Origin of the sequence: Sapientia aquatica (assembly GCF_004358105.1) — a bacterium.
Taxonomy (GTDB): Bacteria; Pseudomonadota; Gammaproteobacteria; order Burkholderiales; family Burkholderiaceae_D; genus Solimicrobium; species Solimicrobium aquaticum.
This window is the reverse complement of the sequence record NZ_SMYL01000011.1, coordinates 56,237-108,960: the sequence shown is the minus strand read 5'-3', so window position 1 is coordinate 108,960 and position 52,724 is coordinate 56,237. Positions and strand designations below refer to the sequence as shown.

Below are 52,724 nucleotides of genomic sequence, written 5' to 3'. Positions count from 1 at the left end.
GTCACACACCATTCTTCAACAACTACCGTCCACAGTTCTACTTCCGTACAACGGACGTAACTGGTTCGATCGAGTTGCCAGCAGACAAAGAAATGGTCATGCCAGGCGATAACGTTTCGATCACTGTTAAGTTGATTAACCCGATCGCGATGGAGGAAGGCTTGCGCTTCGCGATTCGTGAAGGTGGTCGTACTGTAGGTGCTGGTGTTGTTGCTAAAATTATTGCTTAATTCATTGCAATAGTTTTAAAAGTAGTAAGAGTTTGCAGTAAAAATCATCGCGGCAGTCGAAACAAATTAGGCTGCCGCGTTTCGTTCTTTAAAGGAAAATCATGTCTACACCAAATCAAAAAATCCGCATTCGTCTGAAAGCATTTGACTACAAGTTGATCGATCAGTCTGCTTTAGAAATCGTTGATACAGCAAAACGCACTGGCGCAATCGTTAAAGGCCCAGTTCCACTGCCAACACGAATTCAACGTTTTGACGTATTGCGTTCCCCACACGTTAACAAAACTTCACGTGACCAATTCGAGATCCGTACTCATCAGCGTTTGATGGATATCGTTGATCCAACAGAAAAAACTGTTGACGCATTGATGAAGTTGGACTTGCCAGCTGGCGTTGATGTGGAAATTAAATTGCAATAATCTAGAAAATAGTGTTGTAAATTATTTTTACGTGCTATAATTTTAGGCTTCGGTGTGGATTTGTCTGCCTTTTGGTTTTGGGGCTGCAAATCCGCATGTTTTAAGTGATACACTAGGGTTGTCACATACACAGTCAGCCCCACCCAATCGTAGGTGGGAATGGAGAATACAATGAGCTTGGGCCTTGTTGGTCGCAAGGTTGGTATGATGCGCATTTATACGGATGACGGGGATTCAATTCCAGTCACTGTTTTAGATGTCTCAAACAACCGTGTGACACAAATCAAAACACCTGAAACTGACGGTTATACCGCAGTCCAGGTAACTTTCGGTCAGCGCCGTGCATCCCGCGTAACTAAAGCGGCTGCAGGTCACCTCGCAAAAGCAGGTGTTGAAGCTGGTACTGTCTTAAAAGAATTCCGCATTGATGCCGCTAAAGCAGCTGAACTCAAGGCAGGCGATGTTGTGCCTGTTGGTATGTTCGAAGCTGGCCAAGCTGTGGACGTTCAGGGTGTAACTATCGGTAAAGGTTACGCTGGTACTATTAAACGTCACCACTTCGCTTCAGGTCGCGCATCGCACGGTAACTCCCGTTCACATAATGTTCCGGGTTCTATCGGTATGGCGCAGGATCCAGGTCGTGTTTTCCCTGGTAAGCGCATGACGGGTCACTTGGGTGACGACACTCGTACAGTGCAAAATTTGGTGATCGCTCGTATCGACGCGGAACGCCAATTGTTGCTCGTTAAGGGTGCGGTTCCAGGTGCAAAAAATGGTCAGGTTATCGTTACTCCTGCCATCAAAGCTAAATTAAAGAAGGGAGCTTAATCCATGGAACTCAAGCTCCTAAACGCACAAGGACAAGCTGCTGCTGAAGTTGCTGCGCCAGATACAATTTTTGGCCGTGACTACAATGAAGCCTTGATCCATCAAGTTGTCGTTGCTTTCCAGGCAAATGCTCGTAGCGGTAATCGCAAGCAATTGGGTCGTGACGAAGTGCATCACACAACTAAAAAGCCATGGCGTCAAAAAGGTACTGGCCGCGCTCGTGCTGGTATGTCATCTTCGCCTTTGTGGCGTGGTGGTGGACGTGCTTTCCCTAATTCGCCGGATGAAAACTTCTCGCAAAAAGTTAACAAGAAGATGTATCGCGCAGGTATCTGCTCGATCTTATCTCAGTTAGCGCGCGAAGGTCGTTTGTCTGTGGTGGAAAACTTTGCTGTGGAAGCGCCAAAGACAAAATTATTGTCCGAAAAATTGAAGACAATGGGTTGTCTGGATTCAGTATTGATTATTGCTGATGAGTTTAATGAAAACTTGATGCTTGCATCACGTAATTTGCCTAACGTATTGGTTGTAGAGCCGCGTTACGCAGATCCAGTATCTTTGGTGTTCTTCAAGAAAGTGTTGATCACTAAGCTGGCATTGGCAAAGATTGAGGAGATTCTGGCATGAGCACACTAGTTAAATTTAGCGAAGAGCGCCTTTTAAAGGTGTTGTTAGCGCCAGTGATTTCTGAAAAAGCGACTATGGTTGCTGAGAAGCATGAGCAAGTGGTTTTCCGCGTAACTCAAGATGCTACTAAGCCAGAAATTAAAGCTGCCGTTGAGATGCTGTTTAAGGTTCAGGTTGAATCTGTGCAAGTTGCGAATCGTCAAGGTAAACAAAAACGCAGTGGACGTTTTGTTGGCCGTCGCAATCATACCAAGCGTGCGTTTGTATGCTTGAAGCCAGGTCAAGAAATTAACTTCACCGAGGAGGCTTAATAATGGCACTCGTTAAGGTAAAGCCAACCTCGCCTGGTCGTCGTGGTATGGTAAAAGTAGTGACAGAAGGCTTGCATAAAGGCCGTCCGTTCGCTGCTTTGTTAGAAAAGAAATCAAAAACTGCTGGCCGTAACAACAATGGTCACATTACTACTCGTCATATCGGCGGTGGTCATAAGCAGCATTATCGCGTTGTTGACTTCAAGCGCACTAAAGATGGTATTCCAGCGCGTGTTGAGCGTATTGAATACGATCCTAACCGCACAGCGCACATTGCATTGTTGTGCTACGCGGATGGTGAGCGTCAGTACATCATCGCTACAAAAGGTATGGCTGCTGGAGATCAGGTTATGAACGGCGCGCAAGCACCGATCAAATCGGGTAACTGCTTGCCAATCCGCAATATTCCAGTCGGTACAACTATGCATTGCGTAGAAATGTTGCCAGGCAAAGGTGCTCAAATTGCACGTACAGCCGGTGCTGGTGTTGTATTAATGGCTCGTGAAGGCATTTATGCTCAAGTTCGTTTGCGCTCTGGCGAAGTTCGCCGTGTGCATATCGAATGCCGCGCAACTGTAGGTGAGGTTGGTAACGGTGAGCACAATCTGCGTAAGATCGGTAAAGCTGGTGCGATGCGTTGGCGTGGTGTTCGTCCTACCGTTCGCGGTGTGGTAATGAATCCGGTTGACCATCCTCACGGTGGTGGTGAAGGTAAGACTGCAGCTGGTCGTCATCCAGTGTCACCATGGGGTCAGCAAACCAAGGGTAAGAAGACACGTCGCAATAAGCGTACGACTTCCATGATCGTTTCACGCCGTGGTAAGAGATAAGGGGTAGCACATGACACGTTCATTGAAAAAAGGGCCATTCTGTGATGCCCACTTGGTGAAAAAAGTCGAAGCCGCGCAAGCGATCAAAGACAAAAAGCCTATCAAGACATGGTCACGTCGTTCAACGATTATGCCTGACTTCATTGGTTTGACCATTGCAGTCCATAACGGTAAGCAACATGTGCCTGTGTATGTTTCTGAAAACATGGTTGGTCATAAACTCGGCGAATTCGCATTGACTCGTACGTTCAAGGGTCATGCTGCTGATAAAAAGGCTAAAAAATAAGGTGCGATGATGGAAACTAAAGCAATTCTACGCGGAGTACGTTTATCAGACCAAAAAGGTCGTCTGGTAGCTGATCTCATTCGCGGTAAAAAAGTAGATCAAGCATTGAATATTTTGGCCTTCAGCCCTAAAAAAGGTGCAGCAATCATCAAGCGTGTGTTGGAGTCTGCAATTGCAAACGCCGAACATAACGACGGTGCTGACATCGATGAGTTGAGAGTTAAAACTATCTATGTTGAAAAAGGTGCGGTTTTGAAGCGCTTCACAGCGCGTGCAAAAGGCCGTGGTGATCGTATCTCTAAACAATCCTGTCACATTTATGTGACTGTCGGTAACTAAGGAGTCACGATGGGACAGAAGATACATCCAACCGGTTTCCGCTTAGCGGTAACACGTAATTGGTCTTCACGCTGGTACGCAGGTAACGATAATTTCGCTACCATGCTCGGCGAAGATTTGAAAGTTCGTGCTTACCTCAAAAAGAAACTGAAGAACGCATCCGTAGGTCGTATTACTATCGAGCGTCCAGCGAAAAATGCCCGCATTACTATTTATAGCTCACGCCCAGGCGTAGTTATTGGTAAAAAAGGCGAAGACATTGAAGTGTTGAAAGCAGAATTGTCCAAATTGATGGGCGTTCCAGTTCACGTCAATATCGAAGAAATTCGCAAACCAGAAATCGATGCGCAACTGATCGCCGATTCTATTGCTCAGCAATTAGAAAAACGCATCATGTTCCGCCGTGCCATGAAGCGCGCAATGCAAAACGCTATGCGTTTAGGCGCTCAAGGTATCAAGATTATGTCTGGTGGTCGTTTGAACGGTATCGAAATCGCACGTAAAGAATGGTATCGCGAAGGCCGCGTGCCTCTGCATACATTGCGCGCTGATATCGACTACGGTACAAGTGAAGCACAAACAACGTACGGTATTATCGGCGTTAAAGTATGGGTTTATAAAGGTGATCGTTTAGCTAATGGCGACGCTCCAGTTATTGAGTCCACACCAGAAGACGATAAAAAACGCCGCGGTCCACGTCGTGAAGACGGTAAGCCAGCTGCCCGTCCACGTTCTAAGCAAAACACAACCGGCGCTCCAGCACCAGCTGCTAAGCGTGTGCGCTCTGCGGCTCCAGCTGCAGCAAAAGCACCGGCTGAGAAAGCAGGAGAATAATCATGCTGCAACCAGCACGCAGAAAATATAGAAAAGAGCAAAAAGGCCGTAACAAGGGGATTTCACATTCCCGCGGTACCGCCGTTTCGTTCGGTGAATTTGGCTTAAAAGCAATTGGTCGTGGCCGTATTACAGCCCGTCAAATTGAAGCTGCACGTCGTGCAATGACTCGTCACATTAAACGTGGTGGTCGTATCTGGATTCGTATTTTCCCAGATAAGCCAATTTCACAAAAACCTGCCGAAGTCCGTATGGGTAACGGTAAAGGTAATCCGGAGTACTACGTTGCCGAGATTCAACCAGGCAAAATGTTGTACGAGATGGATGGTGTTGATGAGGCGCTTGCGCGTGAAGCTTTCCGCTTGGCCGCAGCCAAACTGCCGTTATTGACTACGTTCGTCGTGCGTCAAGTCGGCCAATAATAGGGGTTGAAAATGAAAGTATCTGAACTCCGTGGCAAAGACGAAGTGACTTTGACTAAAGAGCTGAATGAATTGTTGAAGGCGCAATTTAGTTTGCGTATGCAATTGGCTACTCAGCAATTGAACAACACTTCTCAGCTTAAAAAGGTGCGTCGCGATATCGCACGTGTGAAAACGGTCATGAATCAGAAGGACGACAAATGAACGATCAAGTTAAACAAGCTTTAAAGCGTACTCTGATTGGTACAGTTGTTTCCGACAAAATGGACAAGACTGTTACCGTGTTGATTGAGCGCCATGTTAAGCATCCTTTGTACGGCAAAATTATTGTTCGTAGTAGTAAATACCATGCGCACAATGAAGGCAATGTAGCTAAAGAAGGCGACGTTGTTGAAATTCAAGAAGGTCGTCCGATTTCTAAGACGAAAGCATGGTCAGTAACACGCGTAGTACAAGTTGCACAAATCGTGTAATTAGCTATTGCATTTATCTGAAATTGCTGTGATAATAGCTGGCTGTCGTTTGTGATGCATCCAATGCGTAGCAAACGACAGATTAAAAAATGGCTTTTTTCGCTGTCAATGTGAAAAAAGTGGCGCAGTTAATAACCAATCGTCCACCTAATCAGTAAGTGGTTTTTCATTTACTGGCGGGACCAAGACTGACCATCAATTTGCATTGTGCAGACGCATTATGTAAATCGTGGATTAAGTTGGGAAAGAGAACATTATGATTCAAACAGAAAGCCGGCTCGAAGTAGCTGACAATACTGGCGCACGCGAAGTTTTGTGCATTAAGGTATTGGGCGGTTCTAAGCGTCGTTATGCAGGTATCGGTGACGTAATTAAAGTCACTGTTAAATCTGCTGCGCCAAGAGGGCGTGTAAAAAAAGGTGAAATTTACAACGCTGTTGTAGTTCGCACTGCTAAAGGTGTTCGTCGTCAAGATGGATCATTAGTTAAGTTCGATGGTAACGCAGCAGTGTTATTGAACGCAAAACTTGAGCCTATCGGCACTCGTATTTTTGGACCGGTCACACGCGAATTGCGTACTGAGCGCTTCATGAAAATCGTGTCTTTAGCTCCTGAAGTTCTGTAAGGGGTCGTTATGAATAAGATACGTAAAAACGACGAAGTCATCGTCTTGACTGGTAAAGACAAGGGCAAGCGCGGCGTTGTTCAGCAATGGGTAGACGCAGGGCATGTTGTTGTTGCTGGTGTTAACGTCGCTAAAAAAGCGGTTAAGCCAAACCCAATGACAGGCGCAACTGGTGGCATCGTAGATAAGTTGATGCCTATTCATGTGTCAAACGTTGCATTGTTCAATGCAGCTACTGGCAAGGCAGATCGTGTTGGATTTAAAGTTGTGGACGGCGTTAAAGTTCGCGTATTTAAGTCTAATGGCGAAGTTGTGAAGGTGTAACGAATCATGGCACGTCTACAAGACATTTATAAAGAAAAAATCGTTGCTGATTTGACCGCGAAGTTTTCGTACAAATCATCAATGGAAGTGCCGCGTATCACTAAGATTACCCTCAATATGGGTTTATCTGAAGCGATTGCGGACAAAAAGATTATTGAACATGCGGTTGGCGACTTAACTAAGATTGCTGGTCAAAAACCAGTGGTAACTAAGGCTCGCAAAGCGATTGCAGGTTTCAAGATTCGTGAAGGCTATCCAATTGGTTGTATGGTTACATTGCGCGGTGCGCACATGTACGAATTTTTGGATCGTCTGATCACTGTGGCTCTGCCACGTGTTCGCGATTTCCGCGGTGTTTCTGGTCGTGCGTTCGATGGTCGTGGTAACTACAACATCGGCGTAAAAGAACAGATCATTTTCCCAGAAATCGAATACGACAAGATTGATGCTTTGCGTGGTATGAATATTAGTATCACCACCACAGCTAAGACCGATGAAGAAGCGAAAGCTCTTCTCGCCGCATTTAAATTTCCGTTCAGAAACTGAGGTCGCCATGGCAAAATTGGCACTGATTAACCGTGAGCAAAAGCGCGCAGACTTGGTAAAGAAATTTGCCGGCAAGCGTGCAACTTTGAAGGTCATCATTGATGACCAATCAAAAACTGAAGAAGAGCGCTACGAAGCGCGTCTCCAGTTGCAAGCTTTACCACGGAATTCAAACCCGACACGTCAACGCAATCGTTGCGCTTTGACAGGTCGTCCACGTGGCACATTCCGTAAGTTTGGTTTGGGCCGTATTAAACTCCGTGAAGTCGCCATGCGTGGTGAAGTTCCCGGAATGACAAAAGCTAGCTGGTAATAGGAGAATATGCAATGAGTATGAGCGATCCTATCGCCGATATGTTGACCCGCATTCGTAATGCGCAAGTTGTTCATAAAACTGCGGTTGCTATGCCATCATCAAAAGTAAAAGTTGCTATCGCAAACGTACTGAAGGATGAAGGTTACATTGAAGACTTCGCCATTAGCGAAACTGCTGGTAAGGCAGAATTGAAAATTGGCTTGAAATATTATGCAGGTCGTCCTGTAATTGAGCGTTTGGAACGTGTTTCACGTCCTGGACTGCGCATTTACAAAGGTAAGGGCGATATTCCAAACGTGATGAATGGTTTGGGCGTGGCGATTGTTTCCACACCTAAAGGCGTCATGACAGACCGCAAAGCGCGCGCAACCGGTGTCGGTGGCGAAGTGATTTGCTACGTAGCCTAAGGAGCGGAACATGTCTCGAGTAGGTAAAATGCCGATTGCTGTTCCAGCAGGTGCGCAAGTGTCTATCACGGCGCAGCAAATCGTAGTCAAAGGTCCATTGGGTGAATTGGCCCAAGCCTTGAATGGTCTGGTTAAAGTTGTTAATGACAATGGTTCGTTGAAATTTGAGCCAGTTAGCGAAGCGCGTGAAGCCAATGCAATGACCGGTACATTACGTGCCTTGGTCAACAATATGGTGAATGGCGTAACCAAAGGCTTTGAGAAGAAATTAAACTTGGTTGGCGTTGGTTACAAAGCGCAAGCACAAGGCGATAAATTGAATTTGTCGTTGGGTTTTTCTCATCCAGTAATTCATGCAATGCCTCAAGGTGTTAAGTGTGAAACACCAACACCGACAGAAATCCTGATCAAAGGGATTGATCGTCAAAAAGTGGGGCAGGTAGCCGCCGAAGTTCGTGCATATCGTCAACCAGAGCCGTACAAAGGCAAGGGTGTTCGTTATGCTGATGAGGTGGTTGTGCTCAAAGAAACCAAGAAGAAGTAATAGGGGTTGACGATGGACAAGAAACAATCACGTCTGCGCCGCGCACGTCAAACCCGTGCCAAGATCGCAGAATTAAAAGTGAATCGCCTAGCAGTGCATCGCACCAACTTGCACATTTACGCCAATATTATTGGGCCAGATGCAAAGATTTTGGCATCGGCATCCACAGTAGAAGCGTCGGTTCGTGCAGAATTGGCAGCAGCATCTGGGAATGGCGGAAACGTTGCAGCAGCTACTTTAGTTGGCAAGCGTGTCGCTGAACAGGCATTAAAAGCAGGGGTTACCGAAGTTGCATTTGATCGCTCCGGTTTCCGTTACCATGGTCGCATCAAGGCGCTTGCAGAAGCTGCCCGTGAAGCTGGCTTGAAGTTCTAAGGAAAATTCGTCATGGCAAAAATGCAAGCGAAAACAGCATCTGACAAACCAGATGATGGTATGCGCGAAAAAATGATCGCGATCAACCGCGTAACCAAAGTGGTTAAGGGTGGTCGTATCATGGGCTTTGCAGCGTTGACCGTTGTTGGTGACGGTGATGGCCGTATCGGTATGGGCAAAGGGAAGTCGAAAGAAGTTCCTGTTGCTGTACAAAAGGCTATGGAAGAAGCGCGTCGTAAAATGATTAAAGTAACGTTGAAAAACGGTACTTTGCAGCACACAGTAACTGGCCAGCACGGCGCATCCAAAGTGATGATCATGCCAGCTAAAGAAGGTACTGGTGTTATCGCTGGTGGTCCAATGCGCGCAATCTTTGAAGTAATGGGGATTGTGAACGTGGTTGCTAAGTCTAACGGCTCAACAAATCCATATAACATGGTTCGTGCCACATTGGACGGTTTGTCCAAGATGAGTACTCCTTCGGAAATCGCTGCTAAACGTGGCAAATCCGTTGAAGAAATTCTCGGCTAAGGTGATCGAAATGACAAAGACATTAAAAGTAACTTTGGTCAAAGGTTTGATTGGTACTCGCGAATCACACCGTGCAACCGTACGTGGCTTAGGCTTGCGTCGTGTTAATTCAGTTTCTGAATTGCAAGACACACCATCCGTACGCGGCATGATCAACAAAGTCTCGTATCTTGTGAAGGTTGTATCTTAAGCCGTTGGGCTTGGGATCGGAGCAAATTATGGAATTGAATAACATTCAACCTGCTGATGGCGCAAAACACTACAAACGTCGTGTTGGTCGCGGTATCGGTTCAGGCTTAGGTAAAACATCTGGCCGTGGTCACAAAGGACAAAAGTCCCGTACTGGCGGTTTTCATAAAGTTGGTTTTGAAGGCGGTCAAATGCCTTTGCAACGTCGTTTGCCAAAACGTGGTTTTAAATCACTGGCAACGCCTTACAAAGCAGAAGTCCGTTTGTCACAATTGGATTCCTTGCCTATCGCAGAAATCGATATTTTGGCTTTGAAACAAGCTGGAATGGTTCCTGAATTAGCGCGCGTAGTTCGTGTGATTTTATCTGGCTCTATCACTAAGAAAGTGACATTGACAGGTTTGATCGTGACTAAAGGTGCAAAAGCAGCTATTGAAGCCGCTGGCGGCTCGATCGCTTAATGCACACACTGGAGCAATAATTGGCGACAACTCCTCAGCTATCTAAAGGTGCTGCCAGCGGTTTTCCTTGGGGAAGACTGTGGTTTCTATTGGCAGCATTAGTAGTTTATCGGATCGGTGCCCATATTCCTGTGCCAGGTATTGACCCAGCGCAATTAGAGCAACTGTTTAAACAAAACTCTGGTGGTATCTTGGGTATGTTTAATATGTTCTCCGGTGGTGCTTTATCGCGCTTCACGATTTTTGCGCTAGGGATCATGCCGTATATTTCAGCATCAATTATTATGCAATTGATGTCGATAGTTTCTCCTCAGCTAGAAGCTCTCAAAAAAGAGGGCGAATCGGGCCGTAGAAAAATTACGCAATATACACGTTACGGAACTTTGTTATTGGCGGCAGTGCAAGCTTTTGGTATCGCAGTAGCGTTGGAACACCAGGCTAATCTCGTGATCGAGCCAGGCTTAGCGTTCCGCCTCACCACAGCAGTTACCTTGGTAACTGGAACAATGTTTTTGATGTGGTTAGGTGAGCAAATTACCGAGCGCGGCTTAGGTAATGGTATTTCTATCATTATTTTCGCTGGTATCGCTTCCGGTTTGCCTAATGCGGTGGCAGGTTTGTTTGAGTTGGTGCGTACAGGTTCGATGAATCCGTTCTCAGCAATTCTGATCTGTTTGATTGCGGCTGGTGTGACTTACTTAGTTGTCTTTATCGAACGCGGTCAGCGTAAGATTTTAGTTAATTATGCTAAGCGACAAGTTGGTAACAAGATTTACGGTGGGCAGAGTAGTCATTTGCCGCTGAAGTTGAACATGGCTGGTGTTATTCCTCCAATTTTTGCTTCGTCGATCATCTTGTTCCCAGCAACAATTACTGGATGGTTTGTAACTACTGGCGATAATTCCTCGTTCATGCGATTCTTAAAAGATCTCGCGGTATCGATGGGTCCAGGCGAACCAATTCATGCTTTGTTGTACGCTGTGGCAATTGTATTTTTCTGCTTCTTCTATACTGCGTTGGTATTCAACAGTAAAGAAACTGCGGATAACCTGAAGAAAAGTGGTGCGTTTGTTCCGGGTATCAGACCTGGTGATCAAACAGCGCGTTATATCGACAAGATTTTGATGCGTTTGACTTTGGCTGGTGCAGTTTATATCACCCTAGTTTGTTTGTTGCCTGAGTTTCTGGTTGCGAAATGGAAAGTACCGTTCTCTTTTGGTGGAACGTCTCTGTTGATTATCGTAGTGGTAACGATGGATTTCATGGCGCAAGTGCAAAACTATGTCATGTCTCAGCAATATGATTCATTACTTCGTAAAGCAAACTTCAAGGGCGGAACTTCATCACGGTAACGTGGTTGAGTGCAGACAAGAATGGCAAAAGACGACGTAATTCAGATGCAGGGCGAGATTCTTGAGAATCTTCCAAATGCAACATTTAGAGTAAAGCTTGAGAATGGACATGTAGTGTTAGGCCATATTTCTGGAAAGATGCGTATGAACTATATCCGCATTCTGCCAGGTGACAAGGTGACAGTAGAATTGACGCCTTATGATTTAAGCCGAGCACGTATCGTGTTCCGTACCAAGTAACTTTATTAGTAAAACCAGCAGTATTAGGAAAGAGGGCAACAAAATGAAAGTTCTCGCATCAGTTAAGCGGATTTGCCGCAATTGCAAGATCATCAAGCGCAAAGGCGTAGTTCGTGTTATTTGCACAGAACCACGTCATAAACAGCGTCAAGGTTAATTTAACGTTATTGATCGAGGAATAACGAATGGCACGTATCGCAGGGGTAAATATCCCAAATCATCAGCATACCGTAATCGGCTTAACAGCTATCTATGGTATTGGACGTCCACGCTCAGAAAAAATCTGTGCAGCAACGGGTGTATTGACCAATAAAAAGGTTAAAGATCTGGACGATAACGAATTAGAAAAGCTACGTGATGAAGTTGCAAAATTCATCGTCGAAGGTGATCTACGTCGTGAAGTCTCCATGAGCATCAAGCGATTGATGGATCTGGGTTGTTATCGTGGATTGCGTCATCGCAAAGGCTTGCCTTGCCGTGGACAACGCACACGTACTAATGCGCGTACCCGTAAGGGCCCACGTAAAGCAGCTCAATCGTTGAAAAAATAATCCATTGTTTAGTTTATTTTTTTAAATTTACTAAGCAACGGGATTCAAGGAATCAATCATGGCAAAAGCACCAAATAACGCAGCCGCAGCGCGCGCTCGTAAAAAAGTTAAGAAAAATGTTGCTGAAGGCATCGCACACGTTCACGCGTCCTTTAACAACACCATCATCACTATTACAGATCGTCAAGGAAATGCACTTTCTTGGGCAACTGCTGGTGGCGCTGGTTTTAAAGGTTCACGTAAATCGACACCTTTTGCAGCTCAGGTAGCAGCAGAAGCTGCTGGTAAAGTGGCTGTTGAATGTGGCGTGAAAAACCTCGAAGTTCGTATCAAGGGCCCAGGCCCAGGTCGCGAATCTTCAGTGCGTGCATTGAATAACCTCGGTATCAAAATTTCTTTGATCCAAGACGTTACTCCAGTTCCGCACAACGGTTGCCGTCCGCCAAAGCGTCGTCGTATCTAATACGTTGTCGTAGTTGATTTCTGCTTGTAATAAAGGTCGAGCAACGAGTTCGGCCTTTGTTGTCAGTAGAGCTCTTCTGAAATCTGCACTATCTTTCTGGCCCTAAAAAAGCTAGAATACGACCCGCTTCGTTTTTAGCGGGTTTTGTTGTTAAGCCCACCGTTTGGAAGCAGGTAGTCCAAACTAGCGCTGCAGAATCGTCTGTCCAGCGTCATTTATTAAAGGAATTATTGTGGCACGTTATATTGGTCCAAAAGCAAAATTGTCACGCCGCGAAGGCACTGACCTCTTCTTGAAAAGCGCTCGTCGCTCTTTAGATTCAAAATGCAAATTAGATGTAAAACCAGGTCAGCACGGTGCTAAATCAGGTGCACGTACTTCAGACTTCGGTAATCAATTGCGTGAAAAGCAAAAAGTTAAACGTATGTACGGCGTATTAGAGCGTCAGTTCCGTCGTTACTTTGCAGAAGCTGATCGCCGCAAAGGTAACACAGGTGAAACGCTGTTGAAATTGTTGGAATGCCGTCTCGATAACGTAGCTTATCGTATGGGTTTTGGCTCAACACGCGCAGAAGCTCGTCAATTAGTTAGCCACAAAGCGTTCACCGTTAACTCGATCGTTGTGAATATCGCTTCTTACCAAGTTAAAGCTGGTGACGTTGTAGCGGTTCGCGAGAAATCCAAAAAACAAGTTCGTATCGTTGAAGCATTATCCTTAGCAGAACAAATCGGTATGCCTTCATGGGTTTCCGTTGATGCTAAGAAAATGGAAGGTGTTTTCAAGTCCGCTCCAGATCGTAGCGATATCGCTGCCGACGTCAATGAATCATTAATCGTTGAATTGTATTCACGTTAATTCTAGTTTTTCCGTAGCCCTTTGCATTATTAAATAATAAGCAAAGGGCTTTTTTCGACATGCCATCAGCCTTATCGGTGTAATGAGCCGAGGGTATTGAAAAGGACATTTCATGCAAAATAGCTTGTTAAAACCACGTATTATCGATGTAGAAATGCTTGCAGCGGGTCACGCTAAAGTTGTGATGGAACCGTTTGAGCGTGGCTATGGCCACACTTTAGGCAACGCATTGCGCCGCGTACTGTTGTCATCCATGACTGGTTATGCAGCTACCGAAGTTACTATCGCTGGTGTTGTTCACGAATACTCCACATTGGACGGCGTGCAAGAAGATATCGTTGATATCCTGTTGAACTTGAAGGGCATCGTATTCAAGTTGCACAACCGTGATGAAGTTACTCTGACATTGAAAAAAGATGGCGAAGGCCCAGTTTTGGCGTCTGACATCGATTTGCCGCACGATGTTGAACTGATTAATCCAGATCACGTGATTGCTAATTTGACCGCTGGCGGCAAGTTAGACATGCAGATCAAGGTAGAAAAAGGCCGTGGCTACGTTCCAGGTAACGTACGTCGCTTGTCCGAAGATGCTAACCGTACAATCGGCCGCATCATCTTGGACGCTTCATTCTCGCCAGTGCGCCGCGTTTCGTACTCAGTAGAGTCCGCTCGTGTGGAACAACGTACTGATTTGGATAAGCTGATCATTAACATCGAAACAAACGGTGTTATCACTCCTGAAGAAGCAATTCGTCAATCAGCTCGTGTGTTGGTGGATCAGTTGAATGTGTTCGCTGCATTGGAAGGCACTGAAGCCGCTGCTGAAGCACCATCACGTGCACCGATGGTTGATCCGATCTTGTTGCGTCCAGTCGATGATTTGGAATTAACAGTTCGTTCAGCAAACTGCCTCAAAGCAGAAAACATTTACTACATTGGTGATTTGATCCAACGTACAGAAAATGAATTGTTGAAAACGCCGAACTTGGGTCGTAAATCACTCAACGAGATCAAAGAAGTGTTGGCTTCGCGTGGTTTGTCACTCGGTATGAAATTAGAAAACTGGCCGCCGGCTGGTTTAGAGAAGTAATAATGAATAAGAGTCAGTGTCTGCACTGACTCTTATTTTTTAGGCAGTAAATTAAGTAGCAAATATAGTAGCAATTCGAGCAGTAACTAAAGCAGTTCACAGTCAGTAGTTCAATCAGTACCAGTACCGGCCCGCACCCTATGTTGAGGTGATAGAAGAGCTGGACTAATTTTAAAATTTTAAAAGGAAATATCATGCGTCATCGTCACGGCCTACGTAAATTAAACCGCACTTCTTCACATCGTTTAGCGATGTTGCGCAACATGACAGTTTCAATCCTGCGTCATGAAGCAATCAAAACTACAGTACCAAAGGCGAAAGAGTTGCGCCGCGTTGTAGAACCAATTTTGACATTGGGTAAAACAGATACATTGGCGAACCGTCGTTTAGCGTTTGCTCGCTTGCGCGACCGCGAAATGGTTACTAAGTTGTTCACCGAATTAGGCCCACGTTACGCAGCACGTAACGGCGGCTACCTGCGTATTTTGAAAATGGGTTTCCGTGTTGGCGACAATGCACCGATGGCTTTTGTTGAATTGGTTGATCGTCCAGAAGTCAGCGAAAGCGCTGAAGTAGCAACAGTAGAATAATTTCTGCAAACAGTAGAAACCTTTCTGCTAGAAGAAAAAAGCCAGGGCTGCCCTGGCTTTTTTTTGGTCTGACGGTTTGTGGTAGCATAGTGTGGTTTATTACCTGAAAGCAATTGAAACATGTTTCATCGACAGTCATTACAACTCAAATCTTTGTTCGGCCAATGGGTACTTGGATTGGCGTTGCTGTTCACGTTTGGCGCGAGTTTCGCCGAAACGGATTTTCTGGAACCAGAGCAGGCTTTTCAATTCAGCAGCCAACAAGTTGCGCCCGACACCATCACCGTAACTTATGTGATCGCAGACGGTTATTACATGTACCGCGAGCGCTTTAAGTTTGAAGCCCTTGGCGCGACGCTTGGTCAGCCGATCATCCCCGCCGGTCAAGTTCATTTTGATGAGACTTTTCAAAAGAACGTCGAAACATACCGCAGCACCGTTGTCGTCCAGATTCCCGTGAAGGCGCTAGATAAGACGCAAGCGACCTTCACGATCAAATCACGCGCGCAAGGATGCTCGGATAAAGGCTTATGCTATGCGCCGATGGACTCGCAGCAAAAGTTTGACAGCAAGAACTTTGTTATTGGGGATAAGCCTCCGAGTACTGCCGAGAACGACGAATCGAGTAAGCTAAAAAACTCACTCCAAAGCGGCAGATTAATCTTAATCATGCCGCTGTTTTTATTGCTGGGCTTAGGTTTGGCGTTTACCCCTTGCGTCTTACCGATGGTGCCTATCCTGTCGTCCATTATTGTGGGTGAAGGTGCGTCCGTCGGGCGGCATCGCGGATTGATTTTGTCGCTTAGTTATTCCTTTGGAATGGCGCTCGTGTACACCGCGCTGGGCGTGGCAGCAGGGTTGTTGGGTGAAGGTTTAGCAGCAGCGTTGCAAAATCCTTGGGTGCTGGGCGCGTTTGGTTTGCTGATGGTGGGATTGTCGCTGTCCATGTTTAACGTCTATCACTTGCAAGTGCCAGCCGCATTGCAGAGCAAGTTATCGCAGGTGTCCGATCAGCAAAAGGCCGGCAAGCTGTTGGGCGTTTTTGTGATGGGCGCGATCTCCGCCCTAATCGTTGGCCCATGTGTTGCTGCGCCCTTGGCCAGTGCGCTGTTATATATCAGCCAAACGCGCAATGTGCTCGTTGGTGGTGCGGCCTTATTCTCGATGGCCATGGGGATGAGTGTTCCATTGATTTTGGTTGGATTATCAGCGGGGAGTTTATTACCGCGCGCTGGGCGTTGGATGGAATCGGTCAAGCAGTTGTTTGGTGTGATGATGCTGGGAATGGCCTTGTGGCTGGTTAGTCCCGTTATGCCGACATGGTTGGTGATGTTAGGCTGGTCGATTTTGTTGGTTGGTTACGGCGTGTTTTTAATCCGCAGCGGCAGTTTGGTGGTAAAAGTAATTGCCTTAGCGCTGTGCGCCTTGGGTCTGGTTGAATTCATCGGACTCACGACTGGCGGTAGAGAGGTGTTTGCCCCGTTCGCGCATTTAACCGGTCATGGTGACAGTCAGCGGGTGGAATTTGTCCGAATTAAATCGACTGCCGAACTCGACGCTGCGTTGGCCAAAGCAAAGGCGCAAGGCAAGCCGGTGATGTTAGATTTCTATGCTGACTGGTGTGTGTCCTGCAAGGAGATGGAAAAATTCACCTTCACCGATGCGCGCATTAAAGCGAAGTTAGACACGCTGGTGTTATTGCAAGCCGATGTCACCGCTAATAGCGACGACGATAAAGTGTTGTTAAAACGGTTTAGTTTATTTGGTCCGCCAGGAATGATTTTCTTTGGTTTGGATTCGGTTGAATCGGGACGCGTAATTGGTTTTGAAAATGCCGATAAATTTGCCGCGTCGCTAGAGCGTTTTGTCGGCGCTAAGTAAGTTAGTCCCAATAATTAAAAAAGCGGAAAGTCATCACAGACCTTCCGCTTTTTTTATGCCTAACCGTGTGGTTCCGTTCAAAACCGGAATTCACTATTTAGCAAAGTGCACCACGCTGCGTATCGATTTACCTTCATGCATCAAATCAAAAGCGGTATTAATGTCCTCCAGCGGCATGGTATGCGTGATGAAGTCGGACAATTTAAATTCGCCCTTCATATAGCGTTCAACATAGCCCGGCAATTCGCTGCGGCCACGCACACCCCCAAAAGCGGAACCGCGCCACACTCGGCCTGTAACCAGTTGGAAAGGACGAGTAGCGATTTCTGCACCCGCATCGGCGACGCCAATAATCACTGACTCGCCCCAGCCTTTATGGCAGCATTCCAGCGCTTGGCGCATGACGTTCACATTGCCGATACATTCAAACGAAAAATCCACGCCGCCGTCGGTCATATCGATGATGGCTTGTTGAATCGGCACATCTAATTCCGCCGGATTGATCAAATCGGTCGCACCTAATTGTTGGGCTAAGGTGAATTTACTGGTGTTGATGTCGATGCCGATAATGCGTGAAGCGCCAGCCATCTTCGCGCCGATGACCGCCGATAAACCAATCCCGCCCAAGCCAAAAATGGCGACCGTATCGCCCGCTTTAACCTTGGCCGTATTCATCACTGCGCCCATGCCCGTGGTTACGCCGCAACCCAGCAAACAAACTTCTTCGAGCGGGGCTTCTTTGTTGATCTTGGCTAGCGAAATTTCGGGTAAAACGGTGTATTCCGAAAATGTCGATGTGCCCATGTAGTGATAAATCGGCTTGCCGTCTTTATAGAATCGCGTCGTGCCATCGGGCATCACGCCACGACCTTGGGTGGCGCGAATTTTTTGGCATAAATTGGTTTTGCCAGATTTGCAGAATTTGCATTCGCCGCACTCTGGCGTGTAGAGCGGAATGACATGGTCGCCCACCGCAACCGATGTCACGCCTTCGCCAATTTGCATCACAATCCCCGCGCCCTCGTGACCTAAGATTACCGGGAAAATACCTTCCAAATCTTTACCAGAGAGCGTGTACGCATCGGTGTGGCAAACGCCACTGGCCACAATCTTGACCAATACTTCGCCCGCTTGCGGTGGCATCAGATCGACTTCTTCGATGGACAAGGGTTGGTTGGCAGCCCAAGCAACAGCGGCGCGCGTTTTAATGAAGTTCATGGTGTGCTTTCAAAGATTGATCGGAGAAATGTGAACTGCGGTTTAAGTAAGCGTGAATTATAGGGGAAATAAAAAAAGGGCGCGGACGATGCCGAACCCTTTTCTGTACTCCGTGACACGCTAAGCGGGTCAATTATTTTTCGCCAATTCCCATCATTAACGTGGTGTTGCTACCGGCATTGGTGGTCGGTAATTTGCCGTCCCACTTCTGTATCCACAAGGTTTGATTTTTAACTCGCGCGGCTTCGGCGCCGTAGAGTTTAATCGATTCACCTAACACGGCTAAAGCGCGCGCATCGCCTTCGGCTTCGGCGATTTTTGCGTTGGCGTGACCTTTAGCAATCGCGACTTCATTGGCCGCATCCGCTAAATTTTTCCGCAGCATCGCTTCGGATTTTAGGGCTTCTTGGTTGGCCTGAATTTTGGCGTTGATCGCATTCTGAATATTCGCTGGCAAGCGCAATTCATTCACGAAACCAAATTGCTCCACCATAATACCGAAGGGGTTTAAGTCCTCGTTAATTTTCCTACGAACTTCCTCGGCTAACTTGATTTTGCCACCAGAGAGCAAGCCTTCTGGATCAAATTCGGTCCCATAAATATTGAGCGAATTACGGATTTCGTTGCGAATAATTTGAGTCGTAATTTCCTCGTAGCCGCGTTTGTATTTTTGATACAGCGTCGGTGCTTTGCTCGGATCAATGCTGTACGAAATGCTTAAATCCGCGTTAATGACCACGCCAGATGCGACTTGGAAATTCATCGATTCATCAATCGGCGCGCCTTCGTGTGGCGATTTAGTCCACGTATAGGTTTGAGTAAAAGTGGGGAACTCGACCACCGAAGTCCCGATTCCGATCAAATGCCAACCGCTGGTCAGAGGAATCGATTCGACCCGTCCGTCAATACGGTTAAACTGCACGCCGACGTGGTTGGCGGAAACCGATGCTACAAAGGTATTTTTAAGTGTAAGGAGTGCGATAAAGGCGAGCAGCACCAACATCGCTCCGGCAAATTTTTTAGGCATGATTCACTTCCCTGATTGTGTTTTTCTTGCGTTAAGTAAAAAATCAATTTCAATGTTTATGTTGCGTAAGGTTGCAACAGAGCATTAGTCTAGGCTTTCCGGCAAAAAAAGAAATGGTGATCGGAACGGGAAATTACCGAGAAATGGGCAGCGAATTATCGTCCGCCACGAGCGCGAATCCGAGCGCGCCATTCACCTAACGCCGTTAATGCGCCCTGAAATTCCCGTTCAATCAAATCGGCTTCCACGTCAGTAATGACGCCATCCAACAACGCCGACGAGACCGCTTCAGCCACGCCGCCAACTTGACTCATTACGCGACACACGGTTTGGGACAAATCATCGTCGGTGATGTGCTCAGGCTCAGGAATAATGAAGGCCGCCATGCCATGCCGACTTAATAATGCGTGCAACGGCATTAAGGCATCTTTCACGCCAGCTTCTGCGCACAGCTCAACGATGGTGGAGAGTTCTTCAAACGATGGGTAATGACTTTCGATATGCGGCGCCAATTTGTTGCGTAACACGTTGGTAGAAATGTCCATTTTCTCCGCTAAAGCATCCAAACCGCCCGGATAAGAGCGAGCAATTTTGTACAGCGCATCGTGTTGATTCATGTCTGAATAGCGGCGAGTCATGGTTGATTCCGAGAATTGTTCTGAGTAGAAATATTATATCTTGGCAACACCGGGGCGTGAGGTTGTTATCGCGCGACAATAAGCATTTAAACGAACTGAGCTGAGTTCGGGCATTGTGAGTTGTTGAAATTGGGAAGCTTGGCGGCTGAACGAATAACTAATCAACGTCCAATAATTCACCAACCCACGGCACTCAGTATAATAAGTGCCCAAAACGACCCTCCAAAACAAGCATCGCTTCCCCTTAATTCCATTAAAACAACAACATGGGCAAACTCCTAGCTATAGACGGATTAAACATCGTGCGGCGGATTTACGAAGCTAGCCCCGAGCCGGATTCGCTCGAAAAAGCTGAAACGGCGATGCGCTTTTCCCTAGCCGCCTTTCACAAATTGCGGCACGAACACGCGCCCACGCACATGGCGGCGGCGTTTGACTTTGGCGGTAGAACATGGCGACACGATTTATACGAACGTTATCGCGAACATCGCTCACCGATGCCGGATGCACTGCGGCAGTCCTTAAGCAAGCTCTATTCCGATTTAAATCAAGCTGGTATCCACGTGCTGTGTATTCCAGAAGTCGAAGCCGACGATGTGATTGCAACGGTGATTTTGCGTTGGTTGGCGCAAGGGCGTGGCGAAGCGATTGTGGTCTCGACCGATAAGGATTTGCATGTCTTGATAGCGCAAGGCGCGTTAGTTTGGGACCATTTTAAAAACGAATGGCACGACAGCGCTTGGGTGAAAAATAAATTCGGTGTACCGCCCGAGCAGCTTGCAGAACTTCTAGCCTTGATGGGCGACGCTGTCGATGGCATTCCCGGTGTGAGCAAAGTGGGCATGAAAACAGCCGCCAAATTATTGCAAAGTTATGGCTCGATTGAAGCCATCATGGCGGGTGCCGGAATTCTTAAAAATACCCTGGGCGAAAACTTACGCAAAGACGCCGCTGTTCTAGCGATGTCGCGTCAATTAGTGACGCTCAAAGCGGATGTGCCATTAGGCATTACGTGGAACACCTTAGCGTTACCGCAGGACGGGGAACATGAGCGCTTTTAAGCTAGTTTTGCCGGTTTCAATGTGGGAGCTTCTGTGAGCCAACCTGAAGCCAATCTAGTCATCCCCGGTCACGAAAAAATCGCCGAACCCGGTATGCTGCTCATGCTCGGTATTGCGCTCGCGGTATCGGTTGAATTGCTCGAAAACCAGCTCTTCGTCTTCTCCGCCAATCCGATTCAAGCCGGTATACATGCCAGTCAGTTTGAATACAGCATGATCGCTTTGGCCTATGCGGTAACCGCGATTTGCATGATTTTCACCCAAGGTCATTGGGTGCGCTTGTGGGGTTATCGCCGCTTTTTGATAGGTTCGTTAATTTTGTTTGTGGCCGCTGGCGTGGCCTGTACGTTGACCACCAATGTGTGGCAATTGGGCTTTACACGCTTGTTGCAAGGCGTCGGTGGCGGCGCGCTATTTACCACCACGCGCGTGTTATTGCAGACTCAAATCCCGGCCAAGCGGCGCGTGTTGGCGGTGCGGATATTTTTATTGGGCGTGTTCGGGCCCTCGGCCTTAGCGCCATTCTTAGCAGGTAAATCCATCGAAGCGTTTGGATGGCAGGCGATTTTTTGGCTGCCGATTCCACTGGCTTTGTTAGCGATTACCTTTATTGGCTTGGCGCTGCCACGCAAGCACGGTCGAGTGCACGATGTGGCGCCGAGTGATTTGCCGATGGCGTCAATTGGCTTGGTGATGCTGGGGATTTTCGGGATTGAATTGGCGCTCACCGAATTCCGCTTTAATTATTTTTCTGGCTTTGGTCACATTCCCTTATTGCTCATGATCGGTGTCGGGCTGGCTTGGTATTTTGTACTGCATCAATCCAAGCATAAGCAATCCTTATTGCGCGTGCATGAGTTGGGTAATGCGAGTTATTTGATGGGATTGTTTTTTTATTTTTGGTACTACTTTTTGAGTAATTCCAATGCCTTTGTCTTTCCACTTTTTTTGGAGAAAACCTTAGGCTATAGCTTTGTGACGGCAGGCTTGATTTTAACGATCGCATCGTTGTTTGGCCTCATGGTGTTGCTCGCTTATTTTCATTATTCGGCGCGGATTAAATCCAAGCGCCCGTTTATGATCATCGCCCTAATTGCAATGTCGATTTACGGATTCAGTATGTCGGTCTTGCCAGCGGATGCTAGCTTTATGCACATCAGTATTTTGACCATGATGCGCAGTGTGTTTACGATTTTATTGGCGATTCCTCTGGCCGCTTTGGTGTTCTCGGAATTGGACGAGGAAATTTTCGCCCACGGCTATCAGACTAAAAATATCTTGCGCCAATTGAGCGCGACCTTTGCCGTGTCGGTCAGCGCGGTGATGCTAGAGAACCAGCAGATTAAACACGTGGCGACGATGACGGAACACATCAGCGTATCCAATCCACATTGGGCTCAATATAAAGCCAAGATGGCGGCGGTATTGGCCAATATTGATGGACTAAAAGAGTTAACGCTGGAGCAAATTGACATCTATCGGCAAGCCTTGTTTATGGCGTGCGAAGATATTTTTCGTTGGCAGGGAATTTGTGCTGTGGTGATACTCGTCATCTTGCTAGTTCAGAAGCGATTGCGCTAAATGTTTTTTGACGCGCCACCTTCGCCTTTGCAACTTCTAGAGCACTCTGAATTAGTGGGGATGCCGATTTGGATTAAGCGCGACGATCTGCTGCATCCGATCGTGTCTGGAAATAAATTCCGCAAGCTCAAATATCCACTGCTGCGCATTGCTCAGCAGCTCGATTCGCCATCGCCTCCAACCTTGGTAACGATGGGCGGAATGTGGTCCAACCACTTGCATGCAACGGCCTTTGCGGCGCAGGCGTTTGGTTATCAAAGTATTGGTTTAATTCGTGGTGATAGCGGTGTTAATAGCGCCACGTTAGATGATTGCCGTCAACAAGGCATGCAACTGCAATTCGTCGATCGGACATCCTACCGACGATTGCGCACCGAGCCGCTTTTTTGGCAGCAATTGCTGCCCGATTTTTCGTGCAGACTGCAGCAATTCCATTGGCTGCCCGAAGGCGGTAGCGACCCCGATGCGTTGCGCGGTGTGGCCGAAATTGTGGGCGAACTAGAACTGCAGCAGCCCAAGCTGCCCGATGTCATTATGGTCGCGTGCGGCACCGCAGCGACCTTAGCAGGATTGTTGGCCGGGCTGAAAGGTCGCAGCACAGTCGTCGGCGTTGCGGTGTTAAAAAATGCCGAATATTTGCGCGGCGAAGTGACCCGCTTGTTGAAGCATGCTGGTTATCCAGATTACCAAAACTATCAATTGCTGACTGATTTTCACCACGGCGGTTACGCGAAATCGTCTTTTGCATTGCAGCAATTTTGCCTTCAGTTTTGCGAACAAAGCGCCATCATGATCGAGCCGGTCTACACTGGCAAAGTCTTCTACGCCCTGCGTGAACTGGTCAAATCCGGCTATTTCGCACCCCAGACTTCTATTGCCGTTATTCACACTGGCGGACTGCAAGGCGCGCGCGGTTCTCTGCGTGTTTAGAGTGCTTCGCAAGGATATTTCCTTCAAAAAACATGCTATAAAGCTAGACTTTATCGAGCGCTGTCCATTTTCTTTTTTGGGGTGTCTATGTCTACCGATCAAACCGCTGTCGCCGAACCGATGCTGCGCCGCCTAGCCGATTTGCCCAGCCCCAAAGGATTACCGCTGATCGGCAATGCGTTGGATATCGTGCCGCATTTATTCCACCAAAAATTGGAACAGTGGAGTCGCGAATTTGGCGCGTATTTTGTCGTTAAATTGGGCGCTAGACGATTGCTGGTCATTTCCGATCACCAAGTCATTGCCAAGAATCTGCGCGAGCGCCCAGATGGTTTTGATCGCACCCAACGACTGGCCGAAACGTGGAAAGACATGGGCTTGCAAGTCGGCGTGTTTGGCGCAAACGGCGAAGTCTGGAAAAAGATGCGGCGCATGGCCATGTCGGCCTTCGATCCGGCGCATGTCAAAGCCTACTTTCCGGCCATGATCAAAGTTACCGACCGCTTGGAATCGCGCTGGAAAAAATCGCTCGGCTCCGACATCGATTTGCAAGCCGATTTAATGCGGTTTACCGTCGATACAATTACTGGCCTGGCCTTTGGCCATGATGTGAATACGCTGGAATCGGGCGACGATATTATCCAATCGCATTTGGATAAAATTTTCCCAGCGGTGCATAAGCGGAATTTGGCGGTGTTTCGCTATTGGCGTTATTTCCGTTTGCCGTCCGATCGTGCGCTCGATCGCAGCGTGGCCGAAGTCAACGCCGCCATTGATCGCTTCGTCGCGCAAGGCCGTGAACGCTTGCGCCAACATCCCGAATTGCGCCAGCATCCGAGTAATTTACTGGAAGCCATGATTAACGCCGCCGATCAGGGCGACAGCGGTTTAAACGACAACGATGTGGCCGGCAATGTGTTGACTATGTTGCTGGCCGGTGAAGACACGACCGCCAATTCGCTCGCGTGGCTGCTGTCTTTGCTATGGGCTAATCCTTCCACCTTGGCGACCTTGCAGCAAGAGCTTCGCAGCAAATTGGATGGCGAAACATCGTACAGCATCGACAAGCTCAACGACTTGGATTATCTGGATGCCTGCATTAATGAGTCGATGCGCTTAAAACCGGTTGCGCCTATGATTCCGCTGCAAACCTTAAAAGAAATGGTGATTGGCGATGTAGAAGTGCCAACGGGAACCTTGGTATTCAACTTAATGCGCCGCGACAGCGTGGAAGACAGCCATATTCCCAACGCCGCGCAATTTGACCCGCAGCGCTGGTTAAGCACTAGCGAAGCCGCCCAAACCGCCGGTCAAGCGATTAGTTCGGTGAAACGTATTTCCATGCCATTCGGCGCAGGCCCGCGGATTTGCCCAGGGCGCTATTTGGCCTTGCTCGAAATGAAAATCGCCATGGCGATGTTATTAACCCGATTCGATATTGATTCGATAACGGCACCCAACGGAAAAGAGCCGGAAGAGCATATGGCCTTCACCATGGCGCCCGTCGGACTCAAAATGCGCTTGAAATTGCGTAAATAGCAGCTATAACCAAGTAATCGCTACGAAGGCCGGGACTTGAACTTCAATCCCGGCCTTTATTCGCTGTGCAGCGCAGCAACAACGGAGTAAACTACGCCCCACCTCGTCGCATACGCGACCCAATGAACCTGCGAGTACCCCATGTCTGAACAATCCCTCCCCACTTTCGCCGAATTAAATTTAAGTGACGCCTTACTGCGCGTGCTCAATGACATCGGTTACGAAACCCCATCCCCGATTCAAGCGGCCACTATTCCGCTGCTATTAGCCAATCGCGATGTGCTCGGTCAAGCCCAAACCGGCACCGGTAAAACCGCCGCTTTTGCGTTACCGATTTTGTCGCGCATCGATATCAAACAAACCGCGCCGCAAGCCTTGGTGCTTGCGCCAACGCGGGAACTAGCGATCCAAGTGGCCGAAGCATTTCAAAGCTATGCCGCGCATATTCCAGGCTTTCATGTGTTGCCAATTTATGGTGGTCAAAGTTACGGTCCGCAATTGTCCGCGCTGCGCCGTGGCGTGCACGTGGTGGTTGGGACGCCGGGCCGCGTGATTGATCATTTGGATAAAGGCTCGCTCGATTTATCGAAATTAAAAACTTTGGTGTTGGACGAAGCCGATGAAATGCTGCGTATGGGTTTTATCGACGACGTAGAGCGGATTTTGCAAGAGACACCGTCCGAGCGCCAAACCACCTTGTTCTCGGCCACCATGCCGTCAGCAATCAAACGCATTGCGCAAACTTATTTGCGCTCACCGGCCGAGATTACCGTGGCCGCCAAAACCGGCACCGCCGACAATATCCGCCAACGTTATTGGTTGGTCAGCGGCATGCATAAATTGGATGCCTTGACTCGGATTTTGGAAGCAGAAACATTCGACGGCATGATTATTTTTGCGCGCACTAAATTAGGTACCGAAGAATTAGCCGGTCGTTTATCGGCACGCGGATTTTCTGCTGCCGCGATCAATGGCGACATTCAACAAGCGCAACGTGAGCGCACGATTCAACAACTCAAAGACGGCAAGATCGACATCTTGGTCGCCACCGATGTGGCCGCGCGCGGCTTGGATGTGGAGCGCATCAGCCACGTGATTAATTATGATGTGCCGCACGATCCAGAAAGCTATACGCACCGCATTGGCCGAACTGGTCGCGCTGGTCGCAGCGGCGAGGCAATTTTATTCATCACGCCGCGCGAAAAAGGCTTGCTCAAAATGATCGAGCGTTCCACTCGCCAGCCAGTGTCACCGCTCGAATTGCCTAGCATTCAAACGGTCAACAACGTGCGGATCGCCAAGTTTAAAGACCAAATTAGCGCCACGATTGCAGAAGGTGAATTGGAACAATTCCAAGCCATTATCGAAGCGTATGAGCAAGAACATAATGTGCCAGCAATTGAAATCGCTGCCGCGTTAGCCAAGATTGCACGCGGCGATGTGCCACTGCTATTGGATAAAAACAAACGCGAACCGCGCATGGAAACCGCGCACTCCGACGAACGTCCAACCCGTGAACGTAGTGATCGAGGTGAGCGCCTAGAACGTGCTGATCGTTTCGGTCGTGAAGACCGTCCAATGCGTGAACGCAGCGAACGTTCCGCTCGCCCAGAGCGCGAACGTGCGCCCCGCGTGTCCGAACCCGGCATGCAAAGCTACCGTATCGAAGTAGGTCACGATCACGGCGTTAAACCGGGCAACATCGTCGGCGCGATTGCCAACGAAGCCAATATCGACTCCAAGAATATCGGACGCATCGAAATCTACGATGGCTTCAGTATTTTGGATTTGCCGAGCGATTTACCCAAAGAAGTGATGCAGCATTTAAAAGCTGTTTGGGTCGCCGGCCAGCAATTAAAAATCACGGTAGATGGACAACCAGAAGCCGCCGCGCACGTCCCAGAAGTCGCGCCGCGCAGTGCGCCAAAAGCGTTCGAAAAACCAGTTGAAAAAGCGTTTGAAAAACCAGCTGAAAAGCGCGCAGACTTCGCCAAGCCCGAAAAGAAAACAGAAAAATTTGAAAAGCCGGTCAAAGTAGATCGCAACGACAAGTCCGAAAAAGTCGAAGCCAAACCAGCCGCCAAATTGGACGAAGTCGCCCAGCCGCGCGTCAAAAAAGAAAAGCCAAACAGTAAGAGTAAATTCGCCGTTCAAAGCTACCGCATCGAAGTAGGCCGCAACCACGAAATTACCCCAAGCGCAATCGTGACCACGGTAGCAGCGGAAGCGAAACTCGATGCCAAACACATCGGCCGCATCGATATTTTCGACAGCTACAGCGTGTTGGATTTACCCGAAGGAATGCCACAACATATTCTCGATAATCTCAAAGCGGTGCGTTTGGCGGGGCAGCAATTAAACATCAAACACGTTGGCGCGGGCTTAATCAATTCAGACAAGGCCGCGCAGCAAGCACAAGCGGCTAAGAAGAAAAGTTTCATCAGCGACGCCAAAGACGGCGCGAAACGCAAGCCCAAATAAATGAACTACGTTGTTTTATTAGGTCGGCGTAGCAGCTGACTTAATCAAACAACTCGATTGAATTTATTGCCCATCAACGCCGTAAAAAAATCCCCGTTACATCGCTGTAACGGGGATTTTTTATTATTGATCGCTAAATCAGTTAGCGATTAATGTAGCAAGATTATTTGCCTGGTGTTGATGCTGCAGGTTTAGAACCAGATGGAGCTGGTGCGCCGACGACTGGTGCTGCTGGGGCTGCTGGTGCAGAGGCTGGAGCTGCTGGTGCCGCTGGTGCGCCAACGATGTCGATCTTGGCTTTTTCTTTCATTTCTTCAACCAGTTTTTTCAGATTTTGTTCTTTAATCTGTTGGCTCAACGGTGCTTTGATTTGCTCTAATGGTGGCAAGGTGCTTGGGTTAGCGCGCTTGTCATCTAAGAAAATCACGTGGTAGCCGTACTGTGATTTGACTGGCTCTTCGGTAAATTTACCTTTTTCTAATTTCGCTACGGCTGCGCTAAATTCAGGAACCATACCTTTTGGATCAAACCAACCTAAATCACCGCCTTTAACTTTTGAACCTGGGTCTAAGGATTGTGCTTTGGCGAGTGCTTCAAATTGTTTTGGATCTTTGTTCAACTTTGCAATTATCGCTTTGGCTTCGTCTTCGGTTTTTACCAAGATATGACGTGCTTTGTATTGGTCGCCCGACGACTGTGCTTTTAACTTGTCGTATTCGGTTGCCAATTGTGCGTCAGTGACGTCGTTATGTTTGAGGTAGTCTTGAACGTAGGCTTGCGCTAACACAGATTGTTTTGCGATTTCTAATTCGTCCAATGTATCTGGTGTTTTGTCTAAGCCTTTTTTAACGGCTTCTTGCGCAACCAATAATTGCACAGCGATGTTTTCGATAATCATCTTGCGCGTTTCTGGCGTATCCGGCATGCCACGTTGCTGCTTGAGAATCATGTCCACTTGTTTTTGGTTGATTGGTGTGCCGTTGACGGTGGCGGCGACAACATCTTTTGCAGTGGCAGAAGCTGAAGCCGATGCGGCTGATTTGTCAGCATCTTTTGGAGTGCAAGCAGTCAGTGCTAACAGTGCAGCAGCACCAGCGAGCATAACGCGAGAGTTAATCAACATCTTATTTCCTTTAAAGTGTTTCGGCCTATATCAATAATGGTGGATATAGGCGAATGGTAAATGTAAAACGACAACGGATTCTACCTGCGAATGATGAAGAGAATATGAAATTTGTACTTAATTTGTTTCAGGGCGTTTCAAGCCTTAATTTGTCATCTTCCCATCTTAGCGTGGCAGGTAAATTAGTCCTTGCGGGCGCTAAAGCGGGTAATTTTAGCGCGGGATTGGGGTGGTTGCATGGACTTTATGAGTTTTGCTGAAAAAATAAGCATGCTTATTGATTTGACGCGCGAGTTTAGTTTTCGTTGAGTTAGAATCGCTTGCTATAAATTTAAGCAATTCGCGTTCTGAAAAAATATGAAAAAACGCCCAAACTTTTCTCTAATACTGCTCAAAAAAGCATCAAAAATTCAGAGTAAAAATAGCCAAAAAAATAGCTTTTCTCCTATGACGACGTGCTTAAATTATAAGCAATGTGATTGTTCCGATAATGAATCAAAAATAGTTTGCGAAAAAGTGTGAAATCGCTTTTGATCTGAGAAAAAAAGGACTAGTATCCAAATGTAAGAAAAACAGTTTTGTTGAAATTCACGTTTTGTGAGTTTTAAATTTGTTCACTGAGGGCAAACCTATTGAAAGATAGGGACGCAAAGCCTCCGGCCTAAAGCGCATGATGTAATAAGCGCAACGGTAGCGGGGTTGCCAAATCTCATGATGGGTAGTTTCTCTGCTTATTGTTGAGTTTTGTTCTAGCGCCGCCCTCGCTCAATTTGTTGGAGCGAGTAATGAAGTCACCCAATCACACCACGTCTGTCCCATTAGCTAGCTTGCTAAGCACGTTCAGCGTTGCCGTTATGCTCAGCGCTTGCGGCGGACAATCTTCGTCGACCAGTTCGACTGCCACGCAACAAGCGGCACCCGCAGCGATTGCGACGGCGACGACCACCTTTGATTTGGTCAGTCCAGTTCCGCAAGGGCTTGATGGGCAGCAAATTGCCAAACCAGCTTTCTATTTAGCGCCGGTCGAATTGAGCGCACCGAGCAATGTTGATGCCTACAACAACGATGCGTCGGCAAGCAAAGCACCTGCGCTGCATCGTGTGCCAGAACATATGCGTGGGTTTGCGATGCGCGGCGCGACGTTGCAGCAAATGCAGGCCGCGCAACAATCTGGCGTTGTTCCGGACGCGGCGGGCAAACCAGCGGCCTCAACCGGCGTGGTGACGACGTATACTCCCGCGCAAATCCGTGCGGCATATTCTTTACCTTCTTTGCCAACAACCGCAGCAATGACTGCAGCGCAAGCGGCGGCGCTGGGTGCAGGTCAAACTATTTATATTGTTGATGCGTATAACGACCCGAATGTGATTGCTGAATTAGCCGCGTTTAATACGCATTTTGGGCTCATGGGCTGCACGACGGTTAATATGCCTGCCAGCACCAAGCTGCCGCTGGCGGCGGCTCCGACGACTGGTTGCCAATTTTCGGTAGTGTATAGCAGCGCAGCTGGCACGCTCACTTCTGCGTCGCCTGCAAACGACGCTGGATGGGCAACTGAAATTGCTTTGGACGTGGAATGGGCCCATGCCACAGCGCCGATGGCACGCATTATTTTGATCGAAGCACCGGATGCTTCTAGCACTAGTTTTTCAGGCGCGATCAGTTTAGCCAACGCAATGGGGCCAGGCGCAGTGTCGATGAGTTTTGGTGCACCCGAAGGTTCGTGGATGGCAGCGATGGATTCATTGTTCGCCACCGCAAACATGACGTATTTGGCGGCCACCGGTGACAACGGCACCGGCGTATCATGGCCGTCGGCTTCAAGCCGCGTGTTGGCTGTTGGTGGGACGACGTTGAATTATTCTGGAACTGCAACGGCAGCGCGTAGCGAAACGGCGTGGTCCAATACCGGCGGCGGAGTGAGCGCCTATGTCGCGGCACCAAGCTATCAATCGAGCAGCGTCCCAGGCATGGGTACCAAGTCCAATCGCGGTGTGGCTGACGTCGCGTTTAATGGCGATCCGAACTCCGGACAGTATGTGGCGATTATTAATGCTGGTAGCAGTGCGGTGAGTTGGGTGAGTGCTGGTGGAACGAGCTTATCGACGCCACAATGGGCCGGAATTATTGCCATTGCTAATGCACAGCGCGCACTGAGTGGTAAGGCCGCGGTCGGTGCGCCACATGCCACGCTGTACTCACAAATTGCGCAAAACGCGAGCGCCTATTCCAGCACATTTTTGGATGTTACTAGCGGCTCAGATGGCTCCTGCGCACGTTGTTCGGCGCGGGTTGGGTACGACGAAGTGACTGGCCTCGGAACGCCAAATGTCGTGAGCATGTTGAGTGTTTTGTCGGGTGCGACTTCCGTTGCTGTTGCGCCAGTGGTGACGCCGGCCACCATTAACGGATTAACGACAACACCATTGAGCTTTACGGTCTCAGTTGCCGCATCCAATGCGGTTACCTACTCATTAACCGGTGCGCCAAGTGGCATGACGATTAACAGTTCGGGCGCCGTAACTTGGGCAACTCCGGCTGCGGGGAATTATGCGGTGACTGTGAATGCCAAAGACAATGTGAACGGCTTGAGCGGCTCTGGCGTATATACCGTCAAAATCACCGTGCCAGCCGCGCCAGTCGTCCCAGTCACCACGGTCAATGGGCAAGTCGGAAAAGCGTTGTCAGCCACCGTGCCGATTACTGCGGTCGATCCAATTACAGTCAGTTTAACGGGGGCACCGGCAGGATTATCGATTTCTAACGCAGGCGTATTTGCGTGGGCAACACCAGTCGCTGGCACCTATTCAGTCACAGTACTGGCAACCGACACCGTCACTAAATTGGTCGGCAAAGGTATCGTCACGATAGTCATTGCGCAGACACCGCCGCCAACAATCACGGGTGCCACCATCAATGGCACGGTGGGTACGGCATTATCATTTACGCCGACGGTCAGCGCTTCTAATCCGATTACCTACACGCTGTCTGGCGCGCCTTCTGGCATGGTCATCAGCGCGGCTGGAGTAGTGACTTGGGCTACGCCCGTCCAAGGCAGCTACACAGTAACTTTGACCGCCAAAGATAGTAAAACCGGCTTAAGCGGCACAGGCGTGTTTAGCGTCGTAATCGCCGCAAAAACGGTTGCTGGTCCCGTCATCACCGCCACGACCATGACCGGTGTCGCAGGAAAGCCGTTGAGTGGCACGATTACGATCACCGACAAAGCCGCGACCTCGATGCAAGTGTCAATTACCGGCATGCCGATGGGCGTGAGTTTTTCACCGGCGGGCTTGGTGATCGGCGTCTTATGGTCAAGCCCTGTCACAGGCACATACAACGTGACAGTAACCGCAACAGACAATACTGGAGCGACTGCAAAACTAGTAGTACCAATTACGATTGCAGTACACTAATCGAGTTAGATATTGGTGTGAAGTTGGATAGAAATTAGCAAGGGAGACTGTGCCCCGAAATGTTGGTTTTTCGGGGCATTTTTTTATCCGCGATGCTAAGAAGTTCAGCGGATAGGTGCCCCCGAAATCGCTAGTTGGTTCAAGCGAAAGAGCTGAATCAGGCCTGCTAGGAATTGTTTAAAAAATGGATCGCAAGGCCGCTTTACCCTCGACATTTTCCGCTTCATAAAACCCTCCCAATTTGCACCATAAACCGGTCAGATTCCTCTCCTTCCCATCCCCCTGAATCAACAATGAAATTGTTCGTCGCCTTATTGCTGGCTAGAGCGTTAGTCGCTTAAATCGGCTAACCGCGACGTTTTATCTACTTCAATGGTGATTGCTAATTGTGATCACATATTTATTCAATAAGGTTATTTTTATTCTAAAAATGGCGTTAACTATCTTTTTTTGATTATTTGTGATCAAATCTAGCTTGAGTGAAATTAAAACAGGCGATTCTGCCCATAACTTAAGCGAGCTAGTCCTATGCTAACGACGATGTCTGATTTTTTACGAGCTAACAACATTCACGAGGTCGAATGCGTCATTTCTGACATGACCGGAATCGCACGCGGCAAGATTCTCCCGCGCGATTTATTTTTGTCTGCCGGTGAAATGCGTTTGCCCAAAAGCGTCTTGTTGAATACCGTCGCTGGCGAGCAGCCAGATAACAATCCCTATGTCGGCCCCACCGATCCCGATATGATTTGCGTGCCCGACCCCGCAACAATACGCATCGTTCCGTGGGCGGTCGAATCGGTCGCTTTGGTGATCCACGATTGCCAAAACTTTGACGGTAGTCCGGTCAACTTATCGCCCCGAGCCGTGCTGCGGCATGTGTTGAATTTGTATCGTGAACGCGGTTGGAAGCCGGTTGTTGCGCCAGAAATGGAATTTTATTTGGTTGCCAAAAACAGTAATCCGCACGAACCCTTGACCTCGCCGCTAGGGCGCAGCGGCAAGCCAGAGATTGGGCGGCAATCGTATTCCATCGATGCGGTAAATGATTTCGATCCATTCTTTTTAGAATTGTCGTCGTTCTGCAATGCACATCAACTCGGTGTGGAAACGCTCATTCATGAAGCCGGTGCGGGACAGATGGAAATTAACTTTACCCACGGCGATCCGCTGGAGTTGGCAGACCAAGTGTTTTTGTTTAAACGCGCTGTGCGTGAGACAGCATTGCGTCACGGAATTTTTGCCACTTTTATGGCCAAGCCGATGGAGCAAGAACCGGGCAGCGCCATGCATATTCATCAAAGCGTGGTCGATGCGGTAACCGGACAAAATATTTTCTCAACCGCGGATGGTGCAGCGAGTCCATTGTTTTTCAATTACCTCGCAGGACTAGAGAAATATGTTCCGCAAGCGATGTTGTTGTTCGCTCCGTATGTTAATTCCTATCGTCGCTTATCGCGCTTTATGTCCGCGCCAACCAATGTGCGCTGGGGGTACGACAACCGCAGTTGCGGCATACGCATTCCTAATTCCAATGTCACCAATCGGCGCATCGAAAACCGTGTTCCCGGCGTCGACGTCAATCCCTATCTTGCGATGGCCGCAACGCTGGCTTGTGGTTATCTTGGTATGGTCGAAAACCTAAGCCCGTCCGCGCCAACCGCGGGCAGCGCAGAGCACGTGCACGATGAATTGCCGCGTAACTTGGAAGACGCCATCTCACGCATGCGCGCCTGCAAACCGTTGGGCGATATTTTGGGCCAGCTTTTTGTGCAAGCGTTTTGCGAAGTCAAGGAACTGGAATTCGCCACCTATAGCCGCGTCATCAGTTCGTGGGAACGCGAGCATTTGATGCTGTTAGTGTGATCAATTTATTTAGGAGCGATATTCCATGACTAACTCAACGGCGTCAAATTCAAACGTATCTTCAACCCTTTGCGCAGGTATTGATTGGCAGCGCGGGCAACAATTGCGCGAACAAGAACGTGCCACATTTCTAAAAAATAATCCTAAGTCGTGCGCATTAGCCGAGCGTGCTGGGCAACACTTATTATTCGGCGTGCCCATGCATTGGATGACCGATTGGTCCACGCCTTTTTCGCTCACGGTCAACACCGCAAACGGCGCGACACTAAGCGATGCGGATGGTCATCGCTATGTGGATTTTTGTTTAGGCGACACCGGCGCGATGTTTGGACATTCACCCGCGCCAGTTGCCAAGGCGCTGGCGAAACAAGCGAGTGAAGGTTACACATCAATGATGGCATCCGAAGATGCGGTAATCGTCGCCGAAGAATTAGCGCGTCGCTTTGAGCTGCCGGTGTGGCAGTTTGCATTAAGTGCCTCGGACGCCAATCGCTTTGTGATTCGCTGGATACGCGCCGCCACTGGTCGCTCCAAAATCTTGGTATTTAACGGCTGTTACCACGGCACCGTGGACGACGTATTTGTTGATTTGGTCGATGGAAAGCCAAAGCAGCGCGATAGTTTGTTGGGGCAAGTGACTGATCTCACGGCCAACACGGTGGTGGTGGAATTTAATGATTTGGTGGCATTGGAAAAAGCGTTGGCGCAAGAAGATGTCGCGTGCGTATTAGCAGAACCCGTGATGACCAATATCGGCATGGTCTTGCCAGCGCCGGGCTATTGGGAGGCAGCGCGTAAAATCATCCAGCGCTATGGCACACAATTGGTGATCGATGAAACCCATACGATCAGCTCCGGCCCGGGCGGTTATGCTGTGCTAAATGGCTTAAAGCCCGACGCGATCGTGTTAGGCAAACCGATAGGCGGCGGCGTACCTTGTGCGGTGTACGGATTCACCAAAGAACTAGCGCAACGAGTTGAACAAGCCAAGCGCCATGCGCCGCCCGGCCATTCTGGCGTCGGCACAACCTTGACTGCCAACATGCTGACCATGGCAGCAATGCGCGCTAATTTAACCGAAGTCATGACCGACGCCGCCTACCAAAAAATGTTGGCATTAGCTGGCCAGTTAGCCGTTGGTTTGCGTGCCGTGATCGCGGACAATAAGTTACCTTGGTGCGTAACCCAAGTCGGCGCTCGAACTGAATTCCAGTTTTGCTCACAGCCGCCAATCAATGGCAGCGCGGCAGAATTAATTCTGGACAGCGAGTTAGAAAAAATTGTGCATTTATTCTTATTAAATCGCGGCATCTTAATCACTCCTTTTCACAACATGATGTTGGTTTGTCCGCAAACCACCGAGGACGATATCGCCCATTTTTTAAATGTATTCAACCAATGCCTGCGGCTGCTAAAATCCGCCTAATTATTTTTCGCACTGAGGTCGCACTTTGCAAGAAGAATCCTTCCCAACACTGCAAGATAAAATTTACCAAACGCTGCGCCAGTGGCTTACGGTGGGTCGATTTTTGCCAGGTGAGCGGCTCAAAATTAGGCAGGTCGCGCAAGAGCTAGGTGTCTCGGTGATGCCCGTGCGCGCCGCATTACAACGACTGGCCGCCGAGGGCGGTCTGGTTAATATTCCCAACTGCGGCGTGATGGTGCCTAAGCTAAAGCGCGCCGAATTCGACGACATTTTGCAGATGCGGATTCTGCTCGAAGGGCAAGCCGCCGAATTAGGCACGTATCGCATCAGCCCAACCGACATGCAAATCATGCGCACATTAAACGAGCACATGGAGCAAGCAATTAAGCGCAATGATTTAAAAGGCTATCTCGATGCCAACGAAGATTTCCACGTTACGCTGTACCGCGCGAGCGGCTCACCGTTGCTCATGGAATTGATCGAAACGGTGTGGCTTAAAGTAGGGCCGATTTCAAATCAATTATTTGAAAACGAAAAATTCGCGCAAAAACTAAACGCCGCCCACGACGACGTAATGAGCGCCATAGAACAACGTGATGGCGCAGCTGTGCGTCGCGCAATCGAGCAGGATATGTTTTACGCGGGACAGTATTTACGCACGGTTTGTCATTGATGTAGGCCTAGTTAGGCATTTTCAAACCTGATAGTGATCACTGTTCCGGAATGCTCGTCCGAACCGATCGCCCCAACCGCAACGCGGGATTCAATATGTATCGTTCCACCCAATCCGACTACGCGCTCGCGGATACCAACTAGGCCGATACCGGCGCTGTCGTCATTCGGTGTAAAGCCCTTCCCATCGTCGCTAATTTGTAGTTGAACGAAATTGTCAGTTTCGCTTAATTGCAGAGTAATGTTGGCGTGGCGTGCTTGGGCGTGTTTGATTATGTTCGATAACGCTTCTTGGATAATGCGGTAAGTGGACATAGCCGTGGCATTTTTCATTCCAGTAAAATCGCCCTGAACTTGGCAACTAAACCGGCAGGAAGAATATGTGCTGTTGTAGCTTGTTACCATCTCTTCCAACGCACCCTGCAAACCCAACACATCCAGTACTTCAGGCCGCAAACGCCGCACTAACGAGCGACCATTGTCGTAGAGATTGCGCGCAATTTGCTTGATCGACAGGGCGTGTTCCTTGATTTTGGCTTGTTGTGGGTCGGCGGATTGGTCGCCGCTAAGGTCGATAATCCGTTGCGCTTGCAGACGTACTGTAATTAAAGAGGCGTTGAGTTCGTCATGAATTTCGAGGGCGATTGCTTTGCGTTCTTCTTCAACTATGGTCTGAACTTTTTGAATTAATTTACGCTTTTCGTCATTGGCTTTTAAGGCTTCATTACGTGATATTTCTAATTCCAGCGTGCGTTGACTGACTTTATTTTCGAGTTCATGAGTAGCTTGCTGTAAACTTTGCGCCATCTCTTTAATCGACGCTTGCAGCTCACCAATTTCACCACCGCCGGTCACGTCAATCTGAACCGGATATCGGCCGCCACGGATAGCGCGACATGCATCAATAAACGATTTAAACGAAGCCGACAGCGTGCGCGAAAACAGAATCGCTAAACCGCCACTCATTAATAAACCAAGCGCTGCTACGATTAACTCTAAGGCAAATCGGTGTTGTTGCTTTCGTTGCAAATCACTGGGCGACATCACAACATGTACAAAGCCAGCGATCTGCGTTGGCTTATTGCTGCGCGCTGGCTCATGCACGGGACTTTGTTCGAGCTTATTCCCGATAACCTCGATCCAAATCAAACTTTTTTTGATCGGCATATCAAATGCCTTCGGAAACAACTGATCTTTATCGTCGGACTGGCTATGCAAAATTATTTTTTTGTCCGCATCAAGAATGTCAATGCTGACAATGCTATGTTCCGATTGAATTAAGCTATCGAGCGTTAATCGTAAATCCGATAACCGACCCATCGCTAATTCATACTCGCTACTCTTGGCTAACACTTTCGAAATAATCTTGCCGCGCTCTTCGATTTCCTCATTAATTTCCCTCGAATACGACCAATACGAATGCCACACCAGCAAACAAAATAAATACGTCACCGGCAACAAGGTGATTAGCAGTAAGCGTTGACGTATGCTCCAATTATTCCAGTTGAAGCGATGCTTCTCCAAAGTAGTGAGCTTCATTGATTAGGCTTGAATTAAGCCGTGTTTGAGCGCCAACTTGGTAAATTCCGCCTGTCGTTGTACGCCTAATTTCTCTTTGATCGTTTGACTGATGTTGCTCACGGTTTTGATGGAAATATCGAGTTTGTCGGCAACTTCGGCATTGGTTAATCCTTCCGCGATATGCACAAAAATCGCCAATGCGCGGTTGTCCAATAAGGTTTGGGGCGATGTGTCTTTTTGAATTGATAGGCTAGCGAGCCGTTCGGCAATTAACGGTAAAAACACCAGTTCGCCCGCGTGCACCTTGCGCACTGCTTGGGCTAATTCTTCTGGATCGCAATCTTTGGTAACAAAGGCACGACCACCCAGACGGTAGGCTTCTTTGATAAAACTATCTTGATCAAATTGACTGAGGAAAATAATGCGTGCCGTTGGGTGGCTCTGCAGAATTGTTTTAGCTACATCAAAGCCGGATAGCTGCTCGCCAAAGCGAATGTCGATGATTGCCACATCCGGTAGCAATGCATTGAACTGTTCAACTGCATCGGCGGCCGTCCGTGCCTGGCCGATCACGTCAATATGGTGCCCCTCCAAGGACATGGCAAAGCCCGACATTACGATAGGGTGGTCATCGGCTAATAAAACGCGGATAGAGGTGATTTGGTCGCTCATCGTTATTCCAGTAATAGTGCTAGTGAAGAGAATTAATTATTCTGTACAAAGGCATCTTAGCATGTCGTATTAGGAAGGTTAACTAACTGTTGCCCGAAATTGCTTTTGCTTTAATGGACTGACGAAGGTTGGCCTAGTCTATTTGATTATTGTTTAAATGAGTTATATGGCTACTTTTTTATCTATAAATTGCGGTGAAATTAGAATTTTTGGGCCAATTCGTTGGTTTTGACTAAATATCGACGGCGATTGATCTCATTAAGCTGTTCGATTTTACAGATCGAGATTGTTTATTCGTTACTAAGTGTCGCAGTATTTGCTATTAAATGGTAATTTAAATGCTATTTAAAAGTAAAAATTATTCCAGAAAATAGTTTACTTATTTAATTTGGGGATATATATTTACTTCCAATGAGTAAATAAATTACTTATTTAAGGTAATAAAATTTCATATAGCGAGGAGATTAACATGAAATTTGCTCTGGATATTCAACCGCAACATCGTTCCATGACGAGTCTGATTGTTGTCGGTGCGATGCACATCGCCCTGTTTGCTGCTTTGATTTATGGTTTAAAAACTACCTCGATCGATGTTATTCGGCAGGAAGACGTAATCGTATTTCCGCCCAAACCTCTCCCTGATCCACCGCAGGTGGAACACGATCCGGTGAAATTAAAAGATCCTGTGACCCCAACGATCATTCCACCCGATTTACCACCTGTTGAAGTGGACCCAAACCGAGTCATTACACTGCCGCCACAACCGCCGCATACAAGCGGTGGCAACGAGATAGGTGGCAAAGAGGGTGGGGTTGGAATTGACGTGCCCGCAGCCGTATTCGTTGGCGCAGTGGTCGAAGCTAAATCGTGCGACAAACCGGAATATCCTCGCAACTCATTGCGTAACGGCGATACTGGCGTGGTGACGTTGGGATTGTTGATAGGCGTGGACGGCAAAGTGAGCGAATCGCGCATTGAACAAACCAGTGGCCACAAAGAGCTAGATCGCGCTGCGCTAGCTGGTTTGAGTTTATGTAAATTTAAACCGGCAACTCTTGACGGCAAAGCGCAGAAGAGTTGGGCAAAATTGCAGTACGCGTGGAATTTGGCGGACTGATTTTGTCATGCCACGTGCTTTTCTTAGCGATTTAAGCGAAGCTTAATACTAAAATTTTAGTTCTGATTTAGTTATGCACGGCGAAGGCGGCAATCCTAATCGAAATGCGCCGCCTTCGAGTTCCCGTCGTGGGTTTTTTAATGCGCCGCGCTAGTCTGAGCAATCCAGCGATCTACCTTAGCCTCCAACACCGACAAGGGCAATTGACCGTCGTTAAGCACAATCGCGTGGAAGGCCGGTAGGCTGAATTTGTCGCCTAATGCAGTGGAGGCGCGTGCGCGTAGCTGGGCGATTTTCATTGCGCCGATCTTATAGCCTAACGCTTGCCCTGGCCACGCCATGTAACGCTCGGTGGCATTTTTCGCCTCTGCTTCGCTGTAACCCAATGTATCGCGCATATATTGGATTGAGCGCTCGCGGCTCCAGCCTTGTGCGTGCATGCCGGTATCTACCACCAAGCGCACCGCGCGTAACATTTCGTCATTGAGGTGACCAAAATATTGCGCTGGATCGTCGTATAAACCCATTTCTTTGCCCAAGGTTTCCGAGTATAGCGCCCAGCCTTCGCCATAGGCGTTGATCCAGCTAAATTTACGGAATTCAGGTAGCGTCATTTCCATTTGCAGCGCGACTTGGAAATGATGTCCGGGGCGGCCTTCGTGCAAAAACAAGGTGTCAATTCCGGTGCTGTTGTATTCCTTCGGATCGTTGACCACCGCCCAAAATATTCCCGGGCGCGATCCATCTACCGCTGGGCCAGAATAATGCGCCGACGCGGTGGCGCGAGTTAGTTCAGGCTCCAAGCGCACTTCTAGTTTTGATTTTGGAATCAAGGAAAACAAGGCCGGCAATTTACTATCCAGCTTCATGTTGAGTTGGTTAAACACATCCAAAATTTCTTGCTCAGTCTTGTACGGATAAAACTGCGGTTGGGCAGCAACCCACGTTGGCAAACCAGACGCTGGGCCGTTGTAGCCTAACTTAGGTCCCAGCACAGCAAACTGCGCTTGGATACGCGCCACTTCTTTTAAGCCCGTTTCGTGAATTTGATCGGGCGTCATCGAGGTGGTGGTTTTATCGGCCACATACGTCGCATACCATTTTTGACCATTCGGCAGGGCGCTCCAGCCGGTGCTGGTTCGGCAGGCTGGCAAATATTCTTTTTCTAAAAATGTCGCCAAGCGCGCTAAGGCGGGATTTAATTTGCTCGCAATCACCGTGCGATAAGCCGCGCTCAACGCCTGTTTATCTGCGCTAGAAAAACTGGCCGGAAGGTTGGTGATCGGCGTGTAATAAATACTTTTCTCCGGCGTTGCACTGACCAAGTTTTTATATTGCGGCAGTGCTGAAACCAACAGCGCCTTAGGCTGAACCACGCCGCTACGCATGCCTTGGCGCATGTTGACAATTGCTTGATCGATCCACGCAGGTAATTGCGAAATCCGATTTAGATAAGCCCGATATTGCTGCGGCGTGTTAATCGGCTGATCACTACCGCCGCTGGCATAGTTGGCCAAAATAATCGGCATCGTATCCATCTGATGAATCGGTAATAAATGATCCGGGAAGGAACGGTACGACAGCGCAGTCTGTAAATAATAATCAAGAATCGCATAGTTAATTTGGTTCGGCGAATCCAACTGATCGCTGGATATGGCGTGCAGCTTATCCAAGAATTGTTGATAACGATTGAATTGCTTATTGCGCTCTTGCGGCGAAATACTCATCCCAATTTGATCGTCGAAACGATTATCACCCTGCGCGGTTGCATTCACCGGATCAAATTTAGCCACCGCTAAATAGTAGTCGGTCATCAATTGATTTAACTGAATCTGCGCAGCGGACGTGGTGGTGTTCTGGGTAACGGCGGCTGTTGGTGCTGACTCCGCCGTTTGTGCTGCCAGCGGCAAAGAAAAACTCAAGGCCGCTGTGAACATCGCTAGGCTGATTGCCGAGTTAATTTTGGTAAGGGGAAAAAAAGGTCTCATTTGTGCTTTCTATTGTTTGTTATTCGAGTTGGATTTTGGCGCTGACTTTGCGTGAATTTGGCAACGTTTGCCTTTGGCCGACGGCAATGAATTTATTCTAATTCAATCTAATTGCTTTGGTGTAACTAAATCGGCTTCTCATTAAAACTCGCGCAGCATAATCAATATGTGAATAACCTTAGTGCTAACTTAGCGTCAACTACTCGGATTTTAGTCGTCCTCATCGCCAACAGTGTTAGCCTGATAAATTGGGTTAAAATTTCGCGCCACCCTCCTTTGTAGACTTCTTTGTAGAAAGCCCGCCGTGCATCAATTCCACCTCAAAAAGTGGCTCAACTTAACGAGCATAGTGATTCTATTTTTCCTTGCTGGTTGTCAGACCACGATTAACCAAATGAACGATTGCAACACCGGCGATTGGCGCATGATCGGCAGTAAAGACGGTGCCGCAGGGTTGCCGCAAAAATTTTCTGACCGAGCGGATTTCTGTTCAAGAATGACCGACATGCGCGCCTCTCAAGGCTCAATGTCCCTGTATGTAGATGGTTGGAATGCGGGCAACCAACAATTTTGGTTTCAACTTGGGCGCGCCGACGGCCTTCAAGGTTTACCGGTCTCGCAATTTCAGCAACAGATACGCTCAGAAGTGGTCGTCAAAAATCAAACTCCCGTTCAATCCAATTTTTATGAAGACGGTTGGCGTCAAGGCAATCGTGATTTTTGGATTCAAGTAGGTAGCAATGATGGACGCGCCGGCAGGGTCGCTGACGAAAATGCCGCCCGCGCCGCTGTCAATGCGTTGGTAGGTTTTAATGCGGAAGGTTACCAACAAGGCTGGCAGAGCGGCAATTATTCTTACTGGGAGCAACAGGGCTATTTGGACGCGCACGCTGGTATCCCTGACAGTAATTTGCAGCAGCTAACAACGTCCGCGAAAAGTCGCAATCTAGTCGTGCGCCCAGATGCCTACCAAGCTGGATGGAATAGAGAAATCCCCGAATACTGGCGCAATCTAGGGTGGAACGACGCCGCATCAGGACGCGAATTCAATGGTCGCAAAGACGAAGCACAACGACGCGGTTTAAAAATTTACGAAGCTGAATATCGTCAACGCTGGGAGGCGCGACTCATTCAATATTGGACAGAAATCGGCACAGCAGACGGCTACGGTAAGCCCTATTTAATCGAGCAGCGCATTGCGGAAGCGCGTAGCTTGGGTTACTTCGTCATTGCTCAAACACGTGACATTTACAGCGCCGCATGGAGCCAGAAAAATGCCGAATATTGCACCCTAGAAAACGCCTTCGAATGGGGTAAACAAGGGCAGGGAATGGCAGTCTATGTGTGCGCCCCTGACTTGCAGAGAAAATTACAGCGGGCTTTATTGAGCGGACGCGACTATCAAGAACTGGGACGCAAGCTAAGACAAAATAGAGACGACTTCGACGACCAATCAAGGCGCTACCGCGACACCGAAGATCGCCTCAAACGCATCGAAGCAGAAATTAAGCGCAACCAAGACGACAAAAACCGCCCCGACAACAAAGAAAACGCCAACATCGACCGTCGCAACAACCGCGAACGCGATGATTTACGCGATGCGCTCGGCGAAATCCGCAGCCGCATCGACGAACTGAAGTCATGGGAATTCCGCTACCAACAACAGCGGGATCAGATTAAGCGGGATATTTATCTTTGATGTGGGGGGGAGTCGTTTAAAGCTTCCGAAACAAAAAATGCCGACTGATAAGGTCGGCATTTTTTGTTCGTAACTACCGCGATAAATTAAATATCGATGTTCCCAGCCCGCAGCGCATTCGATTCAATGAAGGCGCGACGTGGTTCTACTTCATCGCCCATTAATGTCGTGAAGATTTGATCGGCTGCGATCGCGTCTTCGATTTGGACTTTGAGCAAGCGGCGCACTTTTGGATCCATCGTGGTTTCCCAGAGTTGGTCTGGGTTCATTTCGCCTAGACCTTTGTAACGCTGTTTGGACACGTTGCGTTCGGCTTCGTCGCGTAACCAGAGCATGGCTTGGTGGAAGTCGCTGACGCTGGATTCTTTGGTGCGTTCGCCCTCGCCGCGGCGGATGAAAGCGCCTTCGCCTACTAAGCCTTTGAATGTGGCGGCGGCATTGGCTAAGACGCGGTAGTCGTTGCTGTCGATGAAGTCGGCGTCGATCGAACTTACGCGCACATTGCCGTGGTACATGCGTTCAATGCGCAGGCCGAATTTTTCGGATAACTCATCGGTGGTGACGATGGCTTTGACGCTGGAATCGTTGATGGCTGCGGTCATCGCGGCGGCTGTGGCGGCGGCGTTGGCGGCAGTGTCAAGTTGCAGTGTTACGCCGGTCATAATCGCGGTCAATGCGGCGCGGTCGATCATGCGGGTTAAGCGCATCATGATGGCGTTGGCCAGATTGTATTGGCGCACTAATTCGGCTAAGGCGTCGCCTTCGATAGGTGCTGCGCCAGTTGTTGGGATGAGTGCGGCGTTATTGAGCGCAACAGTCATCATGTAGGTGGCTTCTTCGGCGTCGTCTTTCAGATAACGTTCGTCGCGACCGGCTTTGACTTTGTACAGCGGTGGTTGCGCGATGTAGATGTGACCGCGCTCAACCAATTCTGGCATTTGGCGGTAGAACAACGTCAGCAGCAGGGTACGAATGTGGGCGCCGTCGACGTCCGCATCGGTCATGATGATGATGCGGTGGTAGCGCAATTTTTCGACGTTGAATTCGTCTGGACCGATGCTGGTGCCCAGCGTAGCGATCAAGGTGGTGATCTGTTCGCTCGATAGCATTTTTTCAAAACGGGCTTTTTCGACGTTGAGCACTTTACCGCGCAATGGCAGAATCGCTTGGAACTTACGATCGCGGCCTTGTTTGGCCGAGCCGCCCGCAGAATCCCCTTCGACGATATATAACTCGCACAGCGCGGGATCTTTTTCTTGGCAATCGGCCAGTTTGGCGGATAAGCCTAATCCATCCATGACCCCTTTGCGGCGCGTTAATTCGCGTGCTTTGCGAGCTGCTTCGCGCGCGCGCGAGGCTTCGACGATTTTGGTGCAAATGATTTTGGCGTCGTTCGGGCGTTCCATCAAATAGTCGCTCAAGGTTTTGGCGACGATTTCTTCGACCGGGCCGCGTACTTCGGACGAGACCAATTTATCTTTGGTTTGTGAGCTGAATTTTGGCTCAGGCACTTTGACTGACAACACGCAGGTTAAGCCTTCGCGCATATCGTCGCCGGTGACTTCGACTTTGGCTTTTTTGGCGTATTCGTGTTCATCAATATATTTGTTGATGACGCGCGTCATCGCAGCGCGTAAGCCCGTTAAATGGGTGCCGCCATCGCGCTGCGGGATGTTATTGGTGAAGCATAAAACTTGTTCGTTGTAGGCGTCGTTCCACTGCATGGAAACGTCAACGGTGATGTTGGTGCCTTGATCGGACATGCGTTCGCCGGTCGCTTGGAAAATCGTTGGATGCAATACGCTCTTGGATTTGTTGATGTATTCCACAAAGCCGCGTGTGCCGCCTTCAAACGCGAATAACTCTTCTTTGCCGCTGCGTTGGTCAGTCAATTTAATGCGCACGCCGTTGTTTAAGAACGATAATTCGCGGATCCGTTTGGAGAGAATTTCGTAGTGGAATTCAACGTGGGTGAAGATTTCTTCGTCGGCCCAGAAATGGACTTCGGTGCCGCGTTTGTCGGTTTCGCCGATCACTTTAATCGGGGAGCACAACACGCCGTCGATGGTTTCGAGTTCGCGATTTTGCGGAACGCCGCGCACGAAATCCATCGTGTGCACTTTGCCATCGCGACGAATGGTGAGCTTGAGTAATTTAGACAGGCCATTGACGCAAGACACACCCACGCCATGCAAACCGCCGGATACTTTGTAGGAGTTTTGATCGAACTTACCGCCAGCATGCAATTCGGTCATCACGATTTCCGCCGCGCTGCGTTTGGGATCGTGCTTGTCGTCTAACTTGATGCCGGTTGGAATACCGCGACCGTTATCGGTGATCGAGATGGAATTATCCGAGTGAATCGTGACGTTGATTTCGGTGCAGTAGCCAGCCAAGGATTCGTCGATTGAGTTATCCAGCACTTCAAACACCAAGTGATGTAAGCCGGTGCCGTCGGAAGTGTCGCCGATATACATACCTGGGCGTTTTCTTACCGCCTCTAGACCTTCAAGAATCTGAATGGAAGACGCTCCGTATTGGCTATTATCAACGCCAGGAGTATTCGCAGCTTGGGTAGGGGCTGGATTGGAATCGGGCAAAATCTCGGACATGGCTACCTTTGGTAAATTTAATTGTTTCTACAAATGAACAGCGAAACAGTCTTTGCAGCAGAAAAATCCTGCTGCAATCACAGCAAATAACAGTAAAAAATAAAACGACCGATGTTAAATACGCATAGGCATGACGACATATTTAAAGTCGTCTTGGCCTGGCACGGTAATCAACGCGGAGGAAGTCGAATCACCCAAGGCGATATTAATCTGATCGCATTTGAGGTTATTCAATACATCCAACAGATAGGTCACGTTGAAGCCGATATCGACGCTGTCGCCGTTGTAATCGATTTCGATTTCTTCGACCGCTTCTTCTTGATCGGCGTTGGTGGAACTCACCTTCATGCTGCCCGGTGTGATCACGCAACGAATGCCTTTGAATTTATCGCTAGTCATGATCGCGGCACGTTGCAACGAGCGCAGCAACGATTCACGGCCTATCGAAAAATTATGTACGTAGCCTTTTGGCACCACGCGGTTGAAGTCTGGGAATTTGCCTTCGACTAATTTGGAAATTAATTCGATGTCAGCAAAGTTCAACTTCACTTGATTGTTAGCGATATTGATTTGCACTGGCTCTTCGGTGTCTTCTAACAAGCGCTGCAATTCGATAATCGTTTTGCGCGGGATGATGACTTCTTGGCGCGCAAATTCTTGCTCGGTCGATACTTGGCAATACGCCAAACGGTGACCATCGGTGGCAACCGCAATGACACTATTACCATCAACGACCAACAACAAACCGTTCAAGTAATAGCGAATGTCTTGCTGCGCCATCGAGAAATGCACCATGTTAAATAAGTGCTTCAAAGTCTTTTGCGGCAAGCTAACGCTGGCGTTAAATTGTTCTGCGACGGCCACGGTTGGGAATTCTTCCGCTGCCAAAGTTTGCAGATTAAAACGTGATTTGCCCGATTGCACGGTCATGCGTTTGTTGGCTAGTGTTAAGGTCACTTCGCCTTCCGGCAAGGCGCGCAAAATGTCGAGTAATTTACGCGCAGCGACCGTTGTTGAGGCCGCTTCGGCACCAGAGCCAATCGCAGCGTTGGTGGTGATTTGGACTTCAATGTCAGTCGATAAAAATGACACGTTGTCGCCATCTTTGCGTATGAGGATATTGGCCAGAATCGGCAATGTGTGCCGACGCTCGACAATACCACTCACAATTTGCAAAGGGCGCAGCAGAGTGTCACGATGGGTTTTAACCAATTGCATAAGACTGTCCTCTAGTAATAGTAAAAGGATGAAAAACTAGTTTGCCGTGTGACCAACAAATTAGCCTTTCAGGGTTTGCTCCAACACGTGTAATTCATGGTTGCATTCCGGGTTCTTGCTCCGGTCTGCGGTAATCTTGCGGACTGCGTGTAAAACGGTGGTGTGATCCCGTCCACCAAATAATTCGCCGATTTCTGGCAAACTTTTTTGGGTTAATTCTTTGGCCAAATACATCGCGATTTGACGTGGCCGCGCAATGTTGGCGGGGCGACGTTTGGAATACATATCCGCGACTTTGATATTGAAAAAGTCGGCGACCGTTTTCTGAATGTTTTCTACCGAAATCTGACGATTTTGCACCGATAACAAATCTTTTAACGCTTCCTTGACCACATCAATGGTGATGTCTTTGCCGTGGAAACGTGAATAAGCCAAAATCTTGCGCAACGCGCCTTCAAGTTCACGCACGTTGGAGCGTAAATGCTTAGCCACAAAAAACGCCACATCGTCTGAAAACACCACGCCTTCTTGTTTGGCTTTTTTAAGCAAAATCGCGACGCGCATTTCAAGTTCAGGCGGCTCAATTGCCACCGTCAAACCTGAATCAAAACGTGAAATTAAGCGATCATCCATTCCAGTAATTTGCTTAGGATAGGTGTCGCTAGTGATGATGATTTGTTTCTTGGCCGCGATTAACGCTTCAAAGGCGTAGAAGAATTCTTCTTGCGTGCGGTTTTTGCCGGCAAAAAATTGAATATCATCAATTAACAATAAATCGAGCGAATGATAGTAACGCTTGAATTCATCAAAACCTTTGCGCTGATAAGCCGTCACCACGTCGCGTACATATTGCTCAGCATGTATGTAGCGGATTTTGGCATTCGGGTTGTCGAGCAAAATCTGATTACCAATGGCATGAATCAAGTGGGTTTTACCCAAACCAACGCCGCCATATAAAAACAGTGGGTTGTAAGACACGCCTGGATTATTGGCCACCTGAATCGCCGCCGCGCGTGCCAATTGGTTGGCTTTACCAGTGACGAAACTGTCAAACGTGAGGGCACTATTAATGCGACTTTGATCACGTTTAGGTGTTTCGATAATCGTTGTCGGGCGAACTTCTTCCGGTGCGCGCACTTCGTCGGGGCTCACGCCAATATCGACTGTTGGTGCGATGTCTTGGGTTGGCTTTTTGACGTTGGCTAAGCGCGGATCAAGAATAAATTGCACGTCAATTTCATGATCCCAAAACTGCGCTGCTAATTCGACAATCCGGCCAGCGAATTGGGTTTTGACCCAATCCAATTTAAAGCGATTTGGCGCAGCAATGCGCAACTTGCCCTCGGCATAGTCGATTGGGGTAAGTGGTTTAATCCATGCGCTAAATTGTTGAGGAGTTAATTCCTGCTCCAGTTGAGCGGAACATGCCTGCCAGAAATTTTCCATGAATCTTTATGAGTGAGTTGTATTGCGGTAAATCGAGGGTCAGGCAAAAAATCGCTTAATAATTCGTGACTTCATCTTACGAGCTTGTGTAAGCACCCAAGAGCGAGATTGAGTTGCTAACATTGTTATGTTTTGCGATGCGGCGCAATGCTCAGTGCAATGCGAAGCCCAATAAATAACAACGATCTGACACAAAATTCCAAACCGCTATTCTAACCCCGACCGGGAAAGTTATCCACAGGCTGGGCGACTATTTTTTTGTGTTTTCTTATCTAGTTTTCAATTTAAATTCTGCTGCACGGAGGAATTTATTCTTCTCCTAGGCATTGTTTTAATAATGCCGTCGGTAAACTAGTTTCGATTTCAACGATTGGGATATTGGTGGATGGTTTAATTGGCTTGTTGCTCGGGAAGTTTGTGTCGTTAGTGTTGTATTTATGTTGATTTTTGCTTTTGATGCAATAAACTTTTTCGCGCTGTTGCTTGTTAATTAGGCGCTGGGTCCAGCGCTGCCGAATGTTGGCGCTTGGGGGATGAGGTTTGCCAATAAGCTATTTCCGCTAGGCCGATTGATTTTATTTCTCTATTAATTGGCGCGCAGTGGCTACAAGTTTTTCACTCATTTCTCTTGACATAAAAGGGTGAAATGCTGTCTAATCGCAGGTTCTCTGCCTTTTGATTTATTTGTGGCGACAGACTCTGCGTGCTTCTCTAGGTTGTTTGTCAAGATATCAGAACGTCTGTTTAGGCTGTCAATATGTAAGTAAGTTGTGCAAATCGTGCAGCCGTCTTAGGTGAATAGTTAGAGTAGGCAGTGTGTAGTTGTAGAGCAGGTGAGTAATGCAGGCAAATTAAAAACCGCCGGTATTGTTCCAAGTCCCAATTTGAACCGATTTTTTTTGCTAGATTAGCGAGACCAACATGAAACGTACTTACCAACCTTCCGTTGTACGCCGCAAGCGCACTCATGGCTTCCGTGCCCGTATGGCAACCCGTGGCGGCCGTGCCGTTCTGAACGCACGTCGTGCTAAAGGCCGCAAGCGTTTAGCTGTATAAGTTCAGTGACAGTCAGCTAAGATTGCTTAGCTGTTTAAAGTAAAACCTAGCAAGCGCGACAGTTTTGCGTCAATTAAGTGGTGAGGTGCGATGAAGATTACTCCGACACTGCCCATTGTCCAAAATACCTTAGGTCGCCCTGCATAGTGATTACTGATTCCATGACTGGCAAATTTGAACGTACACGTCGTATCGTTAAAACGGATGAGTTTTCATCCGTTTTTCGTTTGCGGCCCGTGTTTAAGACAGAGCATTTGGTGCTGTATGTTCGCCCCAATTCATTGACCCACGCCCGTTTAGGTGTTGTGGCGGCCAAGCGCTTGGCGCCCAGAGCAGTTACGCGTAACACCGTCAAACGGGCTGTGCGAGAAGGTTTTCGCCAGTCTGAACTGCTGCGCTCACTTGGTTTGGATTGCGTGGTGCGCTTATCGAAAGCCGTGGGTAACAAGCAGCAACCGGCGTGCACGCCCGATATTCAAGCGCTGCTGTTCAATGAAGTGCTCAGTCTGTTTGCCATTCCTGCCAAGCTCAATAAAGTATTGGAAGCGGCGCGTGTGCTGGCCAAAGTTGAAACTAGCGCCGAATCGGTTTTAGCATCCGATGCACATAAAACGCTCAAGGCGGCAGAATGAAAACCATCCTGCTTTTTCTGCTGCGCGCCTACAAGCTCCTACTTAGCCCGTTTCTTGGGCAAAATTGTCGCTTTTATCCCAGTTGTTCCGCTTATGCTGATTTGGCAATCCGCCGCCATGGCGTGCTCAAAGGCTCTGTTTTTGCGGGCAAACGCTTGTGTAAATGCCATCCTTGGCACGAAGGTGGTGTTGATTTGGTGCCGGAAGCGGCTGGAGAGCGGGCGGCAGAGCCAGCAACCGACTCTGCAACAGACGCTAAAAAAGCCGCAGGAATGTAATTAGTACGCAGCAAACTAGATTAAAATTGGCGCGCTCTTGTTTTGGCGCACCTGATACCAATGTAGTAGCGCCGCTCAACAGCAGCGCACTGCCGCGCGCAGCCGAGTGAAGATGCGTGCACCGACTTAATACGGCTCGTACCCGATTTTTTAGTATCACGCAGCCGCACTACAACTGATTAGACATTTTTGGATAGCACTTATGAATAAGCGTATCGTTTTGTGGATAGTTTTCTTAATGTCGTTGCTGCTCCTGTGGGAGAACTGGCAGCGGTTTAATGGCCGACCGTCCATGCTTTTCCCAAGCACGACTCAAACTGTAGCAAGTCCCGCTAACGCAACGCCGAATTCCGCCGCCAAGGTCGATCCAGCCAATCCAGTTGCCACCGCTAGCGCTGTCGGCAGTCTGCCCGGCGCAACTCAGGCTGCACCAGTGCAAGGCGAAGTCATTACGATTATCACAGACGTTTTCAAAGCCGAAATTGATACGCTAGGCGGCGAATTGCGCTACTTAGAATTGTTGAAGCAAAAAGACGGTGCCGATACTTCTTTCGGTGCTGGTTGGAAATCCATGATTTTCCACAAAGACGCGCCAACGCAAGTGCATAACGTGGTGCTATTCGATAAAACCGATAAGCGCACTTATTTAGCGCAAACTGGTTTGTTGGGTAATTTGCCTAACCATAAATCGGTATTCGTAGCCAAGCCGGGTCTGCGTACCTTGGATGATGCTGGTCAAGTCCAATTGGTGCTGGAAGCCGAACAAAATGGCGTTAAGTTAGTAAAAACTTATACCTTCAAAAAGGGTTCGTATTCGATCGATTTAACCCACCAAGTTATCAATCAAACTGCTGCGCCAATTACCCCAGCGGTCTACATGCAGTTAGTACGTGATGGCGGCAAGTTGGAAAGCGAATCGCGTTTCGTCAGCTCCTTTACCGGCCCTGCGATTTACACTGAAGAAGAAAAATTCCACTCCGTCGCGTTCGACAAAATCGAAAAAGGCTCAGACAGCCACGCAACCAAAGCCGACAACGGTTGGTTTGCGATGATCCAGCACTATTTTGTCTCGGGCATTATTCCGCAAGACAAAGTGCAGCGCGAAATCTTTACCAAAAAAGTTGATACCAATTTATATGCCGTCGGTAACATTTTGACGATGGCGCCAATCGCGCCGGGCGCATCCGAAACTTTGGATGCCAAGATTTATTCTGGCCCGTTGGTCACCTCGATTTTGGATCAAGTTGCGCCTGGATTTAATTTGACCAAAGACTACGGCTGGACCTCGATTGTGGCGAAACCCGTGTTCTGGTTGATGAACGAAATCCACACTATTTTGGGCAACTGGGGTTGGACGATTATCGTCTTGACCATCGTGATCAAATTAGCGTTTTTCCCACTGTCAGCGGCCAGCTTCCGCAGCATGGGTAAGATGAAATTACTTACGCCAAAAATGACAGCGATTCGTGAGCGCTTCAAAGACGATCCGCAAAAAATGAATCAAGCCATGATGGAGTTGTACAAAACCGAAAAGGTAAATCCATTGGGCGGTTGCTTACCGATCTTGATTCAAACGCCAGTATTTATGGCTTTGTATTCGGTGGTATTAGCCAGCGTTGAATTGCGTAACGCGCCGTGGTTAGGTTGGATTCAAGATTTGTCGACACCCGATGGCTTCTTAATTTTGCCGATTTTGATGGCGGTGTCGATGTTCATTCAAACTAAACTCACCCCAGCGCCTGCTGATCCAATGCAAGCCAAAATGATGATGATCATGCCATTAGTATTCTCGGTGATGTTCTTCTTCTTCCCATCGGGTTTGGTGTTGTATTGGGTAGTCAACAACGTATTGTCGATTGCACAGCAATGGGTAATTACTAAAAACATGGCTGTGGCTAAGTAACAATTCACACCGTTTGTGTAGGTTTAACAAAAAAGCCCGTATCGTTGACGGGCTTTTTTGCGTTTTGTACTTTTAAGCTAGGCCAACTAAACGTAGACTAAAGTGTTGCCGTTGCGCTAGAGCCAGCTAAACCAAGTTAGTTAGAAAAATAGTGACCATATGATAAATAGCGATTCCTCCCCCATTGCAGCGATTGCCACCGCCCCCGGACGCGGCGGTATCGGTGTTGTGCGCGTCTCTGGCGCTGAATTAACTCCTTTGATTACTGCTTTGTTTCCCAATGTGACTCTACAGGCACGCCACGCAACGTATTTGCCGTTCTTGGATGCGGACGGCAGTGTCATCGATCAAGGTTTGGCGCTGTACTTTAAAGCGCCGCATTCCTACACCGGCCAAGATGTGCTGGAATTGCAAGGACATGGCGGTCCAGTGGTGTTGCAAATGTTGCTGGCGCGCTGTTTGGAAGCCGGCAAAGAAATGGGTGTGCGCTTAGCGCAACCGGGCGAATTTACTCAACGCGCTTTCTTAAATGACAAACTCGATTTGGCGCAGGCTGAAGCGGTGGCAGATTTGATCGAGGCTTCGACGGAAGCAGCGGTGAAATCGGCCTCGCAATCGTTATCCGGCGCGTTCTCCAAAGTGATCCACGAGTTGGTTGATCAAG

General features: G+C 48.4%; 57 protein-coding genes and 1 riboswitch (1 of these 58 cut by a window edge). Of the genes, 47 read left to right on the top strand and 10 right to left on the bottom strand.

What is annotated here, in order from left to right; translation table 11 throughout:
- The 31 genes from E2I14_RS16620 to dsbD form a co-directional block, all read left to right on the top strand.
- Nucleotides 1–230 (top strand): EF-Tu C-terminal domain-related protein (locus E2I14_RS16620; protein ID WP_454877245.1); only part of this gene is annotated, 230 nt, incomplete at its 5' end.
- Nucleotides 231–331: 101 nt separating this feature from the next.
- Nucleotides 332–649 (top strand): 30S ribosomal protein S10, encoded by a 318-nt coding sequence (rpsJ, locus tag E2I14_RS16615; protein WP_105530990.1) that lies wholly within the window; start codon nt 332–334, stop codon nt 647–649.
- Nucleotides 650–820: 171 nt separating this feature from the next.
- Complete coding sequence (rplC, locus tag E2I14_RS16610) at nt 821–1,477, top strand: 50S ribosomal protein L3 (RefSeq protein ID WP_133330591.1); 657 nt, start codon at nt 821–823, stop codon at nt 1,475–1,477.
- A gap of 3 nt (nt 1,478–1,480) precedes the next feature.
- Nucleotides 1,481–2,104: a 50S ribosomal protein L4 gene (gene rplD / locus E2I14_RS16605; protein ID WP_133330589.1), complete on the top strand. Its 624-nt coding sequence runs from the start codon at nt 1,481–1,483 to the stop codon at nt 2,102–2,104.
- A complete protein-coding gene (gene rplW, locus E2I14_RS16600; protein ID WP_133330587.1) occupies nt 2,101–2,415 on the top strand; it encodes a 50S ribosomal protein L23 in 315 nt (104 codons plus the stop codon). Before rplD ends, rplW begins: the two co-directional genes overlap by 4 nt.
- A gap of 2 nt (nt 2,416–2,417) precedes the next feature.
- Nucleotides 2,418–3,245, top strand: coding sequence for a 50S ribosomal protein L2 (rplB, locus tag E2I14_RS16595; protein ID WP_133330585.1), 828 nt, complete (start codon nt 2,418–2,420; stop codon nt 3,243–3,245).
- Nucleotides 3,246–3,255: 10 nt separating this feature from the next.
- Entirely contained in the window at nt 3,256–3,531 is a 276-nt protein-coding gene (gene rpsS, locus E2I14_RS16590) for a 30S ribosomal protein S19 (protein ID WP_105530985.1), read from the top strand.
- Between the two features lie 6 nt (nt 3,532–3,537).
- The gene (gene rplV / locus E2I14_RS16585; RefSeq protein ID WP_206105662.1) at nt 3,538–3,870 is read left to right on the top strand and encodes a 50S ribosomal protein L22; all 333 of its coding nucleotides are present in this window, start codon (nt 3,538–3,540) and stop codon (nt 3,868–3,870) included.
- 9 nt (nt 3,871–3,879) lie between these two features.
- Nucleotides 3,880–4,704 carry a 30S ribosomal protein S3 gene (gene rpsC / locus E2I14_RS16580; RefSeq protein WP_133330581.1) on the top strand — a complete coding sequence of 275 codons (825 nt, stop codon included), beginning with the start codon at nt 3,880–3,882 and terminating at the stop codon, nt 4,702–4,704.
- A gap of 2 nt (nt 4,705–4,706) precedes the next feature.
- Nucleotides 4,707–5,126, top strand: a complete 420-nt coding sequence (gene rplP / locus E2I14_RS16575; protein ID WP_133330579.1) for a 50S ribosomal protein L16 — start codon at nt 4,707–4,709, stop codon at nt 5,124–5,126.
- 12 nt (nt 5,127–5,138) lie between these two features.
- Entirely contained in the window at nt 5,139–5,330 is a 192-nt protein-coding gene (gene rpmC / locus E2I14_RS16570; protein ID WP_133330577.1) for a 50S ribosomal protein L29, read from the top strand.
- Nucleotides 5,327–5,599 (top strand): 30S ribosomal protein S17, encoded by a 273-nt coding sequence (rpsQ, locus tag E2I14_RS16565; RefSeq protein ID WP_133330575.1) that lies wholly within the window; start codon nt 5,327–5,329, stop codon nt 5,597–5,599. The genes rpmC and rpsQ overlap by 4 nt, the downstream gene beginning before the upstream one ends.
- Nucleotides 5,600–5,855: 256 nt before the next feature.
- Entirely contained in the window at nt 5,856–6,224 is a 369-nt protein-coding gene (gene rplN, locus E2I14_RS16560; RefSeq protein ID WP_006464924.1) for a 50S ribosomal protein L14, read from the top strand.
- 9 nt (nt 6,225–6,233) lie between these two features.
- Entirely contained in the window at nt 6,234–6,548 is a 315-nt protein-coding gene (gene rplX, locus E2I14_RS16555; RefSeq protein ID WP_133330573.1) for a 50S ribosomal protein L24, read from the top strand.
- Nucleotides 6,549–6,554: 6 nt separating this feature from the next.
- Entirely contained in the window at nt 6,555–7,094 is a 540-nt protein-coding gene (rplE, locus tag E2I14_RS16550; protein ID WP_133330571.1) for a 50S ribosomal protein L5, read from the top strand.
- Between the two features lie 7 nt (nt 7,095–7,101).
- The gene (gene rpsN, locus E2I14_RS16545) at nt 7,102–7,407 is read left to right on the top strand and encodes a 30S ribosomal protein S14 (protein WP_133330569.1); all 306 of its coding nucleotides are present in this window, start codon (nt 7,102–7,104) and stop codon (nt 7,405–7,407) included.
- A 14-nt stretch (nt 7,408–7,421) separates the two neighbouring features.
- Entirely contained in the window at nt 7,422–7,817 is a 396-nt protein-coding gene (gene rpsH, locus E2I14_RS16540; protein WP_133330567.1) for a 30S ribosomal protein S8, read from the top strand.
- Between the two features lie 10 nt (nt 7,818–7,827).
- Nucleotides 7,828–8,361, top strand: a complete 534-nt coding sequence (rplF, locus tag E2I14_RS16535; protein ID WP_133330565.1) for a 50S ribosomal protein L6 — start codon at nt 7,828–7,830, stop codon at nt 8,359–8,361.
- 12 nt (nt 8,362–8,373) lie between these two features.
- Nucleotides 8,374–8,736: a 50S ribosomal protein L18 gene (gene rplR / locus E2I14_RS16530; protein ID WP_133330563.1), complete on the top strand. Its 363-nt coding sequence runs from the start codon at nt 8,374–8,376 to the stop codon at nt 8,734–8,736.
- Between the two features lie 12 nt (nt 8,737–8,748).
- A complete protein-coding gene (gene rpsE, locus E2I14_RS16525) occupies nt 8,749–9,267 on the top strand; it encodes a 30S ribosomal protein S5 (RefSeq protein ID WP_105530973.1) in 519 nt (172 codons plus the stop codon).
- A 10-nt stretch (nt 9,268–9,277) separates the two neighbouring features.
- Entirely contained in the window at nt 9,278–9,457 is a 180-nt protein-coding gene (rpmD, locus tag E2I14_RS16520) for a 50S ribosomal protein L30 (protein ID WP_206105661.1), read from the top strand.
- 28 nt (nt 9,458–9,485) lie between these two features.
- On the top strand, nt 9,486–9,917 hold the full coding sequence (gene rplO / locus E2I14_RS16515) for a 50S ribosomal protein L15 (RefSeq protein ID WP_133330561.1): 432 nt from the start codon (nt 9,486–9,488) through the stop codon (nt 9,915–9,917).
- A 20-nt stretch (nt 9,918–9,937) separates the two neighbouring features.
- A complete protein-coding gene (gene secY, locus E2I14_RS16510) occupies nt 9,938–11,269 on the top strand; it encodes a preprotein translocase subunit SecY (protein WP_133330560.1) in 1,332 nt (443 codons plus the stop codon).
- Nucleotides 11,270–11,290: 21 nt separating this feature from the next.
- Nucleotides 11,291–11,509 (top strand): translation initiation factor IF-1, encoded by a 219-nt coding sequence (gene infA / locus E2I14_RS16505; RefSeq protein WP_005663428.1) that lies wholly within the window; start codon nt 11,291–11,293, stop codon nt 11,507–11,509.
- Nucleotides 11,510–11,552: 43 nt separating this feature from the next.
- Complete coding sequence (gene rpmJ, locus E2I14_RS16500) at nt 11,553–11,666, top strand: 50S ribosomal protein L36 (RefSeq protein WP_014004415.1); 114 nt, start codon at nt 11,553–11,555, stop codon at nt 11,664–11,666.
- A 28-nt stretch (nt 11,667–11,694) separates the two neighbouring features.
- Nucleotides 11,695–12,060 (top strand): 30S ribosomal protein S13, encoded by a 366-nt coding sequence (gene rpsM, locus E2I14_RS16495; protein ID WP_133330559.1) that lies wholly within the window; start codon nt 11,695–11,697, stop codon nt 12,058–12,060.
- Between the two features lie 58 nt (nt 12,061–12,118).
- Complete coding sequence (gene rpsK, locus E2I14_RS16490; protein WP_105530968.1) at nt 12,119–12,523, top strand: 30S ribosomal protein S11; 405 nt, start codon at nt 12,119–12,121, stop codon at nt 12,521–12,523.
- A 232-nt stretch (nt 12,524–12,755) separates the two neighbouring features.
- Entirely contained in the window at nt 12,756–13,379 is a 624-nt protein-coding gene (gene rpsD, locus E2I14_RS16485) for a 30S ribosomal protein S4 (RefSeq protein WP_133330558.1), read from the top strand.
- Nucleotides 13,380–13,491: 112 nt separating this feature from the next.
- Nucleotides 13,492–14,469, top strand: coding sequence for a DNA-directed RNA polymerase subunit alpha (locus E2I14_RS16480; RefSeq protein ID WP_133330557.1), 978 nt, complete (start codon nt 13,492–13,494; stop codon nt 14,467–14,469).
- Between the two features lie 194 nt (nt 14,470–14,663).
- On the top strand, nt 14,664–15,059 hold the full coding sequence (gene rplQ, locus E2I14_RS16475) for a 50S ribosomal protein L17 (RefSeq protein ID WP_133330556.1): 396 nt from the start codon (nt 14,664–14,666) through the stop codon (nt 15,057–15,059).
- Between the two features lie 120 nt (nt 15,060–15,179).
- Entirely contained in the window at nt 15,180–16,940 is a 1,761-nt protein-coding gene (gene dsbD, locus E2I14_RS16470) for a protein-disulfide reductase DsbD (protein WP_133330555.1), read from the top strand.
- Nucleotides 16,941–17,033: 93 nt separating this feature from the next.
- On the opposite strand, the gene E2I14_RS16465 is transcribed toward dsbD, so the two are convergent.
- The 3 genes from E2I14_RS16465 to E2I14_RS16455 form a co-directional block, all read right to left on the bottom strand.
- Nucleotides 17,034–18,149: an S-(hydroxymethyl)glutathione dehydrogenase/class III alcohol dehydrogenase gene (locus tag E2I14_RS16465; RefSeq protein WP_206105665.1), complete on the bottom strand. Its 1,116-nt coding sequence runs from the start codon at nt 18,147–18,149 to the stop codon at nt 17,034–17,036.
- 142 nt (nt 18,150–18,291) lie between these two features.
- Nucleotides 18,292–19,185 (bottom strand): prohibitin family protein, encoded by an 894-nt coding sequence (locus E2I14_RS16460; protein ID WP_133330553.1) that lies wholly within the window; start codon nt 19,183–19,185, stop codon nt 18,292–18,294.
- A gap of 155 nt (nt 19,186–19,340) precedes the next feature.
- Nucleotides 19,341–19,823, bottom strand: a complete 483-nt coding sequence (locus tag E2I14_RS16455) for a phage regulatory CII family protein (RefSeq protein WP_133330551.1) — start codon at nt 19,821–19,823, stop codon at nt 19,341–19,343.
- Nucleotides 19,824–20,089: 266 nt separating this feature from the next.
- Here E2I14_RS16455 and E2I14_RS16450 point away from each other — a divergent pair, with 266 nt between their 5' ends.
- From E2I14_RS16450 to E2I14_RS16430, 5 genes are all read left to right on the top strand, one after another.
- The gene (locus E2I14_RS16450; protein WP_133330549.1) at nt 20,090–20,884 is read left to right on the top strand and encodes a 5'-3' exonuclease; all 795 of its coding nucleotides are present in this window, start codon (nt 20,090–20,092) and stop codon (nt 20,882–20,884) included.
- A gap of 33 nt (nt 20,885–20,917) precedes the next feature.
- The gene (locus E2I14_RS16445; protein WP_133330547.1) at nt 20,918–22,465 is read left to right on the top strand and encodes an MFS transporter; all 1,548 of its coding nucleotides are present in this window, start codon (nt 20,918–20,920) and stop codon (nt 22,463–22,465) included.
- Nucleotides 22,466–23,395, top strand: coding sequence for a 1-aminocyclopropane-1-carboxylate deaminase/D-cysteine desulfhydrase (locus E2I14_RS16440; protein WP_133330545.1), 930 nt, complete (start codon nt 22,466–22,468; stop codon nt 23,393–23,395).
- An 87-nt stretch (nt 23,396–23,482) separates the two neighbouring features.
- Complete coding sequence (locus E2I14_RS16435; protein ID WP_133330543.1) at nt 23,483–24,934, top strand: cytochrome P450; 1,452 nt, start codon at nt 23,483–23,485, stop codon at nt 24,932–24,934.
- A 141-nt stretch (nt 24,935–25,075) separates the two neighbouring features.
- The gene (locus tag E2I14_RS16430) at nt 25,076–27,415 is read left to right on the top strand and encodes a DEAD/DEAH box helicase (RefSeq protein ID WP_133330541.1); all 2,340 of its coding nucleotides are present in this window, start codon (nt 25,076–25,078) and stop codon (nt 27,413–27,415) included.
- A gap of 163 nt (nt 27,416–27,578) precedes the next feature.
- On the opposite strand, the gene E2I14_RS16425 is transcribed toward E2I14_RS16430, so the two are convergent.
- Entirely contained in the window at nt 27,579–28,538 is a 960-nt protein-coding gene (locus tag E2I14_RS16425) for a peptidylprolyl isomerase (RefSeq protein ID WP_133330539.1), read from the bottom strand.
- 612 nt (nt 28,539–29,150) lie between these two features.
- A riboswitch (cyclic di-GMP riboswitch) is annotated at nt 29,151–29,245 on the top strand.
- A gap of 78 nt (nt 29,246–29,323) precedes the next feature.
- Between E2I14_RS16425 and E2I14_RS16420 the strand changes: the two genes are divergently transcribed.
- The 4 genes from E2I14_RS16420 to E2I14_RS16405 all read left to right on the top strand — a co-directional run bounded on the left by E2I14_RS16420 (nt 29,324) and on the right by E2I14_RS16405 (nt 35,919).
- Nucleotides 29,324–31,954, top strand: coding sequence for a S53 family peptidase (locus E2I14_RS16420; RefSeq protein ID WP_133330537.1), 2,631 nt, complete (start codon nt 29,324–29,326; stop codon nt 31,952–31,954).
- Nucleotides 31,955–32,482: 528 nt separating this feature from the next.
- The gene (locus E2I14_RS16415) at nt 32,483–33,820 is read left to right on the top strand and encodes a glutamine synthetase family protein (protein WP_133330535.1); all 1,338 of its coding nucleotides are present in this window, start codon (nt 32,483–32,485) and stop codon (nt 33,818–33,820) included.
- Between the two features lie 25 nt (nt 33,821–33,845).
- Nucleotides 33,846–35,246 (top strand): aspartate aminotransferase family protein, encoded by a 1,401-nt coding sequence (locus tag E2I14_RS16410; protein ID WP_133330533.1) that lies wholly within the window; start codon nt 33,846–33,848, stop codon nt 35,244–35,246.
- Nucleotides 35,247–35,271: 25 nt separating this feature from the next.
- Nucleotides 35,272–35,919, top strand: a complete 648-nt coding sequence (locus E2I14_RS16405; RefSeq protein ID WP_133330531.1) for a GntR family transcriptional regulator — start codon at nt 35,272–35,274, stop codon at nt 35,917–35,919.
- Between the two features lie 11 nt (nt 35,920–35,930).
- Here the strand turns inward: E2I14_RS16405 and E2I14_RS16400 are convergent, their stop codons facing one another.
- Nucleotides 35,931–37,457, bottom strand: coding sequence for an ATP-binding protein (locus E2I14_RS16400; protein ID WP_133330529.1), 1,527 nt, complete (start codon nt 37,455–37,457; stop codon nt 35,931–35,933).
- 3 nt (nt 37,458–37,460) lie between these two features.
- Complete coding sequence (locus E2I14_RS16395) at nt 37,461–38,111, bottom strand: response regulator transcription factor (protein ID WP_133330527.1); 651 nt, start codon at nt 38,109–38,111, stop codon at nt 37,461–37,463.
- A 469-nt stretch (nt 38,112–38,580) separates the two neighbouring features.
- Here E2I14_RS16395 and E2I14_RS16390 point away from each other — a divergent pair, with 469 nt between their 5' ends.
- On the top strand, nt 38,581–39,228 hold the full coding sequence (locus E2I14_RS16390; RefSeq protein WP_133330525.1) for an energy transducer TonB: 648 nt from the start codon (nt 38,581–38,583) through the stop codon (nt 39,226–39,228).
- Nucleotides 39,229–39,365: 137 nt separating this feature from the next.
- Here the strand turns inward: E2I14_RS16390 and E2I14_RS16385 are convergent, their stop codons facing one another.
- Nucleotides 39,366–41,216, bottom strand: a complete 1,851-nt coding sequence (locus E2I14_RS16385; protein WP_227544771.1) for a DUF885 domain-containing protein — start codon at nt 41,214–41,216, stop codon at nt 39,366–39,368.
- A gap of 394 nt (nt 41,217–41,610) precedes the next feature.
- On the opposite strand from E2I14_RS16385, the gene E2I14_RS16380 reads away from it, so the two are divergent.
- On the top strand, nt 41,611–42,915 hold the full coding sequence (locus tag E2I14_RS16380; RefSeq protein WP_133330523.1) for a DUF2799 domain-containing protein: 1,305 nt from the start codon (nt 41,611–41,613) through the stop codon (nt 42,913–42,915).
- Nucleotides 42,916–43,001: 86 nt separating this feature from the next.
- On the opposite strand, the gene gyrB is transcribed toward E2I14_RS16380, so the two are convergent.
- The 3 genes from gyrB to dnaA all read right to left on the bottom strand — a co-directional run bounded on the left by gyrB (nt 43,002) and on the right by dnaA (nt 48,191).
- Entirely contained in the window at nt 43,002–45,527 is a 2,526-nt protein-coding gene (gene gyrB, locus E2I14_RS16375) for a DNA topoisomerase (ATP-hydrolyzing) subunit B (RefSeq protein ID WP_133330521.1), read from the bottom strand.
- A 114-nt stretch (nt 45,528–45,641) separates the two neighbouring features.
- A complete protein-coding gene (dnaN, locus tag E2I14_RS16370) occupies nt 45,642–46,745 on the bottom strand; it encodes a DNA polymerase III subunit beta (RefSeq protein ID WP_133330519.1) in 1,104 nt (367 codons plus the stop codon).
- Between the two features lie 60 nt (nt 46,746–46,805).
- The gene (dnaA, locus tag E2I14_RS16365) at nt 46,806–48,191 is read right to left on the bottom strand and encodes a chromosomal replication initiator protein DnaA (RefSeq protein ID WP_133330517.1); all 1,386 of its coding nucleotides are present in this window, start codon (nt 48,189–48,191) and stop codon (nt 46,806–46,808) included.
- A gap of 921 nt (nt 48,192–49,112) precedes the next feature.
- Here dnaA and rpmH point away from each other — a divergent pair.
- The 5 genes from rpmH to mnmE all read left to right on the top strand — a co-directional run.
- Nucleotides 49,113–49,247 (top strand): 50S ribosomal protein L34, encoded by a 135-nt coding sequence (gene rpmH, locus E2I14_RS16360; RefSeq protein ID WP_057289000.1) that lies wholly within the window; start codon nt 49,113–49,115, stop codon nt 49,245–49,247.
- A gap of 161 nt (nt 49,248–49,408) precedes the next feature.
- The gene (rnpA, locus tag E2I14_RS16355; protein ID WP_133330515.1) at nt 49,409–49,879 is read left to right on the top strand and encodes a ribonuclease P protein component; all 471 of its coding nucleotides are present in this window, start codon (nt 49,409–49,411) and stop codon (nt 49,877–49,879) included.
- Complete coding sequence (yidD, locus tag E2I14_RS16350; protein WP_133330513.1) at nt 49,876–50,157, top strand: membrane protein insertion efficiency factor YidD; 282 nt, start codon at nt 49,876–49,878, stop codon at nt 50,155–50,157. The genes rnpA and yidD overlap by 4 nt, the downstream gene beginning before the upstream one ends.
- A gap of 202 nt (nt 50,158–50,359) precedes the next feature.
- Nucleotides 50,360–52,060: a membrane protein insertase YidC gene (gene yidC, locus E2I14_RS16345; protein WP_133330511.1), complete on the top strand. Its 1,701-nt coding sequence runs from the start codon at nt 50,360–50,362 to the stop codon at nt 52,058–52,060.
- Nucleotides 52,061–52,222: 162 nt separating this feature from the next.
- On the top strand, nt 52,223–52,724 hold the 5' portion of the coding sequence (mnmE, locus tag E2I14_RS16340) for a tRNA uridine-5-carboxymethylaminomethyl(34) synthesis GTPase MnmE (RefSeq protein ID WP_133330593.1). The gene runs 884 nt beyond the window's last position; the window shows 502 of its 1,386 coding nt (coding positions 1–502); the start codon lies at nt 52,223–52,225; its stop codon lies off the right edge, out of view.

Bases quoted from the DNA above. Each gene is read 5' to 3' on its own strand.
- rpsJ (WP_105530990.1), top strand. From the start codon at position 332: ATGTCTACACCAAATCAAAAAATCCGCATTCGTCTGAAAGCATTTGAC.
- rplC (WP_133330591.1), top strand. From the start codon at position 821: ATGAGCTTGGGCCTTGTTGGTCGCAAGGTTGGTATGATGCGCATTTAT.
- rplD (WP_133330589.1), top strand. From the start codon at position 1,481: ATGGAACTCAAGCTCCTAAACGCACAAGGACAAGCTGCTGCTGAAGTT.
- rplW (WP_133330587.1), top strand. From the start codon at position 2,101: ATGAGCACACTAGTTAAATTTAGCGAAGAGCGCCTTTTAAAGGTGTTG.
- rplB (WP_133330585.1), top strand. From the start codon at position 2,418: ATGGCACTCGTTAAGGTAAAGCCAACCTCGCCTGGTCGTCGTGGTATG.
- rpsS (WP_105530985.1), top strand. From the start codon at position 3,256: ATGACACGTTCATTGAAAAAAGGGCCATTCTGTGATGCCCACTTGGTG.
- rplV (WP_206105662.1), top strand. From the start codon at position 3,538: ATGATGGAAACTAAAGCAATTCTACGCGGAGTACGTTTATCAGACCAA.
- rpsC (WP_133330581.1), top strand. From the start codon at position 3,880: ATGGGACAGAAGATACATCCAACCGGTTTCCGCTTAGCGGTAACACGT.
- rplP (WP_133330579.1), top strand. From the start codon at position 4,707: ATGCTGCAACCAGCACGCAGAAAATATAGAAAAGAGCAAAAAGGCCGT.
- rpmC (WP_133330577.1), top strand. From the start codon at position 5,139: ATGAAAGTATCTGAACTCCGTGGCAAAGACGAAGTGACTTTGACTAAA.
- rpsQ (WP_133330575.1), top strand. From the start codon at position 5,327: ATGAACGATCAAGTTAAACAAGCTTTAAAGCGTACTCTGATTGGTACA.
- rplN (WP_006464924.1), top strand. From the start codon at position 5,856: ATGATTCAAACAGAAAGCCGGCTCGAAGTAGCTGACAATACTGGCGCA.
- rplX (WP_133330573.1), top strand. From the start codon at position 6,234: ATGAATAAGATACGTAAAAACGACGAAGTCATCGTCTTGACTGGTAAA.
- rplE (WP_133330571.1), top strand. From the start codon at position 6,555: ATGGCACGTCTACAAGACATTTATAAAGAAAAAATCGTTGCTGATTTG.
- rpsN (WP_133330569.1), top strand. From the start codon at position 7,102: ATGGCAAAATTGGCACTGATTAACCGTGAGCAAAAGCGCGCAGACTTG.
- rpsH (WP_133330567.1), top strand. From the start codon at position 7,422: ATGAGTATGAGCGATCCTATCGCCGATATGTTGACCCGCATTCGTAAT.
- rplF (WP_133330565.1), top strand. From the start codon at position 7,828: ATGTCTCGAGTAGGTAAAATGCCGATTGCTGTTCCAGCAGGTGCGCAA.
- rplR (WP_133330563.1), top strand. From the start codon at position 8,374: ATGGACAAGAAACAATCACGTCTGCGCCGCGCACGTCAAACCCGTGCC.
- rpsE (WP_105530973.1), top strand. From the start codon at position 8,749: ATGGCAAAAATGCAAGCGAAAACAGCATCTGACAAACCAGATGATGGT.
- rpmD (WP_206105661.1), top strand. From the start codon at position 9,278: ATGACAAAGACATTAAAAGTAACTTTGGTCAAAGGTTTGATTGGTACT.
- rplO (WP_133330561.1), top strand. From the start codon at position 9,486: ATGGAATTGAATAACATTCAACCTGCTGATGGCGCAAAACACTACAAA.
- infA (WP_005663428.1), top strand. From the start codon at position 11,291: ATGGCAAAAGACGACGTAATTCAGATGCAGGGCGAGATTCTTGAGAAT.
- rpmJ (WP_014004415.1), top strand. From the start codon at position 11,553: ATGAAAGTTCTCGCATCAGTTAAGCGGATTTGCCGCAATTGCAAGATC.
- rpsM (WP_133330559.1), top strand. From the start codon at position 11,695: ATGGCACGTATCGCAGGGGTAAATATCCCAAATCATCAGCATACCGTA.
- rpsK (WP_105530968.1), top strand. From the start codon at position 12,119: ATGGCAAAAGCACCAAATAACGCAGCCGCAGCGCGCGCTCGTAAAAAA.
- E2I14_RS16480 (WP_133330557.1), top strand. From the start codon at position 13,492: ATGCAAAATAGCTTGTTAAAACCACGTATTATCGATGTAGAAATGCTT.
- rplQ (WP_133330556.1), top strand. From the start codon at position 14,664: ATGCGTCATCGTCACGGCCTACGTAAATTAAACCGCACTTCTTCACAT.
- dsbD (WP_133330555.1), top strand. From the start codon at position 15,180: ATGTTTCATCGACAGTCATTACAACTCAAATCTTTGTTCGGCCAATGG.
- E2I14_RS16460 (WP_133330553.1), bottom strand. From the start codon at position 19,185: ATGCCTAAAAAATTTGCCGGAGCGATGTTGGTGCTGCTCGCCTTTATC.
- E2I14_RS16455 (WP_133330551.1), bottom strand. From the start codon at position 19,823: ATGACTCGCCGCTATTCAGACATGAATCAACACGATGCGCTGTACAAA.
- E2I14_RS16450 (WP_133330549.1), top strand. From the start codon at position 20,090: ATGGGCAAACTCCTAGCTATAGACGGATTAAACATCGTGCGGCGGATT.
- E2I14_RS16440 (WP_133330545.1), top strand. From the start codon at position 22,466: ATGTTTTTTGACGCGCCACCTTCGCCTTTGCAACTTCTAGAGCACTCT.
- E2I14_RS16435 (WP_133330543.1), top strand. From the start codon at position 23,483: ATGTCTACCGATCAAACCGCTGTCGCCGAACCGATGCTGCGCCGCCTA.
- E2I14_RS16430 (WP_133330541.1), top strand. From the start codon at position 25,076: ATGTCTGAACAATCCCTCCCCACTTTCGCCGAATTAAATTTAAGTGAC.
- E2I14_RS16425 (WP_133330539.1), bottom strand. From the start codon at position 28,538: ATGTTGATTAACTCTCGCGTTATGCTCGCTGGTGCTGCTGCACTGTTA.
- E2I14_RS16420 (WP_133330537.1), top strand. From the start codon at position 29,324: ATGAAGTCACCCAATCACACCACGTCTGTCCCATTAGCTAGCTTGCTA.
- E2I14_RS16415 (WP_133330535.1), top strand. From the start codon at position 32,483: ATGCTAACGACGATGTCTGATTTTTTACGAGCTAACAACATTCACGAG.
- E2I14_RS16410 (WP_133330533.1), top strand. From the start codon at position 33,846: ATGACTAACTCAACGGCGTCAAATTCAAACGTATCTTCAACCCTTTGC.
- E2I14_RS16400 (WP_133330529.1), bottom strand. From the start codon at position 37,457: ATGAAGCTCACTACTTTGGAGAAGCATCGCTTCAACTGGAATAATTGG.
- E2I14_RS16395 (WP_133330527.1), bottom strand. From the start codon at position 38,111: ATGAGCGACCAAATCACCTCTATCCGCGTTTTATTAGCCGATGACCAC.
- E2I14_RS16390 (WP_133330525.1), top strand. From the start codon at position 38,581: ATGAAATTTGCTCTGGATATTCAACCGCAACATCGTTCCATGACGAGT.
- E2I14_RS16385 (WP_227544771.1), bottom strand. From the start codon at position 41,216: ATGAGACCTTTTTTTCCCCTTACCAAAATTAACTCGGCAATCAGCCTA.
- E2I14_RS16380 (WP_133330523.1), top strand. From the start codon at position 41,611: ATGAACGATTGCAACACCGGCGATTGGCGCATGATCGGCAGTAAAGAC.
- gyrB (WP_133330521.1), bottom strand. From the start codon at position 45,527: ATGTCCGAGATTTTGCCCGATTCCAATCCAGCCCCTACCCAAGCTGCG.
- dnaN (WP_133330519.1), bottom strand. From the start codon at position 46,745: ATGCAATTGGTTAAAACCCATCGTGACACTCTGCTGCGCCCTTTGCAA.
- dnaA (WP_133330517.1), bottom strand. From the start codon at position 48,191: ATGGAAAATTTCTGGCAGGCATGTTCCGCTCAACTGGAGCAGGAATTA.
- rpmH (WP_057289000.1), top strand. From the start codon at position 49,113: ATGAAACGTACTTACCAACCTTCCGTTGTACGCCGCAAGCGCACTCAT.
- rnpA (WP_133330515.1), top strand. From the start codon at position 49,409: ATGACTGGCAAATTTGAACGTACACGTCGTATCGTTAAAACGGATGAG.
- yidD (WP_133330513.1), top strand. From the start codon at position 49,876: ATGAAAACCATCCTGCTTTTTCTGCTGCGCGCCTACAAGCTCCTACTT.
- yidC (WP_133330511.1), top strand. From the start codon at position 50,360: ATGAATAAGCGTATCGTTTTGTGGATAGTTTTCTTAATGTCGTTGCTG.